The organism is Caulobacter sp. GW821-FHT09A05 (assembly GCF_059418465.1).
In genome coordinates, this window is the sequence record NZ_JBWKPX010000025.1 from 1 (window position 1) to 55,014 (window position 55,014).

The 55,014-nt window shown below is 69.9% G+C and carries 55 protein-coding genes and 2 pseudogenes (1 of these 57 only partly in view); 20 read left to right on the forward strand and 37 right to left on the reverse strand.

Translation table 11 applies throughout. The annotated features are described in order from the left end of the window. The 3 genes and pseudogenes from AC07NX_RS19750 to AC07NX_RS19760 all read left to right on the forward strand — a co-directional run. A partial coding sequence (locus AC07NX_RS19750) for a hypothetical protein (RefSeq protein WP_494644225.1) occupies positions 1–79 on the forward strand: 79 nt, incomplete at its 5' end. Continuing rightward, positions 79–570: a MerR family transcriptional regulator gene (locus AC07NX_RS19755; RefSeq protein WP_494644109.1), complete on the forward strand. Its 492-nt coding sequence runs from the start codon at positions 79–81 to the stop codon at positions 568–570. The genes AC07NX_RS19750 and AC07NX_RS19755, both read left to right, overlap by 1 nt. A gap of 12 nt (positions 571–582) precedes the next feature. Further along, positions 583–688: pseudogene (locus tag AC07NX_RS19760) on the forward strand (hypothetical protein); the annotation flags it as partial. Between the two features lie 94 nt (positions 689–782). Here the strand turns inward: AC07NX_RS19760 and AC07NX_RS19765 are convergent. The 5 genes from AC07NX_RS19765 to AC07NX_RS19785 all read right to left on the reverse strand — a co-directional run bounded on the left by AC07NX_RS19765 (position 783) and on the right by AC07NX_RS19785 (position 6,897). Then, positions 783–1,253: a universal stress protein gene (locus tag AC07NX_RS19765; RefSeq protein ID WP_494644111.1), complete on the reverse strand. Its 471-nt coding sequence runs from the start codon at positions 1,251–1,253 to the stop codon at positions 783–785. 364 nt (positions 1,254–1,617) lie between these two features. Beyond that, positions 1,618–3,090, reverse strand: coding sequence for an AMP-binding protein (locus tag AC07NX_RS19770; RefSeq protein ID WP_494644113.1), 1,473 nt, complete (start codon positions 3,088–3,090; stop codon positions 1,618–1,620). A 98-nt stretch (positions 3,091–3,188) separates the two neighbouring features. After that, positions 3,189–4,115, reverse strand: coding sequence for a TauD/TfdA dioxygenase family protein (locus AC07NX_RS19775; RefSeq protein ID WP_494644115.1), 927 nt, complete (start codon positions 4,113–4,115; stop codon positions 3,189–3,191). Positions 4,116–4,159: 44 nt separating this feature from the next. Continuing rightward, positions 4,160–5,554, reverse strand: a complete 1,395-nt coding sequence (locus AC07NX_RS19780) for an acyl-CoA reductase (protein ID WP_494644117.1) — start codon at positions 5,552–5,554, stop codon at positions 4,160–4,162. Then, positions 5,551–6,897 carry a hypothetical protein gene (locus tag AC07NX_RS19785; RefSeq protein WP_494644118.1) on the reverse strand — a complete coding sequence of 449 codons (1,347 nt, stop codon included), beginning with the start codon at positions 6,895–6,897 and terminating at the stop codon, positions 5,551–5,553. Before AC07NX_RS19785 ends, AC07NX_RS19780 begins: the two co-directional genes overlap by 4 nt. A gap of 106 nt (positions 6,898–7,003) precedes the next feature. On the opposite strand from AC07NX_RS19785, the gene AC07NX_RS19790 reads away from it, so the two are divergent. Further along, positions 7,004–8,005, forward strand: coding sequence for a GlxA family transcriptional regulator (locus AC07NX_RS19790; RefSeq protein WP_494644120.1), 1,002 nt, complete (start codon positions 7,004–7,006; stop codon positions 8,003–8,005). 49 nt (positions 8,006–8,054) lie between these two features. On the opposite strand, the pseudogene AC07NX_RS19795 reads toward AC07NX_RS19790, so the two are convergent. The 3 genes and pseudogenes from AC07NX_RS19795 to AC07NX_RS19805 all read right to left on the reverse strand — a co-directional run bounded on the left by AC07NX_RS19795 (position 8,055) and on the right by AC07NX_RS19805 (position 10,809). After that, positions 8,055–8,195 (reverse strand): annotated as a pseudogene (locus tag AC07NX_RS19795) (hypothetical protein). Positions 8,196–8,359: 164 nt separating this feature from the next. Further along, positions 8,360–9,604, reverse strand: coding sequence for an MFS transporter (locus AC07NX_RS19800; protein ID WP_494644122.1), 1,245 nt, complete (start codon positions 9,602–9,604; stop codon positions 8,360–8,362). A gap of 44 nt (positions 9,605–9,648) precedes the next feature. After that, positions 9,649–10,809, reverse strand: a complete 1,161-nt coding sequence (locus AC07NX_RS19805; RefSeq protein ID WP_494644123.1) for a sulfotransferase family protein — start codon at positions 10,807–10,809, stop codon at positions 9,649–9,651. A 165-nt stretch (positions 10,810–10,974) separates the two neighbouring features. Here AC07NX_RS19805 and AC07NX_RS19810 point away from each other — a divergent pair, with 165 nt between their 5' ends. Both AC07NX_RS19810 and AC07NX_RS19815 read left to right on the forward strand, forming a co-directional pair. Continuing rightward, positions 10,975–12,114 (forward strand): epoxide hydrolase family protein, encoded by a 1,140-nt coding sequence (locus AC07NX_RS19810; protein WP_494644125.1) that lies wholly within the window; start codon positions 10,975–10,977, stop codon positions 12,112–12,114. A gap of 19 nt (positions 12,115–12,133) precedes the next feature. Next, positions 12,134–12,961 carry a metal-dependent hydrolase gene (locus tag AC07NX_RS19815; protein ID WP_494644127.1) on the forward strand — a complete coding sequence of 276 codons (828 nt, stop codon included), beginning with the start codon at positions 12,134–12,136 and terminating at the stop codon, positions 12,959–12,961. 699 nt (positions 12,962–13,660) lie between these two features. Here AC07NX_RS19815 and AC07NX_RS19820 read toward each other — a convergent pair. Beyond that, positions 13,661–14,761 (reverse strand): amidohydrolase family protein, encoded by a 1,101-nt coding sequence (locus AC07NX_RS19820; RefSeq protein ID WP_494644129.1) that lies wholly within the window; start codon positions 14,759–14,761, stop codon positions 13,661–13,663. Positions 14,762–14,879: 118 nt separating this feature from the next. Here AC07NX_RS19820 and AC07NX_RS19825 point away from each other — a divergent pair, with 118 nt between their 5' ends. Both AC07NX_RS19825 and AC07NX_RS19830 read left to right on the forward strand, forming a co-directional pair. Continuing rightward, complete coding sequence (locus AC07NX_RS19825) at positions 14,880–15,680, forward strand: FadR/GntR family transcriptional regulator (RefSeq protein WP_494644131.1); 801 nt, start codon at positions 14,880–14,882, stop codon at positions 15,678–15,680. Beyond that, the gene (locus AC07NX_RS19830; RefSeq protein WP_494644133.1) at positions 15,677–16,171 is read left to right on the forward strand and encodes a PaaI family thioesterase; all 495 of its coding nucleotides are present in this window, start codon (positions 15,677–15,679) and stop codon (positions 16,169–16,171) included. The genes AC07NX_RS19825 and AC07NX_RS19830 overlap by 4 nt, the downstream gene beginning before the upstream one ends. A gap of 3 nt (positions 16,172–16,174) precedes the next feature. Here the strand turns inward: AC07NX_RS19830 and AC07NX_RS19835 are convergent, their stop codons facing one another. From AC07NX_RS19835 to AC07NX_RS19905, 15 genes are all read right to left on the reverse strand, one after another. Next, complete coding sequence (locus AC07NX_RS19835; protein WP_494644134.1) at positions 16,175–17,689, reverse strand: AMP-binding protein; 1,515 nt, start codon at positions 17,687–17,689, stop codon at positions 16,175–16,177. A 13-nt stretch (positions 17,690–17,702) separates the two neighbouring features. Beyond that, a complete protein-coding gene (locus tag AC07NX_RS19840; protein ID WP_494644136.1) occupies positions 17,703–18,113 on the reverse strand; it encodes a Zn-ribbon domain-containing OB-fold protein in 411 nt (136 codons plus the stop codon). Between the two features lie 3 nt (positions 18,114–18,116). Continuing rightward, positions 18,117–19,277, reverse strand: coding sequence for a thiolase family protein (locus AC07NX_RS19845; RefSeq protein ID WP_494644138.1), 1,161 nt, complete (start codon positions 19,275–19,277; stop codon positions 18,117–18,119). Between the two features lie 102 nt (positions 19,278–19,379). Then, positions 19,380–20,915, reverse strand: coding sequence for a class I adenylate-forming enzyme family protein (locus AC07NX_RS19850; RefSeq protein ID WP_494644140.1), 1,536 nt, complete (start codon positions 20,913–20,915; stop codon positions 19,380–19,382). After that, the gene (locus tag AC07NX_RS19855) at positions 20,912–22,042 is read right to left on the reverse strand and encodes an acyl-CoA dehydrogenase family protein (protein ID WP_494644141.1); all 1,131 of its coding nucleotides are present in this window, start codon (positions 22,040–22,042) and stop codon (positions 20,912–20,914) included. The genes AC07NX_RS19850 and AC07NX_RS19855 overlap by 4 nt, the downstream gene beginning before the upstream one ends. Before the next feature lie 12 nt (positions 22,043–22,054). Further along, positions 22,055–23,263: an acyl-CoA dehydrogenase family protein gene (locus AC07NX_RS19860; protein WP_494644143.1), complete on the reverse strand. Its 1,209-nt coding sequence runs from the start codon at positions 23,261–23,263 to the stop codon at positions 22,055–22,057. Positions 23,264–23,349: 86 nt separating this feature from the next. Beyond that, positions 23,350–24,216: an acyl-CoA thioesterase gene (locus AC07NX_RS19865; protein WP_494644145.1), complete on the reverse strand. Its 867-nt coding sequence runs from the start codon at positions 24,214–24,216 to the stop codon at positions 23,350–23,352. Then, positions 24,216–25,148, reverse strand: a complete 933-nt coding sequence (locus AC07NX_RS19870) for an SDR family NAD(P)-dependent oxidoreductase (protein WP_494644147.1) — start codon at positions 25,146–25,148, stop codon at positions 24,216–24,218. Before AC07NX_RS19870 ends, AC07NX_RS19865 begins: the two co-directional genes overlap by 1 nt. A gap of 35 nt (positions 25,149–25,183) precedes the next feature. Then, on the reverse strand, positions 25,184–26,002 hold the full coding sequence (locus AC07NX_RS19875; RefSeq protein ID WP_494644149.1) for an enoyl-CoA hydratase/isomerase family protein: 819 nt from the start codon (positions 26,000–26,002) through the stop codon (positions 25,184–25,186). Between the two features lie 9 nt (positions 26,003–26,011). Beyond that, entirely contained in the window at positions 26,012–27,247 is a 1,236-nt protein-coding gene (locus AC07NX_RS19880) for an acyl-CoA dehydrogenase family protein (protein ID WP_494644150.1), read from the reverse strand. A gap of 12 nt (positions 27,248–27,259) precedes the next feature. Next, on the reverse strand, positions 27,260–28,378 hold the full coding sequence (locus AC07NX_RS19885; protein ID WP_494644152.1) for an acyl-CoA dehydrogenase family protein: 1,119 nt from the start codon (positions 28,376–28,378) through the stop codon (positions 27,260–27,262). A gap of 10 nt (positions 28,379–28,388) precedes the next feature. Then, entirely contained in the window at positions 28,389–29,204 is an 816-nt protein-coding gene (locus AC07NX_RS19890; protein WP_494644154.1) for an enoyl-CoA hydratase/isomerase family protein, read from the reverse strand. Further along, positions 29,201–30,385: an acetyl-CoA C-acyltransferase gene (locus AC07NX_RS19895; RefSeq protein ID WP_494644156.1), complete on the reverse strand. Its 1,185-nt coding sequence runs from the start codon at positions 30,383–30,385 to the stop codon at positions 29,201–29,203. The genes AC07NX_RS19890 and AC07NX_RS19895 overlap by 4 nt, the downstream gene beginning before the upstream one ends. Before the next feature lie 22 nt (positions 30,386–30,407). Then, on the reverse strand, positions 30,408–31,406 hold the full coding sequence (locus AC07NX_RS19900; RefSeq protein WP_494644158.1) for an acyl-CoA dehydrogenase family protein: 999 nt from the start codon (positions 31,404–31,406) through the stop codon (positions 30,408–30,410). Beyond that, positions 31,403–32,548: an acyl-CoA dehydrogenase family protein gene (locus AC07NX_RS19905; protein WP_494644160.1), complete on the reverse strand. Its 1,146-nt coding sequence runs from the start codon at positions 32,546–32,548 to the stop codon at positions 31,403–31,405. Before AC07NX_RS19905 ends, AC07NX_RS19900 begins: the two co-directional genes overlap by 4 nt. A gap of 152 nt (positions 32,549–32,700) precedes the next feature. On the opposite strand from AC07NX_RS19905, the gene AC07NX_RS19910 reads away from it, so the two are divergent. The 3 genes from AC07NX_RS19910 to AC07NX_RS19920 are packed head-to-tail and all read left to right on the forward strand — an operon-like array spanning position 32,701 to position 34,997. Then, a complete protein-coding gene (locus tag AC07NX_RS19910) occupies positions 32,701–33,471 on the forward strand; it encodes an enoyl-CoA hydratase/isomerase family protein (RefSeq protein ID WP_494644162.1) in 771 nt (256 codons plus the stop codon). A gap of 3 nt (positions 33,472–33,474) precedes the next feature. Then, the gene (locus AC07NX_RS19915) at positions 33,475–33,852 is read left to right on the forward strand and encodes a Zn-ribbon domain-containing OB-fold protein (protein WP_494644164.1); all 378 of its coding nucleotides are present in this window, start codon (positions 33,475–33,477) and stop codon (positions 33,850–33,852) included. Next, positions 33,849–34,997, forward strand: a complete 1,149-nt coding sequence (locus AC07NX_RS19920; protein ID WP_494644166.1) for an acetyl-CoA acetyltransferase — start codon at positions 33,849–33,851, stop codon at positions 34,995–34,997. Before AC07NX_RS19915 ends, AC07NX_RS19920 begins: the two co-directional genes overlap by 4 nt. Positions 34,998–35,061: 64 nt before the next feature. Here AC07NX_RS19920 and AC07NX_RS19925 read toward each other — a convergent pair whose 3' ends face one another. From AC07NX_RS19925 to AC07NX_RS19950, 6 genes are all read right to left on the reverse strand, one after another. Further along, the gene (locus AC07NX_RS19925; protein ID WP_494644168.1) at positions 35,062–35,856 is read right to left on the reverse strand and encodes an IclR family transcriptional regulator; all 795 of its coding nucleotides are present in this window, start codon (positions 35,854–35,856) and stop codon (positions 35,062–35,064) included. 125 nt (positions 35,857–35,981) lie between these two features. Next, positions 35,982–36,728 carry a GntR family transcriptional regulator gene (locus tag AC07NX_RS19930; RefSeq protein WP_494644170.1) on the reverse strand — a complete coding sequence of 249 codons (747 nt, stop codon included), beginning with the start codon at positions 36,726–36,728 and terminating at the stop codon, positions 35,982–35,984. A gap of 116 nt (positions 36,729–36,844) precedes the next feature. After that, positions 36,845–37,753 carry a crotonase/enoyl-CoA hydratase family protein gene (locus tag AC07NX_RS19935; protein WP_494644172.1) on the reverse strand — a complete coding sequence of 303 codons (909 nt, stop codon included), beginning with the start codon at positions 37,751–37,753 and terminating at the stop codon, positions 36,845–36,847. A 37-nt stretch (positions 37,754–37,790) separates the two neighbouring features. Beyond that, the gene (locus AC07NX_RS19940; RefSeq protein WP_494644173.1) at positions 37,791–38,486 is read right to left on the reverse strand and encodes an SDR family NAD(P)-dependent oxidoreductase; all 696 of its coding nucleotides are present in this window, start codon (positions 38,484–38,486) and stop codon (positions 37,791–37,793) included. Between the two features lie 31 nt (positions 38,487–38,517). Beyond that, a complete protein-coding gene (locus AC07NX_RS19945) occupies positions 38,518–39,306 on the reverse strand; it encodes an enoyl-CoA hydratase (RefSeq protein ID WP_494644174.1) in 789 nt (262 codons plus the stop codon). Between the two features lie 57 nt (positions 39,307–39,363). Continuing rightward, positions 39,364–40,590, reverse strand: coding sequence for a CaiB/BaiF CoA transferase family protein (locus AC07NX_RS19950; RefSeq protein WP_494644176.1), 1,227 nt, complete (start codon positions 40,588–40,590; stop codon positions 39,364–39,366). Positions 40,591–40,787: 197 nt separating this feature from the next. Here AC07NX_RS19950 and AC07NX_RS19955 point away from each other — a divergent pair, with 197 nt between their 5' ends. From AC07NX_RS19955 to AC07NX_RS19980, 6 genes are all read left to right on the forward strand, one after another. After that, the gene (locus AC07NX_RS19955; protein WP_494644177.1) at positions 40,788–41,594 is read left to right on the forward strand and encodes a crotonase/enoyl-CoA hydratase family protein; all 807 of its coding nucleotides are present in this window, start codon (positions 40,788–40,790) and stop codon (positions 41,592–41,594) included. Between the two features lie 10 nt (positions 41,595–41,604). Then, the gene (locus tag AC07NX_RS19960) at positions 41,605–42,030 is read left to right on the forward strand and encodes a Zn-ribbon domain-containing OB-fold protein (RefSeq protein ID WP_494644179.1); all 426 of its coding nucleotides are present in this window, start codon (positions 41,605–41,607) and stop codon (positions 42,028–42,030) included. 8 nt (positions 42,031–42,038) lie between these two features. Beyond that, a complete protein-coding gene (locus AC07NX_RS19965; protein WP_494644180.1) occupies positions 42,039–43,178 on the forward strand; it encodes a thiolase C-terminal domain-containing protein in 1,140 nt (379 codons plus the stop codon). 10 nt (positions 43,179–43,188) lie between these two features. Then, positions 43,189–43,776: a GTP cyclohydrolase I FolE gene (gene folE / locus AC07NX_RS19970; RefSeq protein WP_035079721.1), complete on the forward strand. Its 588-nt coding sequence runs from the start codon at positions 43,189–43,191 to the stop codon at positions 43,774–43,776. Next, complete coding sequence (locus AC07NX_RS19975; RefSeq protein ID WP_494644182.1) at positions 43,773–44,219, forward strand: acyl-CoA thioesterase; 447 nt, start codon at positions 43,773–43,775, stop codon at positions 44,217–44,219. Before folE ends, AC07NX_RS19975 begins: the two co-directional genes overlap by 4 nt. Before the next feature lie 126 nt (positions 44,220–44,345). Further along, positions 44,346–45,578 (forward strand): amidohydrolase family protein, encoded by a 1,233-nt coding sequence (locus tag AC07NX_RS19980; protein WP_494644183.1) that lies wholly within the window; start codon positions 44,346–44,348, stop codon positions 45,576–45,578. Positions 45,579–45,624: 46 nt separating this feature from the next. Here the strand turns inward: AC07NX_RS19980 and AC07NX_RS19985 are convergent, their stop codons facing one another. After that, entirely contained in the window at positions 45,625–46,410 is a 786-nt protein-coding gene (locus AC07NX_RS19985; protein WP_494644185.1) for an IclR family transcriptional regulator, read from the reverse strand. A 133-nt stretch (positions 46,411–46,543) separates the two neighbouring features. Between AC07NX_RS19985 and AC07NX_RS19990 the strand changes: the two genes are divergently transcribed. The 3 genes from AC07NX_RS19990 to AC07NX_RS20000 are packed head-to-tail and all read left to right on the forward strand — an operon-like array spanning position 46,544 to position 50,722. Further along, on the forward strand, positions 46,544–47,659 hold the full coding sequence (locus AC07NX_RS19990; RefSeq protein ID WP_494644187.1) for an NAD(P)/FAD-dependent oxidoreductase: 1,116 nt from the start codon (positions 46,544–46,546) through the stop codon (positions 47,657–47,659). Then, complete coding sequence (locus AC07NX_RS19995; RefSeq protein ID WP_494644188.1) at positions 47,652–49,262, forward strand: GMC family oxidoreductase; 1,611 nt, start codon at positions 47,652–47,654, stop codon at positions 49,260–49,262. The genes AC07NX_RS19990 and AC07NX_RS19995 overlap by 8 nt, the downstream gene beginning before the upstream one ends. A 26-nt stretch (positions 49,263–49,288) precedes the next feature. Beyond that, the gene (locus AC07NX_RS20000; RefSeq protein ID WP_494644189.1) at positions 49,289–50,722 is read left to right on the forward strand and encodes an NAD-dependent succinate-semialdehyde dehydrogenase; all 1,434 of its coding nucleotides are present in this window, start codon (positions 49,289–49,291) and stop codon (positions 50,720–50,722) included. A 12-nt stretch (positions 50,723–50,734) separates the two neighbouring features. Here the strand turns inward: AC07NX_RS20000 and AC07NX_RS20005 are convergent, their stop codons facing one another. The 6 genes in view from AC07NX_RS20005 to AC07NX_RS20030 are tightly spaced (at most 7 nt apart) and all read right to left on the reverse strand, a layout consistent with a single transcriptional unit that may run on beyond the window. Then, on the reverse strand, positions 50,735–51,526 hold the full coding sequence (locus tag AC07NX_RS20005) for an SDR family NAD(P)-dependent oxidoreductase (protein WP_494644190.1): 792 nt from the start codon (positions 51,524–51,526) through the stop codon (positions 50,735–50,737). Next, positions 51,523–52,239 (reverse strand): SDR family oxidoreductase, encoded by a 717-nt coding sequence (locus tag AC07NX_RS20010; protein WP_494644191.1) that lies wholly within the window; start codon positions 52,237–52,239, stop codon positions 51,523–51,525. Before AC07NX_RS20010 ends, AC07NX_RS20005 begins: the two co-directional genes overlap by 4 nt. Continuing rightward, on the reverse strand, positions 52,236–53,273 hold the full coding sequence (locus AC07NX_RS20015) for an acyl-CoA dehydrogenase family protein (RefSeq protein WP_494644192.1): 1,038 nt from the start codon (positions 53,271–53,273) through the stop codon (positions 52,236–52,238). Before AC07NX_RS20015 ends, AC07NX_RS20010 begins: the two co-directional genes overlap by 4 nt. A gap of 7 nt (positions 53,274–53,280) precedes the next feature. Then, positions 53,281–54,444 (reverse strand): acyl-CoA dehydrogenase family protein, encoded by a 1,164-nt coding sequence (locus AC07NX_RS20020; protein ID WP_494644193.1) that lies wholly within the window; start codon positions 54,442–54,444, stop codon positions 53,281–53,283. A 3-nt stretch (positions 54,445–54,447) separates the two neighbouring features. Beyond that, on the reverse strand, positions 54,448–54,867 hold the full coding sequence (locus AC07NX_RS20025) for a MaoC/PaaZ C-terminal domain-containing protein (RefSeq protein ID WP_494644195.1): 420 nt from the start codon (positions 54,865–54,867) through the stop codon (positions 54,448–54,450). Between the two features lie 7 nt (positions 54,868–54,874). Next, positions 54,875–55,014: the final stretch of a MaoC family dehydratase N-terminal domain-containing protein gene (locus tag AC07NX_RS20030; RefSeq protein ID WP_494644197.1), read on the reverse strand. The gene runs 304 nt beyond the window's last position; 140 of the gene's 444 nt are visible here — the last part of the coding sequence; the start codon falls outside the window, past its right edge; it ends in the stop codon at positions 54,875–54,877.

Sequence of the window (55,014 nt, forward strand, 5' to 3'; positions counted from 1 at the left end):
CGACGGCGTCGTCAAGGCCGTCAACGCCAAGCCCGGCGACCCCGTCGCCGCCGACCAGGTCCTGGTGGAGTTCGGCTGATGGACAACACGCCAACGATCGTCGGACCGCAGACCAAGGCCGCCCTGGCCCTGGTCGAGCGGCATCGCCGCCGCGCGCTTCAGCGGGGCCACGGCCAGGCCGCGACCCGGTTCTCGCCGATGGACGCGACGCGATCCCATCCGTCCCGGCCCCTTCGCCACGTCCCGTCGACGCTGTCGACCATCGGAGACGTCAGCCAGCAGCTGGGCCTGACTCCCCGCGCCATCCGCCTCTACGAGGAGATGGGCCTGATCGCCTGCCAACGCGGCGTCAAGAACATGCGAATGCTCGACGAGACCGCCAAGGCCAGGCTCTGCGTCATCGTCGAGCTCAAGAGGCTGGGCCTGACCATCTCCGAGATCGCCAACTTCCTGCCCCAGGCCGAGCCGGCCCCGTCCGCCCTGCGCGAACGCCTGACCCACGCCCTGAGCGCCCTGGACGATCAACGCACCGCGATCATCGCCTATCTCGCGCGCCTTCCGACCGATTAGGGTGCGGACTCAATTGGATCGTTGATTTTCAGTTGTCATCCCGGCCGAAGGTCCGCCTGGCGGACCGTAGAGCCGGGACCCAGGGGCGAGCGCACTGCGCCGACCCCTGGGTCCCGGGATGACAACCAATTAGAGCGCCGATTTCGCTTGGGTATCACCGACACGCAATTGAGGACGGTCCCTAGTCGGCCGGATCCCTGCGCCGTCGGCCGTCACGCCGGGCTTCCCAGCTTCGCCTCGAAGTCCTGGTCGCTCATCGCCTGGCGCGCGACGAGCAGGCTGCAGTCCAGGTTGTCGACGATGTAGGCGCCGGTCGCGCCGGACCACCAGCGTTCCAACAGGTTGCGCTTGCGGTGGCCGACCACCACGAGGTCCGCGCCGACCTGTCGCGCGAAGGTTCCGATCTCGATGGCCGGCTCGCCGCGCACCAGCTTGCCGGTCGGCGAGAAGCCCAGCCGCCTCAGGCGCGCCAGGCCTTCGTCGAGCACGGCCTGGTAGCTTTCCAGATGGGTTTCCGCGGCCCCGACCAGCACGCCCTCGGCGACCAGCACGCTCGACGACTCGACCAGGACGGACAGCAGGAAGACCTCCGCGTCGCAGGCCTTGGCCAGCAGCGCGCCTTCCCGCAGCGCCGCCCGTCCTTCGACGGTGCTGTCGAACGCCAGGACAATCCGCTTGTACATGCCTTCTCCCAGACCCGTTGCGCGGCCGTGCTCGACAGGCGCCAGCCCGCGGAGCCTCGTCCCGGAACGCGCCAGGCGACAACAGCCCCGGGCCGGCGTCAATCCGCCGGCCCCACTCACCGCGGTAGCGATGCGTGGCGCCCGCTCCAGGGCAGGCTCTAGGCTGCGGACTCAATTGGATTGTTGATTTTCAGTTGTCATCCCGGCCGAAGGTCCGCCTGGCGGACCGTAGAGCCGGGACCCAGGACCACCGCATTGCGCCGCCCCCTGGGTCCCGGACAAGCGCTACGCGCTTTCCGGGATGACAACCAATTAGAGCGCTGATCTCGCTTGGGTATCACCGACACGCAATTGAGGGCGGGCTCTAGCGTCGCGCCTCGGCCAGGGCCGACCGGCGGACCTTTCCCGCCGCGTCCCGCAGCGGTTCCGTGGTGATCTCGAAGGCGCGCGGGATCTTGTTCGTCGAGAGGGTTCGGGCCAGGGCGGCGCGCAGTTCGTGTTCCAGCTGTCGCGGCGGCGCGTCGGACTGCACGATCGCGTGGGGACGGGCCCCCAGATCCTCGTCGGGCAGGCCGACGACGACCGCGCAGATCACGGCCGGATGGCGCTCGATCTCCGCCTCGATCTCGGCGGGGTAGAGATTGACCCCGCCGCACAGGATCATGTCGGTCCGCCGGTCGGCGAGATAGAGGTAGCCGTCCGCATCGACCCGCCCCAGGTCGCCGAACGAGTTCCAGCCGTCGCGTTCGCGCCGATCGGCCCCGACATAGGCGTAGGTCGGCCCCTCCTCCGGCGGCGTGCGAAACCAGATCTCGCCGACTTCGCCCGGGGGCAGTTCCTGGCCCTGTTCATCGGCGATCTTCATGCCGACGCCGGGCCGGGGTCGGCCGACCGAGCCGGGATGGTCCAGCCATTCGCGACCGCCGATCACGCACGAGCCCATGCGCTCGGTGCCGCCATAGACCTCCCAGATGGCGTCCGGCCCCAGCCAGTCGATCCAGGCCTGCTTCAGCCAGGCGGGACAGGGCGCGGCCATGTGCAGCACGGTCTCCAGCGCGCTGAGGTCGGCCGCCGCCCGCATCGCCTCGGGCAGGCGCATGATCCGGTGCATCATGGTCGGCACAAGGTAGGCGTAGGTCACGGCGTGGGCCTGCGCCAGGCGCAACCAGGCCTCGGCGTCGAACCGCTCCATCTCGACGGCGTGGCCGCCCTGGGCGACGGTCATCAGGATCTGGGCGAACGGCGCGCTGTGGTGCAGCGGCGCGGGATTGAGGATCACCGCGCCCGGCCGCATGCGCATCGGTCCCATGGCGGAGGTCCAGCGGGCCGGCCGGCGGTCCTGAATCAGCTTGGGCCGGCCGGTGGATCCGCCGCTGGTCGCCACTCGCCACACCCGCGCCGCCAGCGGGGGCAGCGGCGAAGCGTCGAGATCCTCGAAGCCGTCGAAAGGCGCCGCCTCGCCGCGACCGATGACCAGCCGGGGCCGCATCAACGCGACCAGGGCCTCGAACTCGCTGTCCGTCAGCCGATGCGACACGTGGGCCGGAGAGGCTCCCGCCTTCCAGATCGCGAACGCCGTCTCGTAATAGGCGAGGCCGTTGGGCAGGGCGATCATCACCGTGTCGTCGGGCCTCACCCCCAGGGCGACGAGCCGCCGCGCCCGGCGATTGGCCGCCGCGTCGAGCTGGGCGAAGGTCAGGGTTTCCGTCTCGAGGGTCACGGCCGGACGGTCAGGCCGGAGACAGGCCTGGGCCGACAGCAGGGCGCCGAGCGGCGCGCCTTCGCGGGGCGCGCCGTCAGGGGTCACGAACACCGATGGATCAAACACCAAGCTCACCGTCAACGCTCCGCCCAGGCCAAGGCATCCTGCCTCCATTGTCCCGGAGACGCAGGGTCCGCGCGACAACCATCGGCCGACCGATATCGCCCGGCGGCTCAGGCGAGCTTTATCGAGGCGTGCCCCTCCGGGGCGGTGAACAGCGGAGCCCGGTCGCCATAGGCCGGCGGCAGGCCCTGGGTGCTGATCCGCAGCAGGCGGCGGCGCTTGCCCTCGGCCGCCGAATATTCGATCGGCGTGGCGCGATGCAGCGTCGCCAGATTGTCCCAGATCAGGACGTCGCCGACCTCGGCCTTGAAGGCGATGTTGAAGCGCGGCGAGACCGCGTGGCTCTTCAGCGCGTCGAGCAGGGCCTCGCCCTCTTCCGGCTCCAGCCCCTCAACGCCGTAGGGCGTGCCGGCGACCGCGTAGAGGCTGCGCCGTCCGCTGATCGGATGGGTGATGACCAGGGGATGGCGGGGACGCTCGGCGGCCCGCTTCCTGGCCCGCACCCCGCCGTCGCGATCGGCCGCGTCCGGATCCAGCTTGATCGGGGTCTCGTCGGGTCCGCGCTTGCCGCCGACCAGCATGTGCAGGGCGTCGAGCGTGTCGACCCGCTTGCGCAGCGCGTCCGGCAGGGCCTCGTAGGCGGCGGTCAGGTCGGTGAAGCGGGTTTCCCCGCCCTCGAGCGGCGCCTCGATCGCATAGAGCATGGTCGTGAAGGCCGGCACGTATTCGTACGAGCCGTCCGTATGCCAGAACGAGGCGCCGTCGCGCCGCCCCATGTCGTGCTCCGGCGAGTTGGAGATGGTGATCAGGGCCGGATAGTCGGGATCCAGGTCCTTGGTGAAGAAGAAGTCGATCGGCGCTCCGAACAGCCGGCCGAACCGGTCGTACTCACCCTTGGTCAGGTCCTGCCCACGAACGCGCAGGACGTGATGCTCGGCCAGGGCGTCGACGAGGGCCTTGCCGTCCGACGCGGACAGATCGCGCAGGTCGACGCCCGTGACGTCCGCGCCGAACGGCAGATGAGGATGGAGGTTCATGGTCGTTTCCTGCGTTTGCGGGGAAGATCGCGTTCGGGATCGCGTCAGCCCTCGTCGTTGACCCATCGGACGAACCGGTGGAGCGGATAGAAGCCGTCGTGCGGCAGGCCCACCTCGGGCGTGGCGCAGCCCAGCGAGACGATGCGCTGGGCGCCCGCCGAAGCCAGGAGATCGCGCAAGGCCGCCTTGCGCTGGGGCGGGTAGACCCCGACCGTCTGGGTCGCGACATTGACGTGGCGGACGGCGTCCTCCAGCCGCTCGACGGCCACGACGTTGACGACCTTGCCTTCGGGATAGAAGTCCACGGCTTCGTCGGACCGGATCACCAGCCCGCGCCCGTCGTAGCCGCCCCAGACCCGGTAGTAGTCCTCCAGGTCGCGCAGGCCGTCGATCTCGTCGCGCAGCGATCGCGCGATGGGGCGCGGCTCGCCCGAAGCGGACCGGCGGGCCTGGCCCAGCCTGGCCTGCAGGCGCTCGCAATAGCGGTCGATCTGGTCGAGCGAGCCCTCGACGAACTGGAAGCGGCTGGCGGTGCAGGCCTCCTGGTTCATGATCGTGGCGTCGTGGGCCCCGGCCTCGGCCGCCGCCTCCAGCGCCGCCTCCGAGGCGAAGGCCTCGCGGCCGATCAGCGAGATCGAGGTCTTGGGATCGAAGGCGACCAGCTCCAGGCCCGGCCCGACATATTTCAGCGCGCCCTTGATGGTGCTCTCGCCGCCCCAGGCGACGATCTTGTCGAAGTACTGCGGGCGGAACAGCAGGCTCTCCACCGCTTCGTCGCCGCCTCGCCAATAGGCGGCCGAGAACGATCGGGCGACGGGGTGGCCGGGCGCAGCCTCGGACAGGGCCGCCAGGATAGCCGGGGCGCTGAACAGCTCGTTCGACGGCAGTTTCAGCAGGTGCGCGCCCTTGGTCAGCGCCCCGCGGATCACGGTGTTGGCCGCGACGCCGGGCGAATTGCCGGCGATGACGTGCAGCAGCCGGCAAGGAAAGGCCCGAACCCGGGCCGGCCGTCCCGACGGCGTCGCCACCTCGCGCCAGCCGTCCATCAGGTCCTTGCCGCCGATCTCCTGGGCGATCACGAACTCCATGGCGGCGCGGCTGAACATGTGGCCCAGATGGGCGAACGAGGTCTCGACCAGGTCGCGCGGATAGAAGCCGGCGGCGACGCTGCGCTCCATCGCCTGGGCCAAGGCGCCGGACGCGTCCCGCTTCAGCACCTCGCCCGTGGCGACCAGCACGTCGATGATCTCGTCCACCGGCACGTCGGCGGCGGGCGTGGGCGTGGGACGCGGCCAGACCAGCGCGCCGACATCCAGCGGCGGCGTGATGAACCGGTTGGGCTCGCGGCCGTATTCGGGACCGTCGCCCTCGACGATCCGTCCCTTGACGACATGGCGGACCCGGGCGGGTCCGGCGAGCGGCGGAAGGATCGCGTTCATGGCGCCACGGCTCCGCGGATATAGGCGTCGATGGTGCCGGCGCAGCCGATGTGGTCGCTTTCCCCGGCCTGGGCGTAGCGGCTGATGGTGTCGAGGATGGTCGGGCCGGGCCGGCCGCACGGACAGTCCTTGAAGTCGATCGTGACCTTGTCGCCGCTGATCAGACCGCCCCAGCGGCCTTCGTAGAGCAGGTCCAGGAAGGCGAACCGGCCCTCGACGACGCCGTCCTCGCCGTCGTCGGCGGTCAGCAGGCGCTCGCCGTCGCGGTCCAGCAGCAGCCAGATCAGGCCCGGCGGCCGGTGATAGCGGCCGCACTGGCACTTGGGACAGGTCTGGGCCATCTCGGTCATGCCGTAGGCGTTGTTGCGGATCACCTTGCCGTAGAAGCGGTCGACCCGCTCCTTGTAGTCGTCGGGCAGGGTCACGCCCTTCAGCCCGCCGCCGGCGCTGACCAGGCTGTCGGGATGGAAGCCGCCGTCCTCGACGCCCAGGGCCTTGGCGCGGTCGATGATCGCCATGTGCTGCGCCCACAGGGCCGAGACCACGATCGGTTCATGGCGGTGCGACAGGAGCTTTTCCACGAAGTCGTCCAGCGCCGCGCTCATGCGTTCGGCCCGCACCTGGGCCTCGACCCTGGCGAACGCGATCTCGCCCGGCGTCGCCAGGCCCTCGGCCATGCGCTTGTTGAGGGCGGCCGAGGCGCTGATGTCGGCCAGGCGCAGGGGCTCGTCGGTCAGGAAGTGGGCCTCGCCGGGCCGGGCCCAGACGGCGGCCGAGTTCACCGCCGCCTCGATGGCGCTGTTGGGGCCCTTCGAAGGGCTGGTCAGGAACACCACCCGGCTGTTGTCGGCCTTGACGTAGGGCCAGCCGCTCATGCGGCGGTAGTGACGCCGCTTGTTCTCGGAATCGCCCCGGGTGTGGTTGAGGAACGAGACCTTGCCGCTGGAGCCGCTGGTGGCCAGCACCATGTGGCCGGCGGCGCGCAGGCGGTCCATCCAGTCGTCGACATCCCGCACGCCCTCGACGTCGACATCGGTCACCGTCTGGGTCGACAGGGTCTGCATCCACTGCAGCAGCCGGTCCCACCGCCCCTGCTCCACGAAGCTGGCGGGATAGGACTTGTAGGCGGTGTGGGCGAACAGCAGCGGCACGAGGTCGTCCAGGCGGCGGATCTCGCCCACGCCGCTTTCCGTCGCGCGACGGCGCAGGACGGGGATCTGCTCGCGGCGTTCGGCGAACAGCTCGCGCGCGGCTTCCAGCTGGCGCGCCTCGAGGTCGGGATACGACCTGTCGAAGACGTCTTCGTGGACGGCGGCGTCCACCAGCTCCGATCGAACCGACATGCCTGGGGCTCCCTGTTTTTCTTTGACGATGATCCTCCCAGCGCCGACGGTAGAGGGGCGATCCGGACAATCAGGTCGCTGGAACGGACAGGATGGGAGAAGGCCGATGCTGCGCGTCGCCGTCGTCGTCACCGACGGGGTCCTGACCAATGCGGTGTTCGAGCTGGTCGACGCCCTGAGCCTGGCCAACCGCTACACCGAGCAGCAGTACGGGGAGCGCGAGGCCCTGCCGCCCACCCTCGACGTGCGGCTGGTCTCGGCCTCCGGCGAGGCGGTGCGGGCCGAGAACGGACGGCTGCTGTCGGTGGACGAGGGCCTGCACTCGGGCCCGTACGACCTGATCTATGTCGCGCCCTTCGCGATCGGCAAACCCGAGGCGCTGGCCGCCCGGCTGGAACCGCTGCACACCCTCGGCGACTGGCTGGCCGCGGCGCATGACGAGGGCTGCAGGCTCGCGGCGAGCGGCAGCGGCATGGCGGTCCTGGCCCGGGCGGGCGTGCTGGCCGGGGTGGTCGTCCCCCTGCCCTGGTGGCTGGAACGGCCGATGGCGCGGCTCCATCCGCACCTGACGTTCGACGTCGACCGCAAGGTCCAGGTTCATGACGACCTGTTCCTGGCCGGCGCCCATGTCGCCGAGCCGGCCCTGGCCGTGCGGATCATCGAGGCGATCATGTCGCCGGACGTGGCGACCTGGATCGAGCGGATCACCGGCGTCGACCGCTATCCCGACGGGCCCGACCCCGCCCTCGCCTTCTCGCCCACGGTGCTGCGCGAGGACGAGCTGGTGAAGCGCGCCGCTCACTGGCTGCAGTTGCGCTTCGCCCAGAAGCCGCAGATGGCCGACCTGTCGGCGGCGATGGCGGTCCATCCGCGGACCCTCTCGCGCCGGTTCATGGCCAGTCTCGGCATGACGCCGGTCGACTATCTGCAGCGGCTTCGGATCGAGGCGGCCAAGCGCATGCTGGCGCGGTCCGCCCGCAAGGTGGACCGGGTCGGCTATCTGGTCGGCTATTCCGATCCGCGGTTCTTCAAGAGCCTGTTTCGCAAGCACACCGGACTGACGCCGGGCGAGTACCACCGCCGGGCGCGGGCGGGCGAGGTCGCCTAGGGCCCGTACTCGATTGCGTGTCGGTGACACCCAAGCGAAATCGGCGCTCTCATTGGTTGTCATCCCGGAAAGCGCGTAGCGCTTGTCCGGACCCAGGGGCCGGCGCAGTGCGCTCGCCCCTGGGTCCCGGCTCTACGGTCCGCCAGGCGGACCTTCGGCCGGGATGGCAACTGAAAATCAACGATCCAATTGAGTCCGGACCCTAGCGCTGTCGGTCGTCAGCCGACCCAAGGTTCAACTCATAAATCTCGTCATCCCCGCTTTATGCGGGGGACCCAAGCGTCGTCGGACGCGGGTCAGGCTCGGCTTGGGTCCCCCGAAACAAGTCGGGGGATGATTAGCTCCCCACGGCCCTCAAAGCGGCTGGCGCGCCTTGACGCCCGGCTCCGCCGGATAGCGCCCCAGGAACAGGTAGGCGGCGGCGGCCAGCAGGAACAGGACGGCCGCGCCGATCAGGGCCTGGTTGTAGGACTTGAAATGGTCGAAGGCGAAACCGAAGGCGATGCCGCCCAGCCCGGCGAAGGCGGCGATGAACAGGGTGCTGAGGCCGTAGATGGCGGCGAAGGACTTCATGCCGAAATAGCGGGCGATGATGAAGGCGATCACGTCGATCTCCGCGCCCTGGGCCAGGCCGATCAGCACCAGGCCGACGCCCGCCATGACCGGCGTCGGCGTTCCCGGCAGCAGCAGCGCGATCCCGACCACCGGCAGCAGGGTGAAGGCGCAGCCGACCGCCGGGGCCCAGATCCGGTCCACCAGCAGCCCGGTCGTCAGGGTGCCAACCACCACGGAAATGGCCAGCAGGGCGCTGTACTGGGCGGCGACGCCGGCCGGCAGGCCCTTGTCGGTCAGCATGGGTTGCAGCTGGCTGAGGATGCCCACGCAGGGACCATAGGTCAGGGCGGCGGCGGCGCAGACCAGCAGGATCCGCCGATCCGAAATCAGGGCCAGCCACAGGGCCGGATTGAGAACCGAGATCGGCTTGCCCTTGGCGTTCAGCTCCACGGCCTCGCGCCGGTCGCGCACCAGCAGCCAGCTGACCGGCAGCGCCACCAGCAGGGCGGCGGCCGCCAGCAGATAGTAGCCGGCCTGCCAGCCATGGGTCTTGATGACGTGGAAGACGAGGACCGGCATGAAGGCCCCGGCCAGCGAATAGCCGATGCGCGACACCGCCAGCGCGGTCCCCCGCGAGGTGGTGAACCAGCCGGCCACGGCGCGGGTGAAGGCGATCCCCGTCGTGCCCATGCCGGCGAAGACCAGCAGCCCGTAGGCGGCGACGAACAGGGCGTAGTTGCCGCCGCTGTGGGCGATCAGCAGGTAGCTGGCGCCGACCAGGACCAGGCAGGTGCAGAGCACCGGCCGCACCCCCACCCGGTCGATCAGCCGGCCGAACAGCGGCGCGACGAGACCGGCGAACAGGGCAACCTGGAAGGCCACGGCGATCTGCCCCCGGCTCCAGCCGAACGCCGTCTGCAGGGGCTGGACGAACTGGCTCTGGGTGAACGACCAGCCGCCATAGCCCAGGCCCATGGCGATGAAGGTGCCGAGCACCACCTTCCAATGGGCGCGCCACTCGTCTCGGGCTGTCTGGTCGATCATCGGCGCCTCGTCAAAAGTTACCATCGGTGTCGCCTTTCGGCGCCTCAAGCGGCGCGTTCGAGCCTGACGTTGAAGTCGCGGATGTAGCCGCCCATGACGCTGTCGATGCTGGCGTAGTCCAGGTCGAACGCCTCCATCGCATAGGAATGGCGCGGTCCCCGGGCGTGGGCCTCGCGATCGGCGGCCATCCAGGCCGCGACCGCCGCGGCGCGCCCGGGCGTGAAGGCCACGCCGAACCGCGCGTAGCAGCGGCCCAGCTCGCGGAGCGGATCGGCCTGGACGTCCAGATAGTGCGCGTCGAAGAACCGGTCGGGATGGTCGTCGCGCACCTGGGCCGCGCGCCGCATCGACTGCGACTGGCGCTCCAGCATGCCGAACGAGCCGGCCGGCGTGACGTCCGAGAACAGGCCGTGATTGACCGCCAGGTTGTTCGACAGCGACGCCAGGACCTTGGCCGGATCGCGGTGGCACAGCACCACGCCGGCGTCGGGAAAGACCTCGACCAGGTCGCGCATCCACCAGTCATGGGCCGGGGTCTTGAGCACCCAGCGATCGCGCTTGAACCGGTGCTGAAGGTGCTGGAGCGCCCGCTTCTGCTCCTCGTAGACCGGCCTCATGTCGATGGAATACAGGAGCTTGGCGTAGTTGGGGACGTTCCACCAGGCGGGGTAGTTGACGGTCAGCAGCGACATCTCCCACAGGAAATTGCACTCCTCCGGACGCTCGGCGCCGTAGGGATGGATGCCCTGCATGGCCGGCGACAGGAAGCCCTCGAAATCCAGCGCCGCGCGGCAGGCCTCGATGCGGGGGTCGCTGGCGTAGGTCGCCTCCCGCGGCGGCGGCGAGGGGAACATGATCTCCCACATGCGGGGCGAGCGGTTGGCCGGATCGGCGGCCAGGAGATTGTGAAAGAAGGTCGAGCCGGCGCGCGGCAGGCCGGCGACGAAGATCGGCCTGACGATGGCCTCGTCGGCGACGCCCGGGAACCGCTTGCGGTCCTCGGCCAGCGAGAGCCGCCCCTTCAGATTGTCGACCAGGCGCCGCCGGGCGCGCTCGACCCCGCGGGCGTTGAGATCGGCGTGCACAATCAGGTCGTGGGAGAGGACCTCCAGCGGTTCGCGAAAAAGTTCGCCGCCCCAGTCGGCGAGGCCGGTCGCATCCTGGGCGGCGCGCATCAGGTCGTGAGCGTCCAGCGGATGCGTCATGAGCCGTTCCTCCTCGCGCCGACCGTTCCACGGCTTGCGTCCAGCCTAGGCCTCGCGGGCGGGCGCCGTCACCCAAGCGGCCCCAAGGCATCGTCTCCGCGATAACCCTGCCCCGGGCGCGCCGGAAGGTTTCCCGGACGAGGCGGCGGGGGTCATGCTGCGGCCATGGATGCTCCAACGCCGTTCGAAATCGCCGTACCCGAGGCGCGCCTACAGCACATCCGCGCGGGGCTGCGCGCGGCGGACATCACCTATGCGCCGCCCGGATCGGGCTGGGCCTATGGCGTGGACGCGGCCTATTTGCGCCAGCTCGTGGACTATTGGCTCGACGGCTACGACTGGCGGCGCTGGGAAGCCCACCTCAACCGCTTTCCCCAGTTCAGCGTTCGCATCGACGATGTCGACGTGCGCTTCCAGCACATCAAGGGCTCGGGCGGGCGCGGTCCGATCCTGATGACCCACGGCTGGCCGGGCTCGATCCTGGAGTTCGACCAGGCGGCCGAGCGGCTGGCGTTCCCGGAGCGGTTCGGCGGACGGGCCGAGGACGGCTTCGACCTGGTCATCCCTTCCCTGCCCGGCTTCGGCTTTTCCTCGCGACCGACCAGGCCGATCGGGCCACGCCGAGTGTCGGAGATGTGGCGCGCCCTGATGGTCGAGCATCTTGGCCGCGACCGCTTCTTCCTGCAGGGCGGCGACTTCGGCAGCGCGGTCTCCAGCTGGTTGGCCCACGACGCGCCGCGGCACGTGGCGGGCCTGCACCTGAACCTGTGCATCCCCCAGCCCGTCCCCGCCAGCGAGGCCGTCGAGGGCGAGGTCGAATGGCGCGCGGCCTATGAGGCGGTGCAGCGGCGCGAGTCCGCCTACATGCTCGAGCACATGACCAAGCCCCAGACGATCGGCGCGGCCCTGTCGGCCAGTCCTGTCGCCTTCGCCGCCTGGGTGATCGAGAAGTTCCACGGCTGGGCCGACACCGGCGGCGACATCGAAAGCCGGTTCAGCAAGGACCAGCTGATCACCAACCTGATGACCTATCTGGTCAATGACGCGGTTTCCTCGTCGATCTGGATGTACGCCGGGACGGCGGCCGAGGCCGCGGCCGGGCGATTGTCCGGCCTGAAGGTGACGGTTCCGACCGGGGTCGGCCTCTATCCGGCCGAGTTCCTGCCCGCCGCGCCGCGCGAGGCCATGGCCCGCAACTGGAACCTGGTCCGCCTGACGCGGATGCCGGCCGGCGGCCATTTCGCGGCCTTCGAGGAGCCGGCCGCCTTCGCCGACGACGTCCGACAGTTCTTCCTGAGCCTATGAACCTGGCAGGAGCCACGCCATGAAGGTCCGCTATCCCAAGTGGGACTACGCCCAGACCAAGCCGCACTGGTCGCCCTACATCGAGTACGTGCAGGCCCGCAACGCCGCCTCGACCATCCCGTCCTATGTCGAGCCCTTCCTGGTCAAGATCATGCTCCAAGCCCGCCAGGCCCTGGACCAGAAGGACACGCCGCTGGACCGCGACCTGGTGGTGTTCATCAAGCAGGAGGCCCAGCATTGCAAACAGCATGACGCCTTCAACCAGCAGCTTCACGCCGCCGGCTATGACGGGCTCAAGGCGTTCGAGGCGGAGCTGGAGGCCACCTACGAAGACTTCCTGGCCAACCGGTCGCTGAAGTTCAACTGCGCCTATGCGGAGGGTTTCGAGGCCCTGGGATCGGGCATGGCCCAGATCGTGTTCGACGGCAAGCTGGCGCGGTTCGAGGCCGACGAGCCCAATCCGGGGTCGGAACTGTGGCGCTGGCACCTGGCCGAGGAGTTCGAGCACCGCAGCGTCGCCTTCGACGTCTACCAGACCCTGTTCGCACGCAAGAACCCGGTCGCCGGCTACTTCTACCGACTCTACGGCTTCTTCTTCGCCCTCAAGCACCTGGGCGGCTATTCGCGGCGGGTGACCGACTATCTGCTGTCGGTCGATCGCGCGGCGATGACCCCGGAGGAACGCGCGCGGTCCGTGGCCCGCGAGGCCCATTTCAAGAAGACCTACGCCCGACTGATGATCCCCAAGCTGCTGATGGTGCTCTCGCCCTTCTACAATCCCGGAAAGAAGAAGGTCCCGCCCGCCCTGGCGCGCTATCTGGAGGGGTTCGAGGCGCGGACGGCCTGATACCCCTGAGCTTCACGCGTCGCTCCCCATCTCCCCGGCCTTGCGCCTACCGGACCCGACAAGAGCTGGCAGTGACGATCTGAACGTCCGCTCGCCGGCAGGATGCCAATGACGAATTTCGACCATTGCGGACCTTGAGCATGAGCGTAGGCTTAAGCCACCCCGGGTGGCACTACCGGATGGAGAGAATGAGCGCTTTCAGAAAAGTCTTCGGCATTGCCTGCTTCATATTTGCAGCCATCGCAATACTGAGTTATTTTAGAATAATAAACCTCGACATAAATACTATTCTTGTAAGCTTACTCGCAATAGCCGCGATTTCGCTTATCGTCGACATCCTTGTTGCGAGAAATGAAAATACTGCAACAAAGAAAAGACGTGCGCAGGACTGAAATTTCGCCCTTTTTGTTAAGCGTGCATCGGACACGTCCGCTCACCACTCATCGCAGACTCTCAAAGCATCCGCCTGGCGCAAGCCCGCATCCGCCCCGGATGCGGCTGCGCCTTGAACCCTTGGTGGATCGAGGAAGGGAACTCAGCCCCTTCCCTTATTTTGCTCGTCATTCCCGCCCTTGTGACGGGACCCCCTGGGTCAGCTGGCGGTGAGGCGCCGTGGCGCGCCATCCCTCCGCACCTGCGGCGGACAAATGGGTCCCGGACACGAGGCCCGGGATGACGGGCTTTTATCGGGCGACGGGTTCAGGCGGACAGCGCCTTCGGCATGCCGATGCCGAACAGCTCCTCGAACGCCCCGAGGGTGACGCGCCGGCGAACCTCCGGCGACACGTGGTCGAACAGGTGGTGCAGCACTTCCTGGGTGCGCGGATAGGTGCCCTCCAGGTGCGGATAGTCCGAGCCCCACAGCGCGTTGCGGTAGTCGTGAGCGATCACCGCCGGCAGGGCCGTCACGTCGTGCTGGAACGACGAATAGACCTGCTGCTTGATGATCTCGCTGGGCAGGCGCGACAGCTTGGGGTGGGCGTACTGGTTGTGCTGGCGATAGGCCTCGTCGAGGCGGTCGCCCATGGCCGGCACCCAGGCCACGCCGGCTTCGGCGGTCATGATCTTCAGCTTGGGGAACCGGTCCAGGGCGCCGCCCGAGATCATGTGCACGACGCAGCGCTGCACCGGCACGGTCGTTTCCCAGTAGTTGATCAGCGCGCCGCCGGCCCCTCGCGTGACGATCAGCTTGGAGGTGCCCGTGCCGACGTGGAAGCAGACCACCATCCCCGCCTCCTCGCAGACCTGCCAGATCCGGTCGAACTCGGCCATGTTGTATTCGAGGTGGTCGGGCAGGGTCGCCGGCAGGCAGATCGACTTGAAGCCCAGCGCCGCGACCCGCTTGGTCTCCTCGACCGCGTCGTCGAAGTCGAGCACCGAGATCAGGGCCGTGGCCAGCAGGCGCTCGGAGCGCTTGAGCATGTCGGCATGCGCCCAGTCGTTATAGACCTTCACCGACTCGTGCATCAGCTGGCGGTCCTTCATCACCGACAGCCAGATGCCGACCGACGGGAATACGATCTCGGCCCAGATGCCCTGCTCGTCCAGGTCGGCCAGGCGCAGGTCCAAGTTCTCGGAACCCGGCGGCGTGATGGCGTCGATCATCGAGGCGGCGGCGAAGAAGACCTTCTCGTCGTCCACCACATAGATGTCGTGCTTGCCGTCGCGGACCATGTGCGGGCCGCGCGCCTTCAGCGACGGCGGCAGGTTCTCGGTCCAGAGGGTCTTGGGCTCCCAGACGTGGCTGTCGCCCGAATTCACCCAGATCTTGTCGCTCGCGGTCGTGGCGCCGGTGCTCATCGTGATCGTCTCCTACCTGCCGCGACTATCCGCCCGGGCGCCCAATAGGTCAATAATATATATAATTGACCACAAGCGCGATGCAGGCCACGTTGACGCACGCTTCGAGGACGAACGTTTGAGCCGGCAAGACCCCAGATCCGCCCAGCGTTGGTCGCCCGACGCCCGCGCCGAAGGCAGCGCGCTGCGCGTCCCCAAGACCTCGGAGCTGATCGCCCGCTGGCTCCGGCGGGAGCTGCTGCGCTCGCGTCCGAGCCCGGGCGACGCCCTGCCCTCGGAAACCGAGCTGCGCGAACGGTTCGGCGTGTCGCGCCCGACGATCCGCGAGGCCGTCCGGATCCTGGAGACCCAGCACCTGGTCAAGGTGGCCCGCGGCGCGTTCGGCGGCGCGCGGTTCACCCTGCCGGAGGCGCGGATGGTGTCGGAATCGACCGGCGTCTACCTGCAGGCGCATGGCACCACCCAGGCGGAGCTGAACGAGGCGCGCATCACCCTGGAGCCGCGACTGATCGGCTTCCTGGCCGGCAAGCTGACGCCCGACGCGATCGCCCGGCTCAGGGACGAGGTCCAGCGGCAGGGCGAGGCGATCGACGACGTGCGGGCCTTCGGCCGGGCCCACGAGGACTTCTACGCCGTCCTGTCCGAGGTCTGCCCCAACCGGCTGATCGCCCTGGAGCTGCTGACGCTGCGCGACCTGATCCAGGCCCAGACCGAACTGGTCGGGGACGCCTGGGTCCAGCACGCGCCCCGCTCTCGCGCCGGCATGGCGCGCCACGTCGAGGTCAAGCGGGAGATCGTCGACCATCTCGAGGCCGGCCGGGCGGCGCAGGCCGAGGCCCTGTGGACCCGGATGCTGGAAGCCCAGCAGCGCCTGACCGCCGCGATCGGGGTCGGCGACGATCCGATCGAAGCCCTATGATCACGCCGCGCGAACATGTCGAACGCACCCCGGTCGGCGACGGCGTCCGGCTGTGCGCCAGCTGCATCCCGCACGGCCGCTGCCGCCTGGGCATCAGCGGCCAGGGCCTGGACGCCGAGGGTGTGGCCCGCTTCCGCCTCGTCTGCGACGCCGGGCACGAAGGCGGCCCGGGCGTGGCGCACGGCGGCTGGACCGCCTCGGTGCTGGACGAGATGCTGGGCAGCGTCGCCCTGCTGCACAAGCGCCTGACGGTGACCAAGAGCCTGGCCGTCGAATTCCTCCGGCCCGTCCCCATCGACCAGCCGCTGCTGGGCCGGTCGTGGAACGACCGGATCGAGGGCCGCCATTGGCACAATGTCGGCGAGATCACCCTGGCCGCGACCGGAGCCGTGCTCGGCCGGGCCACCGGCGTGTTCTCCGAACGCGACCCCGACCACTTCCAGCGCCACCGCGACTGGCTGGCCGCGGAGCTCGGCCGGACGGCCGGATAGGCCTCAGTACTTGTAGTCCTTGCCGCCCGGATAGCCGCCGCCGCCATAGGCCGCGTCGAGGGCGGCGTAGTCGGTCGGCCCGGCCGGCGTGCGCGGAATGGCGTCGGCGAACTCGACCCAGCGCGGTTTCTTGTACGAGGCGATCCGCGCCCGGCAGTGCTCGATCAGCTCGCCCTCGGCGACGTCAACGCCGGGCTTGCGGACGATGATCGCCTTGACGCTCTGGATCCAGCGCGGGTCGGGCACGCCGATCACGGCGGCGTCGGCCACGGCCGGGTGGCTCTTCAGGCAGCCCTCGACCTCGGCCGGATAGATGTTCTCGACGCCCGACTTGATCATCTGGACCTTGGGGCCGACGAAGTTGATCGAGCCGTCCGGTTCGCGCTTGCCCAGGTCGTTGGTCAGCCACCAGCCAAAGCGCGTGCGACGGGCGTTGATCTCCGGACGGTTCCAGTAGCCCAGGCCGACGGTCGGGCCGCGGGCGCCCAGCTCGCCGACCTCGCCGTCGGGGACCTCGTTACCGTCCTCGTCGAACACCCGCACCACCGCGATCGGGCTGGTCCGGCCGAAGATGCTGGCGGCCTTGCGATCGTAGTGGGCCCAGGTCACCAGCCCGCCGACCTCGGTCTGGCCGTAGCCCATCATCGAATAGTCCTCGGTTGGCAGGGCGGCCGAGCGGAAGTGGGTCAGGTCGTAGCGGCCGTCGGCGTTGAAGGCGTGCAGCTCGTCGATCGTCTTGGGCACCAGGAAGGCCAGGCTGCACTTCTCGGCGTGCAGGGCCTCGGCGATGACGGCGACCTCGGTCCGGCGGATCATGACGTTGGCGCCGCCGGCGTGGAACACGCCCAGCGTCACCATCAGGGTCCCGATATGGAAATGCGGCCCGGAGTTCAGGAAGATCGTCCCCGAGGTCAGGGCCTGGACCAGCATGATGTTGACGTTCTGCGCCATCACCCCGGCCTGGCTGAGGATCGCCCCGTTGGGACGCCCCCCGAACGCGGCGGTATAGATGATCACGCAGCCGGCGTGGACGTCGATCGGCCGCTCCCGCCGCGCCGGGTCCGCCGCCTGCAGCCGCCCCTCGTAGCCGTCGGGCCCCGGTTCGTCGAAGTGGATCCAGGTCCCCTGCTTCCACTGAGCCAGATCACGCGCGGCCCGCACCGCCTCGCCGATCTCGCCCTCGTGCCACAGCAGCAGGCGCGGCTGGAGGTCGTCGATGACGAAGGCGATCTCCTCCGGCGACTGGCGCCAGTTGAGCGGGCAGAACATGGCGCCCAGGACCGAACAGGCCAGGATGCCCTCCAGCACGGCCAGCGAGTTCTGCCCCAGCCACAGCACCCGCTCGCCGGGTCCGACGCCCAGCGACTCCCACAGGTTGGCCAGCCGGTTCACGCGGTCTTCCAGGTCGGCGTAGGTGTAGCGGCGGCCTTCCTGCACGAGGGCGGTGCGGTTCGGATACGACCGGCGATGCTCCTGCAGCACGTCCAGCAGGGTCAGGGTATGCAGCGGGTCGGACATGGGGGTCTCTACATCAGACGCTGGGTTGGCGGGGCTTGAACACGGGCGCGATCCGCCCGTCGTGAAGCGGTCGGAAATCGACCTCGACCGGAAGGCCGCAGGCCAGGGCCTCGGGCGGGCAATCGACCAGATGCGCGAACATGGCGAAGCCTTCCGGCAGCTCGACGGCGGCCAGCACATAGGGCGTGGCCATGCCCGGAACCGGCGCGCGATGGATGGTCGTGTAGCTGTAGACCTCGCCCTCGCCCGCCGTTTCGACCCAGGCCCAGTCGGTGGAGAAGCAGTGGGTGCAGGCCACCTCGGGCGCGAAGAAGAAGCGCTTGCAGGCGTTGCAGCGCGGCGCGATCAGCCGCCCCTGCGCCGCCGCCTCCCAGTAGGGCCGGGACAGCGGGGTGACGGGAAAGTCGAACGCGGCGTCGGCCATGGCTCAGCTCCCGGTCAGGATCAGGGTTTCGAGATGCTGGGCGCCGGAGCCGGCGTTGGTGACCAGCGCCACCTCGGCGTCGGCGACCTGGCGAGGCCCCAGCCCGCCGCGGATCTGGCGCACGCCCTCGATCACCTTGCCGGTCAGCTGGCTGGTGCCGGTCCAGCTGCCGGCCAGCATGCCGCCGTCCAGGTTGGTCGGGCAGTCGCCGGCCAGGGTCAGCCGGTCTCCGGCGACGAAATCGCCGCCCTCCCCCTCGCCGCACAGGCTCAGCATCTCGAACTGGCGCAGCACCTCGAACGAGCAGGGATCGTAGACGCAGAACACGTCGACGTCGGTCACGCTCAGCCCGGCCTGGCCGAAGGCCCGCCTGACCGCCGCCTGGCCCAGGGTTCTGACGTCGCGATAGAGCGGCGGGTTGATGTAGTTGCCCTGAGCGAACTCCATGGCGCCGCCGGCCACCCGCACGCCCTTGACGGCCAGGTCCTTGGCGCGCTCGGCGGTGGTCATGATCAGCGCCGCGCCGCCTTCGTTCATCAGGCAGCAGTCCAGCCGGTGCAGCGGGTCGGCGATCATCGGCGAGGCCAGGATGTCGTCGATCGTCACCGGATCGCAGCCGTACAGCGCCGCCTCCGGATTGGTCCGGCCGTGGTTGCGGATCACCGCCGCCACATGGGCCATCTGCTCGGGCGTGGTGCCGAACTGGTGCATGTGCCGGCGGGCCACCAGGGCGAAATAGGCCATGGTCGAGGCGCCATAGGCGTCGATCCATTCCAGCCCCATGCCGGAGCCGACGGCCGCGCCCGTCGTGTTGAAGGGGCCCGCCCGGGCGCTGCCGATCACCACCGTGTCGCACAGGCCCGCCGAAATGGCCGCGCCGGCCTTGAGCACGCCGCGCACGCCCGTGGTGTCCATGAAGTGGCTGTCGACCCACTTCAGCGGCGCGCCGAAATAGGGCGCCCAGCTGGCGGAATCGCCGGGCGCCCCGCCGGGACCGGGCCAGTCCAGCGCCACGCCGTCGATGTCGCGCCGGTCAATCCCCGCGTCGGCGATCGCCCCCTTCACCGCCTCGATCAGCAGCTCGTGCGACGTCCGTCCCGGCAAGGTCCGCGCCTGCCGGGTCAGATAGACCCCCACCACAACCGGATCGCGCGCCGAAGCCATCGTCAGTCCTGATCGAACGGGCGCCGAGCGGACGCCATCGCGAGGTTTGTCCGTTCGACGCCGGCCCGGGTCAATGCGCCGCCGCCTTCCGGGGTTACAGGATCAAGCATGCGATGAGGCGTGCAGCGCCCTCAACGCCACCTTGTTGACCTTGCCGCTGGGCAGGGTCGGGAAGGCGTCCAGGAACAGCACCTGCTTGGGCTTCTTGTAGCTGGCGATCAGGCCGGCCGTATGGGTGATCAGGTCGGCGGCGCTGGCCCGCGCGCCCGGGTGCAGGATGACGGCCGCGACCACCGCCTCGCCCCACTTCTCGTCGGGCGCCCCGATCACCGCCACCTGGGCCACCGCCGGATGCTCGGCGATCGCCCGCTCCACCTCCTGCGAGTAGATGTTCTCGCCGCCGGAGATGATCATGTCCTTCTTGCGATCGACCAGGAACACGCGCTCGCAGGCGTCGAACCGGCCCATGTCGCCGGTCTTGAGCCAGCCGTCGTGGAAGACCTCCAGCGTCGCCGCGGTGTTGTTCCAATAACCGGTCATCACCGCTTCGCCCCGGATCCACAGCTCGCCGACCTCGCCGGCCGCGCAGTCCCGGCCATCGTCGCCGACGATCCGCACCTCCGTCAGCGGATAGGCGTTGCCGATCGAGCCCAGCAGTTCGACCATGGGGCCGTCGACGGCGTGCAGGTGCTTGGGCAGGGCCGTGCCCGTGCCCTCGGTCTGGCCCCAGGCGTTGACGAACACCGGCCCGAAGCGGGCCAGAGCGCGCCGCAGCACCGGTACGGGCATCGGGGCGGCGGCGTAGAGGATGGTCTCCACGCTGGAAACGTCGTGGTCGTCGAAGGCCGGATGGTCGACCAGGGCCTGGACCATCAGCGGCACCAGGTGCAGGTGGGTGATCTTCTCGGTCTCGATCGCCTTGAGCACCGCCTCCGGATCGAAGGCCCGGTGCATATGGATCTCTCCGCCACGCCACATCTGGGCCAGCATGCTGGACTGGGCGCCGGCATGGAACATCGGCATCACCTCCAGCATCCGGCCGCGCGGGCGCACGTCCATGGCCAGGCAGACGCATTCGCCCATCGCCAGCTCGGCGCGGTGCGAGCGCATGACGCCCTTGGCTCGGCCCGTGGTGCCGGAGGTGTAGATGATGTGGGCGATGTCGTCGGGCCGGGCTTCCAGCGGCGCCCCCGCCGGATCGCCGCTCCGCAGGAAGTCCTCGTAGGCGACGGCCCAGTCCGGGGCCTCGCCGATGCAGACGAAGATCTCGATCGACGGCAGGGCGTCCTTCAGGCCCGCCACCACCTCGGCGTACTGGGCCTCGAACACCAGGGCGCGCGGCGCGGTGTCGCCCAGGACCCAGGCGATCTCCGGCGGGGCCAGACGGAAGTTCACAGTGTTCAGGATATAGCCCGACAGCCAGGCCGCGCTGAAGGCTTCGGCGTATTCGGTGCAGTTCATCGCCAGGACCGCGACCCGGTCCTGGCGGGCGCAGCCGGCGCGATGCAGGGCCGAGGCCAGGCGTCGCGCCCGCTCCAGATGCTGGCCATGGGTGAAGCGCCGATCGCCCTGGACCAGGGCGACGTCGTCGGGCGAGAACCGCGCCGCGCGGGTGATCAGGTCGCCCAGGGTCCTCATGCGACGGCCTTTCGCGACCAGGCGGCGAAGCGTTCCAGGTGCAGGTCGATCGATCCGAACAGGCCGCGGGCCAGGACGGCGCGCTTGTAGAAGTGGCCGACCACATATTCCTCCGTCACGCCGATGCCGCCGTGCATCTGGATGGCCTCGCCCGTGACCTTCACGGCCGCCTCGGCGATCTGGACCTTGGCGGCGGAGACCCCGGCGCGACGCGCCTCGGGATCGGGGTCCGACAGGGCCGCGATCCCACGCAGCAGCATCGACCGCGCCAGCTCGGTCTCGACCAGCATGTCGGCCATCCGGTGCTGCAGGGCCTGGAAGGTGTTCAAGGTCACGCCGAACTGCTTGCGCGTCGACAGATAGTCGCGGGTCAGCCACAGGGCCGCGTCCATCGCGCCGACGCATTCGGCCATCAGGGCGATGACCCCGTGGTCGACGGCCAGCTCGATCCCGGCCAGGGCTCCGCCCTCCGCGCCGATCCGCGCCGGATCCCCCAGCGCCACGTCCGTCAGCGCGAGGTCGGCGACCCGTCGCCCGTCGACGGCGTGATAGGCGATCACCTCCAAGCCCGGCGCGTCGGCCGGAACCTCGAACAGGGTGACGCCGCCGGGGGTCCTGGCCGAGACCAGCAGGATGTCGGCGCTGGAGCCGCCCAGCACGAAGGCCTTGCGGCCGTTCAGCCGCCAGCCGTCCGCCGTCCGCGTCGCCTGCGTCTTCACGGCCGCGTCGTCGCCGCGCATGGCCGCTTCGTTATGGGCCAGGGCGATCAGCTTCTCGCCCCCGACCAGCGGCGCCAGCAGGGCTTCCTTCCGGACCGGATCGGCCAGGGCGACGATGGCTCGCGCGGCGATGATCGCGCAGGACAGATAAGGCTCGACCAGCAGGACGCGGCCGAACTCTTCCTGCAGAAGCGCGGTCTCGACCGGGCCGCCCCCGTAGCCGAAATCGTCCTCCGCCAGGCCCGCCCCCAGCCAGCCCAGATCGGCGAAGGTCTTCCACAGGTCGCGCGAAAAGCCCTCGGCGCCACGCAGCAGGTGGCGACGGCGCTCGAAGCCATAGTCCCGCTCGCACAGCCGCCGCGCGCTCTCCTTCAGCGCGGCCTGTTCCTGGGTGAGGGAGAAGTCCATCGTCCTATCCTCTCAAAGACCCAGCACCGACTTGGCGATGATGGTGCGCTGGATCTCGTTGGCGCCGCCGTAGATGGTGGTGGCGCGGCGGAACATGGCGCGCGACAGCCAGCCGGCGGCATGGTCGGGCGCCGGCGGAACGGGGGCCAGGACGTCCATGTTGTCCTGCCCCTCCACGTCCGGGAACACCGCCAGCCCATGGTCGCCCAGGGCCTCGACGGCCAGGTCGGCGATCCTCTGGCGCAATTCGGAGCCGCGCAGCTTCAGCACCGAGGCGGTGGCGTTCAGCGCCGGGTCGCCCTCGCTCATGTGCAGCACGCGCAGGACGGCGGTTTCCAGCGCGCGAAGCTCGATCTCGAAGCGAGCCAGCCGGGCCGAGAACAGCGGATCCTCGATCAGCGGCCGCCCGCCCCGCGGTTCGACCGCGGCGATCTGCTTGACCATGGCCAGGTCGAAGGCCGTGTGCGGGGTTTCGGCGCTCATGGTGCGCTCGTTGGTGAGCAGGAACTTGGCGTAGCCCCAGCCCCGGTTCTCGTCGCCCACCAGGTTCTCGACCGGAACCCGGACCTCGTCGAAGAAGACCTCGTTGACGCTGAGGCCCTCGTTGATCGTGTAGATCGGCCGCACCGAGACGCCGGGGCTCTTCATGTCGATCAGCAGGAACGAGATGCCCGCCTGCGGCCTGGCCTCGGCGTCGGTGCGGACCAGCGCGAACATCATGTCGGCCTTGTGGGCCTCGGACGTCCAGGTCTTCTGGCCGTTGACGACATAGTGGTCGCCATCGCGCACGGCGCTGGTCTTCAGCGACGCCAGGTCCGAACCCGCGTTCGGCTCGGAAAAGCCCTGGCACCAGAAGGTGTCGGCGTTGAGGATGGCCGGCAGGTATCGGGCCTTCTGGACCTCGTCGCCGAACGTGTAGAGCACCGGTCCGACCAGCTCGAGCGCCGCCTGGTCCGGCACCGGAGCGCCCGCCGCCCTCAGCTCGACCTGGAACAGGTGCCGCCGCAACGGCGACCAGTCCGTGCCGCCGTACTGCTCGGGCCAATGCACGGCGGCCAGGCCCCGCGCGTTCAGGATACGCATCCACGTCTGGACGTCGTCATGGGTGGCGTGGAAGCCCTGGCGGCCGCGTCGCGCGATGTCCGCCGGCAGCGCCTGGCGGATGAAGGCCCGCATCTCCGCCTGGAACGCCGCGTCGGCCGGATCGAGATCGAAATTCATGATCTGACCTTACCCCACTCGCGATCGATGCAAGCCTTCCCCGCCTCGCCAATCGCATGGGCGATCCGACGACCGCCGGCGAGCGTTCAAAGCTCCCCCACGCGAGGGGCGGCGTGCATCTCGCCCGGGAACAGGTAGATCTCCTGGGCCACCGACGCGACCAGCTGGCCGGCGCGGTCGTAGATGCGCCCCTGGGCCAGGCCGCGGGCCGATCCGGCCCACGAACTGTCCATCTCGTACAGCAGCCAGTCCGAGGGATCGGCGGACTGATGGAACCACATGGCGTGATCCAGGCTGGCGATGCGCTGCCGCATCGCCTCGGGATGGGGAACCTTGGCGACGCCGCCCAGCCAGAAGTCCGACAGATAGGCCAGGCCGCAGGCGCGCAGCTCGGCGTCGGCCAGCTCCGGCGGGCGCGCCCGCATCCACAGCTGGCGCTCGGCCTCCCCGGGCGTCGCCCTGGCCGGGACCAGGCGTCGCTCCACCAGCGGCAGCAGGGTGAGCGGCGGGGGCGCGTCGGCGTCGCGCGCGGCGAGCACCGCCCGTTCGAACGGGTCCTCGGCGGAGACCTCGTCCGGTCCCGGCGTAGCGGGGGCTGGCCGCGCGTGGGAGACGCCCTCGCCGCCGCCATGGAACGAGGCCTCCATATGGAAGATCGGCACGCCCTTCTGCCGGGCGATGACCCGCCGGGTCGTGAAGTTGCGGCCGTCCCGCGTGCGTTCGACCTGGTAGACGACCGGCTCGGCCTCGGCGCCGGGGCGAATGAAGTAGCCGTGCAGCGAATGGACCGGCCGTCCCTGCACCGTGAACTGGCCGGCCCTCAACGCCTGGGCCAGGACCTGCCCGCCGTAGAGGGCGCCGCTGAGGTTCGGCTCGGTCCGGCGCGAGCGGAAATAGTCCGAGCCGACGTCCTCCAGGTCGAGGAGGTCCAGCAGGGTCAGCGGCTCGGCCATCAGCCCGTCGCGCCGGTCTTGGCCTGGATCATGCGCCAGTAGTCGGTCGCATCGACCGGCGTGGTCAGGCTGGAGAGGTCGCGGATGGCGTCCCATTGGGCGGCGACGCCCTCGGGCGAGAAGTCGTCCAGCAGCACCCCTTCGTTTATGGCGACGACGGCGCGGCTGATCCAGCCGCAGCCGGCGTTGAAGATCTCGCCCGAAGCCGGGCAGCTGGCATGGGCCAGGGCCAGCACCAGCGGCGAGACCCGCGCGGTCGACATCGGATCCTCCTCCGGCGGCCTCGGCGCCGCGGCTTCCCCCGACATGCCGGCGGTGGCGGTCAGGCGGGTGGCGGCCGTCGGGGCCAGGGCGTTGACCTTGATCCCGGCCTTGGCGCCCTCGATGGCCATGACCCGCATCATGCCGACGATGCCCAGCTTGGCCGCGCAATAATTGGCCTGGCCGAAGGCCCCGAACAGGCCCGACGGCGAGGCGGTCATCACGATGTTGCCGCCGCCGTTCTCGCGCATCCAGTTGAAGGCCGGCTGCACCGTGAACATCGTCCCGCGCAGGTGGACGTCGAGAATGATGTCCAGCTCCTCCTGGCTGAGCTTGGAGAAGCTGCGGTCGCGCAGGATGCCGGCGTTGGCGATCACCGCATCGACCCGGCCATAGGCGTCCAGCGCCGTCTGGATGATATTGGCGCCGCCCGCCTGGGTGGCCACGCTGTCGAAATTGGCGGTCGCCTCGCCGCCGGCCGCGCGGATTTCCTCCACGACGCGCGAGGCGGCCGACTGGTCGTCGCCCCGGCCGTCGGTCGAGCCGCCCAGGTCGTTGACCACGACCTTGGCGCCGCGTTCAGCCAGTTGCAGCGCATAGGTGCGGCCCAGGCCGTTGCCGGCCCCCGTGACGACGACGACCTTGTCGTCGAAGCGGATGGTGTCAGCCATAGAGGTTTCCTCGCTTGCGGCCGTGGTCCGGCGCGTCAGGTGTGCTTGAACTTGGGACGGCGCTTCTCGACGGCGGAGGCGCGCTTTTCGGCCGCGTCCTCGGTCGCCTGGCTGGCCAGCACCGCGCGGTTCTCCAGCTCGATGGCCGCTTCCAGGCTGCCGGCCCCCTGGTTGAACCAGAGCGACTGCTTGGTCAGCCAGATGCCGACCGGGCTGTTGACCGCGATGGCGTCGGCCAGGACCAGGGCCTCGTCCATCAGGGCGGCGTCCTCGACCGCGCGCAGCACCAGGCCGATGCGCTCGGCCTCGTCCGATTGCACCGCCCGCGCGGTCAGCAGCAGCTCGGCCGCCCGCTGGGCCCCGATGGCGCGCGGCAGCAGGTAGCTCATGCCCAGCTCGGCGCCGGTGGCGGCGTTGTGGATGACGTTGACGAACTTGGCCGACCGCGCGGCGAGGGTCAGGTCGGAGGCCAGGGCCAGGGCGTAGCCGATGCCCGCCGCCGTCCCGTTGACCGCGCAGATGATCGGCTGGGGCATGGCCCGCATCAGGACCGGGATCTGGCCCAGCACCCGCATGGTGTACTTGCCCGCCTGGATGCGGCCCAGCCCCGGCCGGACCCAGGCCGGCTTGCCGCCGACTCGCACGTCGTGCCCCGCGCAGAACGCCCGTCCGGCGCCGGTCAGGATGATCACCCGCGTGTCGGGATCGTCGCGCAGGCTTTCGAAGGCCGCGATCAGCGCCTCGTACATGTCGAAGGTGAAGGCGTTCAGCGCCTCGGGCCGGTTCAGCGTGATGCGGGCGACGCCCTCGGCGGGCGTATCGACCAGGACCGCGGCGGCTTCGGTGTCGGTCATCGGCGATCCTCAGCGCGGCAGGCCGAGCGCGCGCTCGGCGATCATGGTCTTCAGGATTTCGTTGGCGCCGCCCGAGATCGTCCAGGCGTAGCTCAGCAGGAAGTCGTGCATGGCGTTGCCGGTCTGGTGCCCGCCGCCCAGGACGATCGGCTGGCGAAGCTGGCCCGCCAACCCGCCCAGCTTCAGCCGAAACTCGGTGTAGCGCCGCAGCAGCTCGGAGAAATGCACCTTGATGTAGGTGGGCATCGTGGTCGAACCCATGTGCGGATCGGTCTCGATCTCCTGCATCAGGGCCCGGATCATCAGCCGCAGGGCGACCATGTCGTTGTAGGCGCGGGTGAAGGCGCGGCGCGCCTCGTCGTCCTTCAGCCAGTCCGCGTCGGTCCGCTTGGCCTCGGCCAGGTCGGCGTCCAAGGTCCGCGCCATGCGCTCGGACAGTTCGAAGATGATCAGGCCGCGCTCGGCCGACAGGGTCGACTGGGCGATCGCCCAGCCGGCGTTCTCCTCGCCGATCAGGTCGGCGACCGGGATCTCGACATTGTCGAGGAAGATCTCGCAGAACTCGGCTTGGCCCGTCGCCTGGCGGATCGGCCGCACGGTGACGCCGGGCGCCTTCATGTTCAGGATGAAGTACGAGATGCCGGCCTGCTTCTTGGGCGCGTTCGGGTCGGTGCGAGCCAGCAGCAGGCAGTAGTCGGCGAAGGCGCCGTACGAGGACCAGACCTTCTGGCCGTTGATCACATAGACGTCGCCCTTGCGCTCGGCCCGGGTGCGCAGCGACGCCAGGTCCGAGCCCGAGCCCGGCTCGGAGAAGCCTTGGCACCAGACCTCGCCGCGCTCCTGGACCCCCGTCAGGTAGCGATCCCGCTGCGCCTTCGAACCATGCCCGAACAGCGTGGCCGGCAGGTGGTAGAGCGAGATCACGAACATGTCGGGATTGGGCGCCTGGGCCCGGGCGATCTCCTCGAAGATGATGACCTGGTGGCGGATGCCGATGTCGGCGCCGCCCCAGTCCCGCGGCCAGTGCGGGGTGGCCAGGCCGACCTTGCCCATCTCGGCGAACCACCAGCGCTGGAAGGCGACATAGTCGGCCTCGCTCGCGCCGGTCATCCGCGCATGCCAGTCGGGCGGCACCACCGCCTCCAGCCAGGCCCGCACCTCGGCGCGGAAGGCGTCGAGGTCGTCCTTGCGGGCCAGGGGATCGAAGCGGCGGGTCGTCGGGCTGGTCGCGGTCTGGACGGACATGGTCATGCTTCCTCAGGCCGCCGCCAGCAGCAGGTCGGTCACCCGGTCGAGATAGGCCGCCGGCCCGCCGAACAGCTGCTCGTTCAGCTTGGCGCGCTTCAGATAGAGATGGCAGGGATGCTCCCAGGTGTAGCCGATGCCGCCATGCAGCTGCACGGCGTCCTGGGCCACGCGGGCGTAGACCTCGGTCGCCAGCGCCTTGGCGACCAGGGCGTAGCGTCCCGCGGCCGGATCGCCGCTCGCCATCCTGGCCACCGCCTCGGCCACCAGGGCGCCCGAGGCGACCAGGGCGATCTTGTGGTCGGCGCAGCGGTGCTTCAGGGCCTGGAACGAGCCGATCGGCTTGCCGAACTGCTCACGGGTCTTCAGGTAGTCCAGCGTGATCTCGAACACCGCGTTGGCGCCGCCCCGGGCGTCGCTAGCCAGGGCCAGGGCCGCGTGGTGCAGCAGGGCGTCCGCGATCTCGGTGGCGTCTCCGGCCAGGACCCGTTCCGCCGGCAGGGCCAGGCGCGCGAACCGCGCCACGCCCAGGTGCCGGGTGCGGTCGACCGTGGCCGCCTTCTCGACCGAGACGCCGTCGACGGCGGGCTCGACCAGCACCCACCGCAGAGCCTCGCCCTCGCGAGCCAGCAGCAGCAGGACGTCGGCCGCCGCGCCGTCCAGCAGGGTCTCGGCCGCGCCGTCCAGCACCACCCCGCCGTCCGCCCCCGCCGACAGTGTCAGGGTCGTCGCCAGGGCGCCCGGCGTCAGCATCGACACGGTCCCGGCCAGTTCGCCGGCCGCCAGCCGCGGCGTCCAGGCCGCCTGCTGCGCCGCGTCGCCGCCGCGCGCCAGGGCCTCGACGACCAGCATGGTTCCCAGCACCGGCAGGGGCGCAACGGCCCGTCCCAGTTCCTCGTAGACGACGGCCAGCTCGGACGGCCCCAGGCCCAGGCCGCCCTGGGCCTCGTCCGCGGACAGGGCCAGCCAGCCCAGTTCGGCGGCCTGCGACCACAGCGGCCGGTCGCGCACGCCCTCGGCGTTGGTGAAGGTCGCCACCTTCTCGTGCGAGGCCTGTTCCGACAGCACCGCCCTCACGCCGTCGCGCAGCGCCTCCAGGTCCATGCCGTCGCCGGAATTTGCGTCGCTCATCGCGGGCCTCTCAGAACAGCACGTCGGAGGTGAAGTCGGGCGGGCGCTTTTCCTCCATGGCCTTCAGCGCCTCCTTGGCTTCCGCGCCGGAGAAGTTGACCATCTCGAACGCCGCCGACAGGTCGAAGATCGCCTCGTTCTGGCGCAGCCAATGGTTCAGCACGTACTTGGTCATCCGCACCGCCGTGGGCGCGGCGGCGGCCAGCTCGAGCGCGACCTCGATCGATGTCGCCTCCAGCGCCTCGGCGTCCACGGCCAGGGCCACCAGGTTGTTGCGCTCGGCCTCCTCGCCGGTCATCGGGCGGTTGGTCAGCAGGTAGTACTTGGCCTTGGCCATGCCGCACAGCAGCGGCCAGACGATCGCGGCGTGGTCGCCCGCCGCCACGCCGATCCGCACGTGCCCGTCCAGCAGCTTGGCCGTCCTGGCCGCGATCGGCACGTCGGCCAACAGGGCCAGGGCCAGGCCGGCCCCCACGGCCGCGCCGTTGATGGCCGAGACGATCGGCTTGCGCGAGGCGATCAGGTTGCGCACCAGCCGGGTGGCGTTGTTGAAGTCCTGCGAGAACTGCTGGTTGGCGTCCAGGGCGCCGGCCACCGGCATGTCGTCCAGCGCGCCACCGGCGCAGAACGCGCGGCCCTCGCCCGTGATGATCGTCACCCGCGTCTCGGGATCGGCGTCGATCGCCGCCCAGACCTCCTCCAGCTGACGATGCATGGTCGGCGTCACCGCATTGGCCTTGCCCGGATTGCTCAGGGTCAGGCGCAGCACACGCGGCGCGGGCCGGTCGAACTTCAGGCGGTCGAAGGCGGCGTAGCGGTCGGTCATTGGTCGATCTCGAACAGACCGGCGGCGCCCATGCCTCCGCCGATGCACATCGTGACGATGACACGCCTGGCGCCGCGCCGCCTCCCTTCGATTAGGGCGTGTCCGGTCAGGCGCGAGCCGCTCATGCCGTAGGGGTGGCCGATCGCGATCGCCCCGCCGTCGACATTGATCCGCTCCGGGTCGATCCCGAGCACGTCACGGCAATGGACGACCTGCACCGCGAAGGCCTCGTTCAGCTCCCACAGGTCGATGTCGTCGACGCCCAGCCCATGCCGGGCCAGCAGCTTGGGCACGGCGTGGACGGGGCCGACGCCCATCTCGTCCGGCTCGCAGCCGGCGACCGCGAAGCCCTTGAACCGGCCCAGGGGCCGCAAGCCCCGCCGGGCCGCGTTGTCCGCCGACATCACCACGCAGACGCTGGCCCCATCCGAGAGCTGGGACGAGTTGCCCGCCGTGATGAAGGCGTCCTCGCCATTGATCGGCTTGAGCCCGGCCAGGCCCTCCAGGGTCGTCTCCGGCCGGTTGCCCTCGTCCTTCGTCAGCAGGACCTCTTCCTCGCCGACCACCTGGCCCTGCTTGTCGGTCAGTTGCTTGAGGCTCTTCAGCGGCGCGATCTCGGCGTCGAAGCGCCCGGCGGCCTGGGCGGCGGCGGTGCGCCGCTGGCTTTCCAGCGCATAGGCGTCCTGGACGTCGCGGCGGATCCCGTAGCGGCGCGCGACCGTGTCGGCCGTGGCGATCATCGGCAGGTAGATGTCGGCCTTGTGCTCCGCCAGCCAGTCGCTGCGATTGCGGTGACGGTTGATGTGATGGTGGGTCAGCGAGATGCTTTCGAGCCCGCCCGCGACGAAGACCTCGCCCTCGCCAGCCAGGACGCGTTGGGCGGCCAGGGCGATGGCCTGCAGGCCGGACGAGCATTTGCGGTCGAGGGTGAAGCCCGGCACGGTCACCGGACAGCCGGCGCGGATCGCCGACTGGCGGGCGATATTGTTGCCGGTGGGCCCCTCCGGCGTGGCGCAGCCCAGGATGACGTCCTCGACATCGCCCGGCGCGACGCCCGCCCGCTCCAGCGCGGCGGCGACCACATGGCCGCCGAGATCGGCGCCGTGGGTGTTGTTGAACGCGCCACGGAAAGCCCGGCCGATCGGCGTTCGGGCGGTCGAGACGATCACGGCTTCGGGCATGCGCCCTCCCTTGCAAATCCGGTCATGCGGCGTCGGACCGCCGGGTGAGTTCGGGCCACAGTCCTTCAGGACCCAGGTCCGCGACGCGACGGCCCAGCCGCTGCGCCCAGAACCGGTCGCCGCCGAACTCCGACCGCCAGCCGACCAGGCGGCGGGTCAGGCGGTGCAGCGGATGCTCCTGGGTGAAGCCGATGGCGCCGTGCACCTGATGGGCCAGGGCCGCGCCCTGCCCGGCCGCGGCGTTGGCCCGCAGCTTGGCGGCCGCGAACTCGAAGCTGGCGTCGCCCGCGTCGGCGGCCCGGGCGGCCGCCTGGCCCGCCGAGTTCACCGCCGCCGCCTCGGTCGCGAAGATCGCGAGGTTCTGCTGGACCGTCTGGAACTTGCTGATCGGCTTGCCGAACTGCACCCGGTCGTTGGCGTAGGCGATCGAGGCGGCCAGGGCCGCGTCCAGCGCGCCGGCGATCTGCGCGGTCCGCAGGAAGGCGCCGCAGGCGAAGAGGTCGATGTCGCTGGGCGCGGTCTCCACCGGCGCCGCCTCGAAGGTCAGGACGTCGCGCGGCTCGCCCATCGGGCTATGGCCCTGTTCGATCCGAGCGTCGGCGGTTCGCAGCCGCAGCAGGGATCCGGCGCGTGTGGCGACGACCGTCTCGGCGGCCCTTCCCCAGGGCGTCCCCCGCAAACCGCCCGTGAAGCGGCCGTTCTCCAACCGCCCCTCGACCACCGGCGCGATCGTCGCCAGCCCTTCCGATGCCGCCAGGCCGGCTCGGGCCAGCGCCCAGGCCGCCACCGCCGCCTCGCCCACCGGCGCCGGCAGGGCGTGCGCTCCCGCCAGCCGCGCGACCGCGAACAGGTCGCCCCAGTCGCCGCCGAAGCCGCCCTCTTCCTCGTCCAGCAACAGACTTTCGAACCCCGCCTCCGCGATCGCGGGCCAGACCTCGGCGAACAGGGCGTCCGGATCGGCCGCGATGGTGGCGAACAGGCGATCGGCGGTGTCGGTCAGCAGGGTCCGCGTCTCGCTCATCTCAGGCCCAGCCCCCTGGCGATGATGCCGCGCAGGATCTCGCGCGTGCCGCCCCTCAGCGAGAACGACGGCGAAACCTGCAGCAACAGGGCCAGGACCCGCATCAGGTCGGCGGCCGCGGACAGATCCTCGGCCCCGTCCAGCGCGGCCTGGATGGCGCGCGGCAACTCCTGCTCGAAACTGTTGCCCAGATCCTTGACGATCGCCGCCTCCAGGGCCGGATCCTCGCCGGCGGCCAGCTTGGCGGCGGTGGATTGCGACATCTGCCGCAGGGTCCACAGCTCGGCGGTCAGGCGCCCGATCAGGACGGCCAGCACGGGCTCGGGGTCCGACCCGGCGAAACGGATCAGTTCGACCAGGGCCGCGTAGCTGGACAGATAGCGCTCGGGGCCCGACCGTTCCAGCGACAGCTCGGCCGTCACCTGCTTCCAGCCATTGCCCTCGTGGCCGACCCGGGCCGAGTCCGGCACAAGGACGTTGTCGAGGAAGACCTCATTGAAGTCGTGCCCGCCGACCAGGTCGACGATCGGTCGAACCGTCACGCCGGGCGTGTCGAGCGGGATCAGGAACTGGGTCAGGCCCTCGTTGCGCTGCGAGCCCTCGACCGTCCGGACCAGGGCGATCATCAGCTGGGCGTTGTGGGCGTTGGTGGTCCAGACCTTCTGGCCGCTGATGCGCCAGCCGTCGCCGTCGCGCACGCCCTGGGTGCGGATCGACGCCAGGTCCGATCCCGCCCCCGGCTCGCTCATGCCGATGCAGACATAGGTCTCGCCGGCGGCGATGCCCGGCAGGTGGGTCCGCCGCTGTTCCTCGGTCCCGTAGCGCAGCAGCAGCGGCCCGCTCTGGCGGTCGGCGATCCAGTGCATCCCGACCGGCGCGCCGGCGGCCAGCAGCTCTTCAAGCACCACGTAGCGATGCAGCGGATGGCGGGCGTGGCCGCCGTATTCGACAGGCCAGGTCATGCCGACATAGCCGGCCCGGCCCATCGCCTTGCTGAACGCCGCGTCGCAGACGGCCCAGCAGTTCGCACGGCTGGCCGCGTCCGATTTGGGCGCCTCGCGAGCGATGAAATCGCGGACCTCCCGGCGTAGCGTCTCAACGCCGGCCGGCGGATCGAAGGGATGGGCGTCGAAGGTTTGCACGCCGCCAATTTGCGCGCCGGGCCGCACGTCGCAAGGACGGCCCGGCCCCTATCGCAGCCGCGATATGGCGGAGAATGCCCCCCCTGTGCGGGTCGTCACCGCCTCCGGCCCGGTGCTATGCCTTGAAGCCAGGGTTTAGGAGACCAACCGACATGGCGATCGATCTGAGCATCGAAAACGGCGTCGCGACCGTGACCATCAATCGTCCCGAGCGCAAGAACGCCATCCTCCTGGCCATGCGCACCGAGATCGAGAACGCGTTCCTGAAGTGCCAGGACGACGACGCCGTGCGCGTCATCATCCTGACGGGCGCGGGCTCGGACTTCAGCGCCGGGGCCGATGTCGGCGAAATGGGCGGCGGCGGGATCAGCGGCTCGCTCTATCGCATGCGCCACCTGCACCGGATGGCGCGGGCGGTGGCCAACACCAACAAGCCGGTGATCGCCGCCGTCGAGGGCGTGTGCATCGGCATGTCCTGGGCCCTGGCCCTGGCGGCCGACATCACCATCGCGGCCGAGAACGCCCGGTTCCAGTTCGCCTTCCGCCACATCGGCCTGGCGCCGGATGGCGGCGCGGCCTTCCTGCTGACCCGCTACGTGCCGATCCAGCGAGCCAAGGAGATCATGTATTCCGGCCGCTTCGTCAGCGGGAGCGAGGCGCACCAGCTGGGCCTGGCCCTGCACGCCACGCCGCCCGGCGAGGCCCTGGCCAAGGCGCGCGAGGTCGCCGCCAGCTTCGTCAACGCCCCGACCATCGCCCTGGCCATGGCCAAGCGCCAGTTCGACGCCGCCCCGGCCCAGACCTATGACCAGGCCCTGGATTTCGAGGCCAACATCCAGCCGCTGATGGTCCAGACCGAGGACTTCCGGGAGGGAACCAACTCCTTCAAGGAAAAGCGCAAAGCCCAGTTCGTCGGCAACTGAGCGATGGACGTCACCCATCCGGACGCCGAGTTCCGCGCCTTCCTCGCCGAGGGCCGGTTCATGATCCAGCGCTCGAAGAGCAGCGGCGCCCATGTCTTCTACCCGCGCGTCGTGGCGCCCGGGACCGGCGCGCGGGACCTGGAGTGGGTCCAGGCCTCGGGCCGTGGCGTGGTCTACTCGACCACCGTGGTGCGCAAGAAGCCGCCCGAGCCCAGCTACAACGTCGTCCTGGTCGACCTGGCCGAGGGGCCCCGCATGATGAGCCGGGTCGAGGGCGTCGATCCCGACGCCGTGACCATCGGCATGGCCGTCCAGGCGCGCATCGTCGACCAGGACGGCGAGCCGGTCGTGGTCTTCGACGTGGCGGAGGCCTCGGCATGAGCGACTTTCCCCGCGGCCGCACGGCCATCGTGGGCGCGGCCACCTTCGGCCAGGGCAAGGCTCCGGGCTATGAGGCCTCCGACCTCGCCGCGATCGCCAGTTCGATGGCGCTGGAAGACGCCGGGCTCTCGCTGGCCGACGTCGACGGCCTGTTCTTCTGCCATCCCACCGACACCATGGGCGGGCTGTCGTTCGCTCAGTACCTGGGGATCCGGCCCAAGGTCACCGACAACAACCGCACCGGCGGCTCGGCCTTCCAGACCTATGTCGAGCACGCCGCCTATCTGCTGGACGCGGGCGCCATCGACTGCGCCCTGATCGCCTATGGCTCCAACCAGGCGACGGCGACGGGCAAGCTGGTCTCGACCGTGCAGCCGATGCGCTACGAGGCCCCCTATCGGCCGCTCAATCCGGTCAGTTCCTACGCCCTGGCCGCCGCCCGCTACATGCACCAGTACGGCGCCACGCGGGAGCAGCTGGGCGAGGTGGCCCTGGCGGCGCGGAAATGGGCGGCTCTCAATCCGGAGGCCTTCAAGCGCGACGCCCTGACCATGGACGACTACCTGGCCTCGCGGATGGTCTCGGACCCGCTGTCGGTGCTCGACTGCTGCCTGGTGACCGACGGCGCCGCCGCGGTGGTGATGACCCGGGCCGACCGGGCCCGCGACCTGAGGCGGTCGCCGATCAAGGTGATGGGCGCCGCCGCCGAGACCCACCATCGCGAGATCGGCTGGCTGGAGGACCTGACCGTCACCGCCGCCGCCCGATCGGGCGCCCGGGCCTACCGCCGCGCCGGCCTGGAACCCGCCGACATCGACGTCGTCCAGGTCTACGACGCCTTCACCATCAACACGATCCTGTTCCTGGAGGACCTCGGCTTCTGCCCCAAGGGCGAAGGCGCCCGGTTTGTCCAGGACGGCCGGATCGCCCCCGGCGGGGCCCTGCCGGTCAACACCAACGGCGGCGGCCTGTCCTGCTGCCATCCGGGCATGTATGGCCTGTTCCCGATTGTCGAGGCCGTGCGTCAGCTGCGCGGCGAGGCCGGAGACCGGCAGGTCGCGGAAGCGAGGTTCGCCATCGCCCACGGCAACGGCGGCGTCCTGTCCAGTCAGGCGACGGTCATCCTGGGCGCGGGCGACGCCTGACGACACGCAAAAGCGGCCGCGCCCCGGGGGCGCGACCGCTGTCGCCGACACGAGAGACCGTTGATCAGGCGAAACGACGCTCGGGCTGGGCGACCTCGGCTTCCAGCGAGCGTCCCAGGGCCGGATTGGTCAGGCGGGCGATGGCGCCGCGCATCATCTGCAGCAGCCAGTCCCTGTTGGCTTCGAAGAACGCGCTGTCGCCGTGGATGTTCAGCGCCAGGGCGTGAGCATCGCGCAGTTGCGAGACCAGCATCGACAGGCTGGCCCGGTCGCCGTCCACGTGCTGGGCGTAGCCCTGAATCCGCACCGTACGCAGCGCCTCGCCGAACTCGACGGCGCAGATGCGCTCGGTCCCCTCCGGCGCCTCGGCGTTGATCCGGTGGACCAGCTTTCGCACCAGGACGGGGTCGAACGTCGCCAGCAGCACCTTGCCGGCGGACGACGCCGCCAGTCCGGTGCTGGCGTCGATGTCGACGGACGCTTCGCCGCCGCGGACGACGTGGATGTGCTGGACCGACATGCCCACCTTGTGGGCCAGGGTGACGGTGACGCCGGCCTCTTCGGCCAGATGGTCGAGGATGGCCAGCAACCGCCCCTTGCGGAACAGCTCGGGCTGGACGGAGGAGCCGATCACCGCCACCCGCGCCGTCGGCCGATAGGTGCGCTGGTCGCGATCCCGATTGAGATAGCCCAAGGAAACCAGGCAGTTGAGAAGCTCTGACGTGCTCGACTGCGGATAGCCCATGGACCGGGCGATATCCATGACGGTGGCCGTCGGCCGGGCGTCGGAAAAATACTCAAGCACTTCGAGCGCGCGTTGGGCCGACTTGATCTTCTTCGGATCCAATGACTTCACCACGGCAACCTCCCTTCGTTTTCTTATGACGTTATGTTGTCATAACAAGTGAGGAGTCGCAACGTCGTTTTTCGTTTTTTTGAACGGCGTTCAATTTTGCGAACGCCTCGTTGTGCGGCGAAGACCGCTCAACCGGCGCGGCCGTCGGCGTTGAATTCGATGACGTAGCTGTAGCGACCAGGGTGGTAGCGCACGAACACCACCTCGATCGGCTGGCCGCTGGCCAGATGGTAGACGCGCGTGACCAGCAGCACGGGGTCGGCGGGCCGCAGGCCCAGATGGGCGGCGGCGACCTTGCCGGCCATGCCGGACTCGATCTTCTGCTGGGCGCGGCTGACGCGAACGTTCAGGCGACGCTCGACGGCGCGGATGATCGGCACGCCCGCCGTCAGGAAGTCATGCCGCTGCAGTTCCCTGCCGACCTCGGGGGGGAAATAGATCTCGAGATAGGCCGCCGGCTCGCCGTCTATGCGGCTGATCAGCTCCAGACGCGTCATGCGGGCGTCGTCCGGCAGGTTGAGGATCCCCGCCGCTTCGGGGTTGCGCGCGTCATGCTCGAGCGACAGCCGGTCCGGCTCCATCACGCCCGCGCCCGCCAGGAACTCGTCCAGCGATCCCTTCAAGGCGATGGACCGCGAGCCGACCCGGCGTTCGGCCACGAACGAGCCCACGCCGCGACGCCGGACGATCAGGCCCTGGGCGATCAGGGCGTCCAGCGCCCGCCGCACGGTGATGCGGCTGACGCCGTACTGTTCGCACAGGCGCTCTTCGGACGGCAGAGGATCGCCAGGCCCGAACTCGCCGCCATGCAGGCGCGAGCGCAGGTCCTGTTCCATCTGGTGATAGAGCGGAAGGGGGCCGGCCTGGAGCTGCATTGGGTCTCCGTGCTTCGCGCTGGACGCGATGACATCGAGCACGTTAGCGGGGCCCGGGCTCCCGGCAAAATGATGATCGCCGCCTGCCCGCGATCATCGCCCGGCCGATCAAGCGGTCAGTCTTCCCGCAATCGGATGACGCCGTCGCCGAACGGCGCGTCGCGGTTGGTCAGGGCCGTCTTCAGCCCGTGCTCGGCCATGTCCGCCTTGAACTGGGTGCGCCGCGGTCCCTTGGACAGGTGAGCCCTGGCGTCGTTCTCGGCCGCCAGCCGCTGGATCGTCCGCGCGCCCATGCCCTCCAGGGCCAGGTTGACGATGCGCTTGTGGGCCGAGAGCAGCTCGTTGTCGACGAACGACAGGCGGCGGGCCAGTTCATCGACCACCGCGTCCAGCTGGTCCGCCGGGGCCGATTCCAGCGCCAGCCCGATCGTCACCGCGTCCCGCCCCCGGATGCTGTCGCCGGTCATCAGGATGCGCTTCGCCCACTGCGGCCCGCAGTGATAGATCCACATGTGGTTGGGCGGCGAGCCGTTGGCGCGGGCCGCCGGAAAACCGATCCTGGCCTCGTCGGAACAGAGGACGAAGTCGCACATCAGCGCCAGGTCGGTGCCGCCCGCCAGGCAGTTGCCCTGCACCCGCGCGATGACCGGCTTGTGCAGGTCGAAGATCACCGTGGTCAGGGCCTGCTGGCGCTCCATGAACCAGGCGTCGTCGTCATAGCTGCCGGACGAGCTGCGATAGAGGGGCGCGTCCTTCGCCGCCGCCTCCCCTTCGGCCTTGCGCCCGGCATAGACCCCGCCCAGGTCGTAGCCGGCGCAGAAGTCCTTGCCCGCGCCCTGCAGGATCACGACGTTGACGTCGAGGCGATCGTCCGCCTCCAGCAGGGCGTCGTGCAGCTCCTGCAGGGTCCGGGGCGACAGGGCGTTGCGCTTGTCGGGCTTGTTCAGGGTGATGCGCGCGACCCGCTCGGACACCTCGAACAGGATGTCCTCGGGCTGGGCCAGCCACTTGCCGCTGTAGGTCATGCGTCAGCTCCAATGACCGCCGGTCCCGATGGCCCCATCATACGCGGCCGACGACCGGCAGCAGGGTTCCGGTCACCGCGCTGGCCTCGCTGGAGGCCAGGAACAGGATCACCGCGGCCAGTTCCTCCGGCTTCACCCAGGTCGCGAAATCGGCGTCCGGCATGTCGGCGCGGTTGGCCGGCGTGTCGATGATCGAGGGCAGGACCGCGTTGACCGTCACCCGTCCTTTGTATTCCTCGGCCAGGGCCTCGGTCAGCCGGTGCACCCCGGCCTTGGAGGCGGCGTAGGCGCCCATGCCGGCCGCGGCCTTGACCGCGCCGTTGGCCCCGACATTGACGATCCGCCCCGCACCGCCGGCGACCAGGTGCGGCAGGGCCGCCTTCGAGGCGTTCAGCGTCGTCATCAGGTTGAGGCGGTGCAGGCGGTTCCAGGTGGCGGCCTCGCCGTCCGCGACCGTTTCCCAGGCGAAGCCGCCGGCGACATTGATCAGGGCGTCGATCCGCCCCAGGACCTCGGCGATGTCGGCGATCGCCGCGTTCGCCGCCGCCGCGTCCGCCAGGTCGACGCCGCCCTTGAAGAGAAGGGCCTCGCCCGGCGCCGAAGCCAGGTCGCCGGGCGGCGTCGCGGCGTAGTCCAGCGCGACGACCTTCGCGCCCCGCGCCCTGGCGCCCAGGACGACCGCCCGCCCCAGGGCGCCGAACGCGCCGGTGACCACCACGACCCTGTCCTTCATGGTTCCGTCCTTCCGTCAAACCCCGCGCCGGTCAGGCGCCGGTGAACTGCGGCTTACGCTTCTCGGCGAAGGCGCGGATGCCTTCCTTGTAGTCCGTCGAAGCATAACAGGTCTGGAACATCTCCTCGCACCTGGCCAGATCCCGGTCGGCCGGGTCCTTCAGGATCGTGGCCAGGGTGTACTTGACCTGCTTGGCGGTCAGGGGCGCGCCGCCGGCGATCTGGGCGGCGGTCTTGGCGATGAAGGTGTCGAACGCCTCGCCCTCGGGCAGGACCCGGCCGACCAGCCCCTTGGCGAAGGCTTCCTCGGCGGTGAACTGCAGGCCGCCCAGCAGCATGTCCTTCGACGCCGGGACGCCGATGATGTCGACCAGCCGCGACAGGCTCTTGTAGCGGTAGCCGATGCCGTAGCGCATGGCCGGCTGGCCGAACTTCGACTTGGACGAGCAGTAGCGCAGGTCGCACGACACGGCGACCGAGATGCCCCCGCCGATGCACCAGCCGTCGATGGCCGCGATCGTGACCTTCTCGCTGTTGTAGATGGCCGACAGCCCCCGTTCGCCGGTCTGGGCGTAGTGTTCCTGGGCGTTCTCGCCCATGCGCTCTTCCTCGTATTTCGAGACGTCGGCGCCGGCGATGAACGACACGCCGCCCGCCCCCGAAACGACGATCACCCGGATGTCCGGATCGGAGTCGAAATCGGCCATGATCGTCGACATGCCCTCCCACATCTCCAGCGAGATGGCGTTCAGCTTGTCGGGATTGTTGAAGATCATGTGGCCGATCGCGCCGTCCTTGCGGCTGAGGATCTTGTCGGTCATGACGGGTCTTCCTTTTGAAAAGTCGCGGCGCCAACCAGCGCCTCGAGGGACGGGTGTTCAGACGACGCCGGCCTGCCGCAGGGTCGCGATGTCTTCGGGCGCATAGCCGGCGGCCGCCAGGATCTGGTCCGTATGCTGGCCGACCAGCGGAGGGGCGGCGTAGTCGGTGATCGGGGTTTCCGACAGCCGGATCGGGTTCCTCAGGATCCTGAGGCCGCCGGCGGCCGGGTGCTCGATCTCCTGGATCATCTGGCGGTGGACGACCTGGGGGTTGGCCAGGGCGTCGGCGATGTCGTTGACGGGACTGGACGGCACGTCGGCGAGGTCCAGGCGCTCCAGCCACTCGCCGGCCGGCCGGGTGGCGAAGATGGCGTCCAGCAGCTCCAACAGAGTGTCGCGATTGCGGATGCGCCCGGCGGTGTTGTCGAAACGGGGGTCCTTGGCGATATCCGGCCGGTCCAGGGCCTGGCACAGCCGGGCGAACTGGACGTTGTTGCCGGCCGTGAGGAAGATGTCGCGATCCGCGCAGCGGAAGGTCTGGGAGGGCACGCCGCCGTATCCGCCGTTGCCGCGGCGCGCGGGGATCTGGCCCGACACCAGGTAGTTCATGGCGAAGTGGCTGAGCGAGGCGATCCCGCAGTCCAGCAGCGCCAGGTCGATGTGCTGGCCCGAGCCGCCGCCCGCGTCGCGATGATGCAGGGCCGCCAGGATGGCGCTGGACGCGTAGAGGCTGGTCAGGATGTCGACGATCGAGATGCCGACCTTCATCGGGCCGCCGCCGGGCGCGTCGTCGGGCAGGCCCGACACGCTCATCATCCCGCCCATGGCCTGGAACACACCGTCATAGCCGGGCTTGTGGGCCAGGGGACCCGTCTGGCCGAAGCCGGTGATCGAGCAATAGATCAGCCGGGGATTGACGGCCTTCAGGCTCTCGTAGTCCAGGCCGTACTTCTTCAGCGCGCCGGTCTTGAAGTTCTCCAGGACCACGTCGCTGTCGGCGGCCAGCCGGCGCACGATCTCCTGGCCGCGCGGCGAGGCCAGGTCGACGGTCACCGATCGCTTGTTGCGGTTGCAGCTCAGGTAGAAGGCCGCGTCGGAGGTCGGACAGCCGTCACGATCCTTCAGGAACGGCGGGCCATATTCGCGGGATTCGTCGCCCGCGCCGGGACGCTCGACCTTGATCACGTCCGCGCCGAGATCGGCCAGCATCTGGCTGGCCAGGGGCGCCGCCAGCACGCGGCTCAAATCCAGGATCCTGACACCTTCCAGGGTCTTGGATGACATAGGACAACTCCGCTCCCCACGCCGCCGGCGGCGCACGTCTCTTAGAGTGTCATCGTCGCGATGCGCCCCCGCGTGACAAGGCGACGGTCCGGGTCATCGTGTGGGTGATATGTCGCCCCTGAAACCGTCATGATGCTTGTCGCGGCCTGCGTTTGGGAATGGTTTGCCTCCAATCCGCAGATGGAAACCGTCAGTTCATGCGCGAACCCTTTGTCCTCTACGAAACCCGCGGCCGGGTCGCGATCCTGACCCTGAACCGGCCCGATACGCGCAACGCGATCGGCGAGCACGACGACTGCGCCGAACTGGTCGAGGCGGTCGAGCGGGCCAATGCGAATCGTTCGATCTCGGCGCTGGTCCTGACGGGGGCGGGCGCGTCGTTCTCGGCCGGCGGCAACCTGAAAGGGATGCGCGACCGCAACGGCATCGGGCCGCTGGCGACGCCCGCCGACACCCGGGACAACTACAGAAGGGGCGTGCAGAAGATCGCCCTGGCCTTCGCCGGCCTGGAGATCGCCAGCATCGCCGCCGTCAACGGCCACGCCATCGGCCTGGGCTGCGACATCGCCTGCCTGTGCGACATGCGCGTCGCCTCGGACGCCGCCAAGTTCGCCGCCAGCTTCGTCAAGATGGGCATCGTGCCCGGAGACGGGGGCGCCTGGATCCTGCCGCGGGCCATCGGCTACGCCCGCGCCGCCGAGATGATCCTGACCGGCGACACCTACACCGCCGCCGAGGCCCGCGAGATGGGGCTGGTCAACAAGGTCGTCCCCGCCGACCAGGTGATGGACGAGGCCCTCAAGCTGGCCGACCGGGTCGCCGCCAACCCGCCGCGCGCCGTGCGCCTGGCCAAGCGCCTGCTGCGCGAAGGCCAGCATTCCAGGCTCCCCGACGTGCTGGAGCTGTCGGCCGCCTTCCAGGCCCTGGCCCACGAGACCGCCGATCACAAGGAGGCCGTCGAGGCCTTCCTCGACAAACGCCCGCCCGTGTTCACGGGCGCCTGAGGGCCCATCCATGACCCAAGTCGACGCCGTCGCGCCCCGCCCCGCCCTGCCCTGGATCCGACTGGACGGTCCCGAGCCCTTCGTCGAGGGGCGCCTGTGCCGCGTCTGCGGCGCCCGCACGGCGGCGACGCACCTGGCCTGCCCGGCCTGCGGCGCCCGCGACTCGATCGAGACCTACCGCGCCCCGATGACCGGCAGGCTGCACGCCTATTCGATCGTCCGGCGCTCGTATCCCGGCGTCCCCGTTCCCTTCGTCTCGGCCATCGTCGACCTGGACGACGGCCTGACGCTGAAGGGCAACCTGGTCAACGTCGCGCCCGAGCCCGACGCCCTGCGGATCGGCATGCCGGTCAGGATGGTGTTCGGCGACGCCCTGGGCCGCACCGACAAGGACGGCGCGTCCTATGTCGCCTTCTTCTTCGAACCTTCGGCCTGAGGTCCGCCATGAGCGAGAACGTCTACATCCTCGGCATCGACATGCTGAAGTTCGGCAAATATCCGGACCGGACCTTCGCCCAGCTGGGCGGCGAGGCGGCGCTGCTGGCGCTGGACGACGCCGGCCTGGGCGTCCACGACGTCCAGGCCCTGTACTGCGGGTCGGTGTTCGGCGCCTATGACATGACCGGCCAGGCGATCATGCGCGAGATCGGCCAGACGGGCATCCCGGTCACCAACATCTCCAACGCCTGCGCCACCGGCGCCTCGGCCTTCCGCGAGGCCTGGATCGCCGTGAAGTCGGGCCTCTATGACGTCGTCCTGGCGGTCGGCGTCGAGAAGATGCCGCGCGGCATGCTCGGCGCGGGCCACGAGACCGGGATCCCGTTGGAAGGCCTGTTCGGCTCGGCCTCCATGCCCGCCGTCTTCGCCGAGTCCGGCATGGAGCACGCCGGCCAGTACGGCACCACCTTCGAGCAGTTCGCCAAGGTGTCGGTGAAGAACCACCACCATTCGACCATGAACCCCAAGGCCGTCTACCAGAAGGAGACGCCGCTGGAGGAGGTGATGGGCTCGGAGATGATCGCCTATCCCAACACCAAGCTGATGTGCTCGGTGAACGTCGACGGTTCCGCCGCGGCCGTGGTGGTGTCCGAGAAGAAGGCCCGGGAGATGGGCCTGACGCGGGCGATCCGCGTGCTGGCCTCGGCCCTGGCGTCCGATCCCTGGAACCCGCGCAACCCGATCATGCCCGACGTCAACGGCTGCACCCGGCTGGCGGCGAGCTCGGCCTACGAGCAAGCCGGGATCGACCCGCGCGACGTCGGCCTGGTCGAGCTGCACGACTGCTTCGCCACCGCCGAACTGCTGCACTACGAGAACCTCCAGCTGTGCGGGCTGGGCGAGGCCGGGCGGATGATCGACGACGGCGTCACCGCCCTGGGCGGCCGCGTGCCGGTCAACGTCTCCGGCGGGCTGCTCTCCAAGGGCCATCCCCTGGGCGCGACGGGCATCGCCAACATGTACGAGGTCGCGCTGCATCTGCGCGGCGAGGCCGGCGCGCGCCAGGTCCCCGGCGCCCGGGTCGGCCTGACCCACGTCGTGGGCCTGGGAACGGCGGCGGCGGTTCATCTGTTCGAGAAGGCATGAGCATCCGACCATGAGCAAACCCCGTCCGACCCAGGCCGACGCCGAGGCCGCCGTGCGCGTGTTGCTGGAATGGGCCGGCGACGATCCTTCGCGCGAAGGCCTGCTGGACACGCCCGAACGGGTGGCCAAGTCCTACCGCGAGCTGTTCTCCGGCTATGAAACCGACCCGCACGGCTATCTGGAGCGGACGTTCCAGGAGGTCGCCGGCTACGACCAGCTGGTCGTGCTGAGCAACATCCGCGTGGTCAGTTTCTGCGAGCACCACATGCTGCCGGTCACGGGCGTCGCCCATGTCGGCTACCTGCCCACCAACAAGGTGGTCGGCATCTCGAAGCTGGCGCGGGTGGTCAACGGCTTCGCCCGGCGCCTGCAGATCCAGGAGAAGCTGACCGCCGAGATCGCCCAGGCCATCGAAGACGTCCTGCAGCCGCACGGCGTCGGGGTAGTGATCGAGGCCGAGCACAGCTGCATGACCCTCCGCGGGGTCAACACGCCGGGCTCGCGGCTGACCACCAGCAGCCTGCGCGGCGTGGTCCGCGACGATCCGCGGACCCGGGCCGAATTCCTGCGCCTCGTCCGGCAGGGCGCGGCCGCATGACCGACGCCCGCAAGCCCCAGGACGAACGCCGCGAGCACTACGGCGGGTGGACGGACATTCCCACCCGCTGGGCGGACGGCGACCCCTACGGCCACGCCAACAACGTCGTCTACTACAGCTGGTTTGACACCGCCGTGACCCGGATGCTGTTCGAGCGACGGGTCATCTGGCTGCCCGACTCGCCGTCGATCGGCCTGTGCGTCGAAAGCCACTGCAGCTTCCTGGCCCCGGTCGAATTCCCGCAGACCGTCCAGGCCGGCGTGCGGATCGGCAAGCTGGGCGACAAGAGCATCCGGTTCGAGATCGGCCTGTTCGTCGAGGGGCGCGAAGCGCCGGTGGCCGCCGGCTATTTCGTCCATGTCTATGTGGATCGCGCCAGCCGGCGGCCGTTGGCGCTGACGGAGGCGCAGAAGGCTTCCGTCGCTGATCTGGTCCTCGCCTGAGGGCGCGCGCATCGCATGGGCGATCCCCCGCGACCGCCCGGCGCCTTGACTTTCCGACCGCGCGAACAGAAAATTGAACGATATTCAGTTTTCTGCAATTTAGCCGAACGCCGGCGAGGAGACGCCATGACCGACACCGCCATTGCCCCGGATCACGCGACTGGCTGGCGCTACAAGGGGCCGATCTTCGACGCCGACACCCACCTCTACGAGACGCCCGAGGCCTTCGACGTCTACGTGCCGGCCAAGTACAAGGAAGACTGGGGCCTGAACTACAAGGTCGCCGACGACGGCCAGTTCGCCCTGCATGTCGGCAAGCGCAAGGTCGAGATCAGCGCCGACTACATGACCGAGGACTTCAAGATCCCGCCGCCCGGCAAGCTGCACGAGTGGCTGCGGGCCCAGAAGGAGGGCAAGGCCGAGGTCGACATGCGGGTGCCGATCACCCCGACCATGACCGACCCGGCCGAGCGCGAGAAGATCCTGGACAAATGGGACGTCCGCTCCTCGATGCTCTATTGCGGCAATTTCGTCAGCGCGATCAGCTATCTGGACGAGCCCGACCCGGCCTACGCGATCCTCAACGCCTATAACCGCTGGATGCTCGACCAGTGGAAGTTCAACTACAAGAACAAGATCTTCAGCTGTCCCGTCCTGACCCTGGCCGACCTGCCCCAGGCGATCGAGCAGGCCAGGTGGGCGGTGGCCAACGGCGCCAAGTTCGTGCTGATGCCCATGGGCCCCTACAACGGCAAGGCCCCGGCCCATCCCGACCACGACCCGTTCTGGGCCATCCTCAACGAGGCCGGCGTTGGCGTGGTCTTCCACGTCTCCGAGGCGATCTATCTGAAGGACCACATGGCCGTGTGGGGCGAGCCGATGCAGAAGTCCCGGCTGCGCCAGACCGCCTTCATGTGGATGCACGGCTATTCGGAACGGCCGGTGATCGAGACCCTGTCCAGCTTCGTCCTGCTGAACTTCTTCGAGCGCTTCCCCAACATCACCCTGATTTCGGCCGAGAACGGGGCCGAGTGGGTGCCGTCGATGCTGGTCAAGATGGACAAGGTGCGGGGCATGGCCAAGAACGGCTACTGGCCCGGCGGCCAGCTGAAGGAACGCCCCAGCAAGATCTTCAAGCGCCACGTCAAGATCGTCGCCTATCCCGAGGACAACATCAAAGCCATCGTCGACCAGACGGGCGACGCCGACTGGCTGCTGATGGGTTCGGACTACCCGCACTCCGAGGGCGTCGAACAGCCCCGCATCTTCGCCGACGAGGCCTGCAAGGACCTGAGCGACGCCGATACGGCCAAGGTGATGTACGAGAACGGCATGAAGCTGGCCGGCCTGCCCCTCTAGGCGAGAGACCCCGCCGCTTCACGACAGCTCCCCGCAAGAGGGAGCGTCAGACGGCCGCCATGCCTCCCGAGGCATGCGCGGCCGTTTTCACGACCGCGGCGACCAGCGCGTCCTGGTTGGCCAGCAGCCGGTCCGAGGGCGCGCCCAGGGAAATCGCGGCGAGGATGGCGCCGTCCGGGCCGAACACCGGCGCGGCCACCGCCGCCGAATCCTCGACCGACTCCCCCAGGCTGACCCAGAAGCCCTTGCGGCGCACCTCTTCCAGCTGGGCGCGCAGAACATCGCGATCGGTATTGGTCCGGGCGGTCAGCGGGGCCAGCTTGGCCTTGGCGATGTAGTCGTTCTGGTAGTCGGGCGACTGATAGGCCAACAGCACCCGGCCCGCCGCCGTCGAATAGAGGGGCCCGCTCATGCCCAGCCGCACCATGTAGCGCACGGGACGCGGGCTCTCCAGGACGTCGATATAGACGAAGCGGTGGGTCTGGTGATCCAGCACGGCGAGATTGACCGACTCCTGGGTCTCGTCGGCCAGGGCGCGCAGATAGCCTCTCGCCAGGCGGGGCAGGTCATAGGCCGAGCCGATCGTGGCCGCCAGCCGGAAGGCGCGCGGCCCCAGCCGGTAGAGCGCGCCCTCGACGACCAGGAAATCGTCGCTGACCAGGGGGCGAAGGCTGTTGAGCAGCGTGCTCTTGGGTACGCCCAGGGCCACGGAGATGTCGGCCAGCGGCAGGCCCACCGGCGCGCCGGCCAGCAGCTCCAGCAGGGCCAGCACCCGTCCCATGGCGCGCGGCCCGCCGCTGTCGCGTTCCAGGATTTCAGAATCGCCGGTCATGTCATCTCCGTCCAAGGCCAGACTAGGAGACCCGCTCTCCGAAAAACACCCCATCCGAGGCCCGGCTGATCGCGTCCGCGATCCCAACGGAGCCTGACTTTAACCCGTGGCGGCGGCGTGTTTACGCTGGCCCATGGATACAGTCGAATGCGTGGTGATCGGCGCCGGCGTCGTCGGTCTTGCGGCGGCGCGCGCGCTGGCCCTGGCCGGCCGCGAGGTGGTGATCCTGGAGGCCGAGGATCACATCGGCTCGGGCGTCAGCTCGCGCAACAGCGAAGTCATTCACGCCGGCATCTACTATCCCAAGGACTCGCTGAAGGCGCGGCTGTGCGTGCGCGGCAAGGCCCAGCTCTACGCCTATTGCGAAAGCCGCCAGATCCCGCACCAGCGCTGCGGCAAGCTGATCGTCGCCAGCCATCCCGACCAGGTCCAGGACCTCGAACGCCTCCAGCAGGCCGCCCGGGCCAACGGCGTCGGCGACCTGACCTGGCTCGACGCCGACGCCGCGCGCGCGCTGGAACCGGCCCTGGCCTGCGTCGCCGCCCTGCTCTCGCCTTCGACCGGCATCATCGATTCCCATGCCTACATGCTGTCGCTCCAGGGCGAGGCCGAGGCCCACGGCGCGATGGCGGCGTTTCTCACCTCCGTGACCGGCCTGCGCCTCGAGCCCGACGGCGTCGCCCTGGTCATCGGCGAGGATCCCGCACCGGCCTTGAAGGCGCGGCTGGTGGTCAACAGCGCCGGCCTCGGCGCGCCCGGCCTGGCCGACACGGCCGAGGGACTGCCGGCCCCCGCGAAGGCGACGGCATTCTACGCCAAGGGCAGCTATTTCACCCTGTCGGGGCGATCACCCTTCAGCCGCCTGATCTATCCGACGCCCGAGCCGGGCGGCCTGGGCGTCCATCTGACGCTGGACATGGGCGGCCAGGCCAAGTTCGGACCCGACGTGGAATGGGTCGAGGGACCCGACTACGCCGTCGATCCCCGCCGCGCCGAGCGCTTCTACGGCGCGGTGCGACGCTATTGGCCCGGCCTCCCCGACGGCGCCCTGGCCCCGGGGTACGCCGGCGTCCGTCCGAAGATCTCCGGCCCCGGAGCCCCCGCCGCCGACTTCCGCATCGAGGCCAATCCCACCGGTCCGGGCGCGGGCCTGATCAACCTGTTCGGCATCGAAAGCCCCGGCCTGACGGCCTCCCTGGCCATAGCCGACGAGGTCGCCCGGCTGGCCCGCGAGGTGCTGCATGCGTGAACTCGGCGCCTTCGACTACATCATCGTCGGCGCGGGCTCGGCCGGCTGCGTCCTGGCCAATCGGCTCAGCGCCGACGGCCGGTACAAGGTCCTGCTGCTGGAAGCGGGCGGCGAGGACACCAATCCCTGGATCCACATCCCGCTCGGCTACGGCAAGCTGTTCGTCGACCCCAAGGTCAACTGGATGTTCCAGACCACGCCCCAGCCCGGCCTCAACGACCGCAGGATCAACCAGCCGCGCGGCAAGGTCCTGGGCGGCTCCAGCTCGATCAACGGCCTGGTCTATGTTCGCGGCCAGAGGGAGGATTTCGACGCCTGGCGGCAGCTGGGCAATGTCGGCTGGTCCTATGACGACGTCCTGCCCTATTTCCGCAAGGCCGAGGACCAGGCGCGCGGCGCCGACGCCTTCCATGGCCAGGGCGGCCCCCTGCCCGTCTCGGACCAGGCCGAACCCCATCCCCTGTGCGACGCCTTCATCGCGGCGGCGGAGCAGGCCGGGCACCCGCGCAACGACGACTTCAACGGCGCGACCCAGGAGGGCGCCGGCTACTACCAGACCACCTCGCGGCGCGGCCTTCGCGTCAGCTCCGCCGTGGCCTATCTGCGGCCGGCCCGCCGACGGTCCAACCTGACCGTCGTGACCCGCGCCCACGCCACCCGGCTCCTGTTCCAGGGGCGCCGGGCGGTGGGGGTCGAGTGGCGCCGCGACCGCGAGCTGGCGCGCGCCACCGCCGGCGGCGAGGTCATCCTGGCCGCCGGGGCGATCGGTTCGCCCCAGCTGCTGCAGCTGTCCGGCGTCGGGCCGGGCGACCTGCTCAACACGCTCGGTGTTCCCGTGGTCCACGACCTCAAGGGCGTGGGCGCCGATCTGCAGGACCACCTGCAGGTGCGCATGGTCCTGCGCTGCGCCCAGGCCGTCACCTTCAACGACGACATGCGCAGTCCGTGGCGCATGGCGGGCGTGGGCCTGAGGTTCGCCCTTCAGCGCCGAGGGCCATTGACCGTCAGCGCGGGCTACGCCGGGGCCTTCCTGAAGACCGACCCGGCCCTGGCCCTGCCCGACACCCAGATCCACTTCATCAACTTCTCGACCACCAAGATGGGCGACAAGCTGCACGCCTTTTCGGGGTTCACGGCCTCGTCCTGCCAGCTTCGGCCCGAGAGCCGGGGCGCGTTGAGGATCGTCAGCCCCGACCCGTTCACCCCGCCCGCGATCGACCCGAACTACCTGGCGACCGAAACCGACCGCCGCGTCACGATCGGCGGCCTGAAGGTGCTGCGCGACATCATGCGCCAGCCGGCCATCGCCCCCTTCGTCGAAAGCGAATCCGAGCCGGGCCTGGAGTGCGCCTCGGACGACCAGCTCCTGGCCTACTGCCGCGAGCGGGGCAGCACGATCTATCACCCGACCTGTACGGCGCGGATGGGCAGCGATCCCGGCGCCGTCGTGGACAAGCGGCTGAAGGTCCATGGGATCGCGGGCCTGCGGGTCGTCGACGGCTCGATCATGCCCTCGGTCCTGTCGGGCAACACTCACGCCGGCATCGTCATGATCGCGGAGAAAGCCGCGGACATGATCCTGGAAGACGCGCGCGCCGTCTGACGGCGGCCAGAACGAAGGCAATTCCGATGACGACCTACACCGCGCTCGAACTGTTCATCGACGGCCGGTTCCTGTCCGGAGAGGGCCGCGTGACCGAGCCGGTGTTCGACCCCGCCACGGCGCGGCCGATCGCCGACCTGCCGCACGCCTCGACGGCCGACCTGGACGCGGCCCTGGACGCCGCCGCGCGAGCGTTTCCGGCCTGGTCGGCGACCCCGGCCAGTGAACGGGCCAAGGTGCTGCGCCGGGCCGCCGACCTGATCCGCGCGCGCATCGAGGCGATCGCCGCGGTGATGACCCTGGAACAGGGCAAGCCCCTGGCGGAATCGCGCGGCGAGATCGCCTACGCCGCCGACGTCATCGAATGGTACGCCGAGGAAGGCCGCCGCACCTATGGCCGCGTGGTCCCCAGCCGGGTCCCCGGCGTGGTCATGACCGTCACCCTCGAAGCGGTCGGCCCCGTGGCCGCCTTCACCCCGTGGAACTTCCCCGCCCTGACGCCGTGCCGCAAGATCGGCGGCGCCCTGGCGGCCGGCTGCACCCTGATCCTCAAGGCGGCCGAGGAAGTGCCCGGCACGGCGGTCGAGATCGCCCGCGCCTTCGCCGACGCCGGCCTGCCGGCCGGCGTCCTGAACCTGGTCTTCGGCAAGCCGGCCGAGGTTTCGGCCCACCTGATCGCCTCGCCCGCGATCCGCAAGGTGTCGTTCACGGGCTCGACCGCCATCGGCAAGCATCTGATGGGGCTGTGCGCCCGCGACCTCAAGCGCACCACCATGGAGCTGGGCGGGCACGGACCGGTCGTGGTGTTCGACGACGTCGATGTCGAGGCGACGGCCGAGCTGGCGGCGACCGCGAAATACCGCAACGCGGGCCAGGTCTGCATCTCGCCCACCCGCTTCTTCGTGCAGGAGGCGGCCTATGACCGCTTCGTCGCCCGGTTCACCGCGGTGGCGAAGGGACTGAAGCTGGGCTCCGGCCTGGAGGCCGGCGTGCAGATGGGCCCGCTGGCCAATCCGCGCCGGATCCAGGCGATGGAGGCGATCGTGCAGGATGTCCGCGACCGCGGCGGCCGGGTCGAGACCGGCGGCGCCCGCCGCGGCAACGACGGCTGGTTCTATGAACCGACGGTCGTGACGGGGATCGGCGACGACGCCCTGGTCATGACCGAGGAGCCGTTCGGCCCGGTCGCGCCGATCGTGCCCTTCGCCGACTTCGACGAGGTGGTGCGACGCGCCAACAGCCTGCCCTACGGCCTGGCCACCTACGCCTTCTCGACCTCGGCCCGCCGGATCGCCGACATCGGGGCGGCGCTGAAGGCCGGCATGGTCGGGCTCAACACCCTCGCCGTCTCCAATCCCGAGACCCCGTTCGGCGGCGTCCGCGATTCCGGCCACGGCCAGGAAGGCGGCGTCGAGGGGCTGCAGGCCTATCTGGACGTCAAGTTCACCGCCTCGGCTTGACCGGGCGGCGCGCTACAGGGCCGTGTAGTACCCGCCGTCGACATTGACGGTCTGGCCCGTCACGTAGCGCCACAGGTCGCTGCACATGGCGACGGCGGCCGGCCCGATGTCGTCGCGCATGTCGCCCATCCGGCCCAGCGGAAAGCTCTTCATCGCCTCGCGCGTGCGTTCGGGGTCGGCCTCGAGATAGGCCCTGGCCGCGTCGGTCAGGGCGGCCGGGGCCAGGGCGTTGACGACGATGTCGTGGGGCCCCCACTCGCGGGCCAGCGCCTTGACGAATCCGCGTTGCGCCGCCTTCAGGGCGGTATAGGCGGGGTTCATCGCCCCGCCGTGCTGGCCCTGGGCCGAGGACAGCACCAGGAAGCGGCCCCGGCCGGTGTCGCGCAGGTGAGGCAGCGCGGCGTGGGCCAGGTGATGCAAGGCGTCCAGCGACACGCCGGCCTGCTCGGCCCAGAGCGCGTCGTCGATGTCTTCCAGCGGCGTCGGCTTGGCCAGAGTGCTGGCGGCGTTGTGCACGACGATGTCGAGGCCGCCGAACGCCTGAACGCTGGCCTCGACCGTGTGGCGCACCGCGCCGGCGTCACAGACGTCGGTGGCGACGAACAGGGCCTGTCCGCCCTCGGCCTCGATCTGGGCGACGGTTTCCGCACCGCCGACCGGGCTCCGCGCCGCCACGACGACCCGGGTGCCGGCCAGGGCCAGGGCGCGGGCCAGTCCCCGGCCGACGCCGCCGCTGGCCCCGGTGACGATCGCGACGCGTCCCGCCAGCAGGCCCGCCGTCGAAGTCCAGTCCATGGCCGTCATGGCACCATCCACTCGCCGCCGTCGATCATCAGGGTCGCGCCCGTCAAGCCGCGTCCGGCCGGCCCGGCCAGCCAGGCGGCCAATCCCGCGATCTCGGCGCGGGCGTCGGGACGCCGGCCCAGGGCGACGGGAACCGCATCGCCCTTGGCCGCCAGGTCGGCCGCGTCGAAATGCGGCGACAGGGCTCGCGGCGCGGCCGCGGCCCAGTTCACGGTCACCCCGCTGGCGCCCCACTGGCGCGCGACCGATTTCATCAGGCCCCGTTGTCCCTCCAGGGCGGTGCTCAAAGCCACCATGCCGGCGCCGCCGACCAGGGACAGGGAGGGAGCCAGGAACAGGATCGCCCCTCGCCCCGCCGGCTTCATCCGCGCCCCCAGCGCCGTCAGCACACGCATCGCGATTCGGATCGGATCCGCGGCCCCGGCGCGCCAGGCCTGGAGGTCGACGCCCTCCAGCGGCCCAAGCGCCGTCGTCGCCTCGCCCAGCAGGCTCAGCACCACCAGGGCCGGCGCGCGGCTTGGCCCCAGGGCGGTCGCGAGGGCGGCCTCGACCTCGTCGCTCGAACCCGCCAGGCGCGGATCGCGCAGCACGACGACCTCGGCGCCGGCGTCCCCCAGTCCCTCGGCCACGCCGGACATCACCGGCAGGCCCAGCTCGACGATCAGGGCCAGCGCGTCGTCCAAGGCTCCAGGCGGTGAGGTCGACAGGGTCATCCCCGCTCCATCTCCAGGTCAATCAGGGTCAGCTGGCGAAAGCCGCGACCGACGGGGTGCTCCTCGGTGACGCCGACGCCGCCATGAAGCTGCACGGCCGCCTGGCCGACCAGCTTGCAGGCCTTTCCGACCACCGCCCGCACCTGCGCGATCGTCCTGCGCCGCGCCACACCGTCGGGGTCCTCGACCGACAGGGCCGCGAGCATGGCCATCGACCGCGCCTGCTCCAACGCCACCAGCATGTCGGCCGCCCTGTGCCGTAGCGCCTGGAACGCGGACAGCGGCTCGCCGAACTGGCGGCGGGTCTTCAGGTGTTCGAGCGTGGCGTCCAGCAGGGCTTGCATCAAGCCGACGGCCTCCGCGGCCCGGAAGGCGACCAGATGCTCGCGGGCCCGTTCCGTCAAGGTCTCGGCCTCGGGGCCCCGGGCCAGCGCCGCCGTCGCGTCCACCGCCACCTCGTAGAAGCTGACCTCCGAGGCGGGCGTCCCGTCGAACAGGTGGTGGTCGCGGCGCGACACCCCTTGGGCGTCCAGCGGGACGATCAGCACGATCGGCTCGCCCTCGGCGGCGGCCGTCACGACCAGCCGCGCGTCCTCGGCGACATGGGTCAAGTTGATCTTGCGCCCCGACACGATCCAGCCCTCGCCGGACGATCGCGCCCGCGTTCGCCTGGCCTCGCCGCTGGCCATGCCCAGCTCGTCATGGGCCCAGGCGAACGGAACCTCGCCGGCGGCCAGGCTGGCGATCGACGCCGAGGGTGGAACGGGCGCGAGCCGCAAGGCCGTTCCCGCCGCGGCGATCGCCCCGGCATAGGCCGTGAGGACCTGGGCCCGTCCCGCCGCCTCGGCCAGGATCATCGTCTCGACGGGTCCAAGGCCCAGCCCGCCATCGTCCTCGGCGAACGGCGCGGCCAGCAGGCCCAGCTCGGCCATCCTGGCCCACAGGTCGCCGGATGGATTGCCGGCCGCCTGGGCGAACAGGCGCTCGGCCGTGTCCTTCAGCATCGCCTGGTCTTCCGAAAGATCGAAGTTCATCCCGCCCTCACAAGCCCAGCACGCTCGAGGCGATGATGTTCTTCTGCACCTCGCTGGCCCCGCCGTAGATCGAGGCCGCGCGCAGCGTGAAATAGTTCGACGCCGCCTCGGACGGCGCTTCGTCCTGGCCCTCGTAGGCGAAGGCGTAGCCGACCGGCCCGACCACCCGCAGCAACAGTTCCGAAGCCGCCTGCCGCAATTCGACGCCCTTGATCTTCAGGATCGACGAGCGCGGATCGGTCTGTCCGGCCTGCTGCGCCGCCAGGACCCGGAGCTGGGTGATCTCCAGCGCCCGGAGTTCGGCCTCGATCGCGGTCGCCTCCGCGGCGTGGCGCGCGCGCTCGGCCTCGGTCAGGCCTGCCTCGACGCTGGACAGGGCCTCGGCGACCCGCGCCAGGATCCTCCGGGTCATGCCGATCCGGGCGATGCCGGTCCGCTCGTTGGACAGCAGGTACTTGGCGTAGGTCCAGCCCTGGTTCTCCTCGCCGACCCGATCGCCGACCGGCACGCGGACGTCGTCCAGGAACACCTCGTTGACCTCGTGACGGCCGTCGATGGTGATGATGGGCCGGATGGTGACGCCCGGCGTCTTCAGGTCGATCAGCAGGAAGCTGATCCCGCCCTGCTTCTTGGCCGCGTTCGGATCGGTGCGCACCAGGGTGAACATCCAGTCGGCCCGGTGCGCCATGCCCTGCCAGAGCTTCTGGCCGTTGACGACATAGTGGTCGCCGTCGCGCACGGCCGTGGCGCTGAGCGCCGCCAGATCGGATCCGGCGCCCGGCTCGGAGAAGCCCTGGGCCCACCAGATGTCCAGATTGGCCGTCGCCTTGAGAAAGCGCGCCTTATGCTCGTCGCTGCCATAGGCGATCAGCACCGGCCCGATCATCGAAACATTGAACGACAGGGGCTCGGGCGCGCAGGCCGCGTACAGCTCGTCCATGAAGATGTAGCGCTGGACCGCGCTCCACCCGGGACCGCCCGCCGAGGCCGGCCAGCTGGGCGTGGCCCAACCGACGCGGTTCAGCGTCCTTTGCCAGTCGACCACGTCGGCCTTGTCCAGCGCCCGGCCCTGCTCGACCTTGCGGCGGGTCTCCGGCGACAGGTTTTCGACCACGAAGGCCCGGACCTGGTCCCGAAACGCGATGTCCTCCTGGGAAAACCTCAGGTCCATGGTTCAGCCGATCCGCACCAGGGCTTCGCCGACCAGGGTCATGGGGCCGTCGACCACCGCCGCCTGCAGCGCCAGCTTCGCCAGCCGCTCGCCGTCGCGCTCGACGATCGCCTCGACCCGGCCGGTGCAGGCGACCGAGGCGCCCAGCGGGGTGATCGCCGCGAAGCGGACGCCGAACTGGCGGACCGCGGTTGGCCCCGCCCAGTCGGTCAGCGCCCGTCCCAGATAGGCCATCGACAGCATGCCGTGAGCGAAGACGTCGGGAAATCCGGCCGACGCGGCGAACGCCTTGTCCACGTGGATCGGGTTGTGGTCGCCCGATCCGCCCGCGAACAGCGCCAGGGTCAGGGGCGTGATCGGTCCCGCCGTCAGGGTCGGCAAGGCGTCGCCGGCTTCCAGCATCGATAGGTCGTGCGCGCTCATGCCGGCCTCAGTTCCTGATCACCGCGACGCTTTTCAGCGTGGCGCAGACGATGTCGTCCTGGTTGCGGGCGAGCGTTTCCAGCACGATGAACTCCAGGGCCCCGCCCTTCTTGTCATAGATGTCGGCCACGCTCTGGCGCATGCGAA

Coding starts and splice junctions, on each gene's coding strand:
- AC07NX_RS19755 (WP_494644109.1), top strand. CDS start 79: ATGGACAACACGCCAACGATCGTCGGACCGCAGACCAAGGCCGCCCTG.
- AC07NX_RS19765 (WP_494644111.1), bottom strand. CDS start 1,253: ATGTACAAGCGGATTGTCCTGGCGTTCGACAGCACCGTCGAAGGACGG.
- AC07NX_RS19775 (WP_494644115.1), bottom strand. CDS start 4,115: ATGAACCTCCATCCTCATCTGCCGTTCGGCGCGGACGTCACGGGCGTC.
- AC07NX_RS19780 (WP_494644117.1), bottom strand. CDS start 5,554: ATGAACGCGATCCTTCCGCCGCTCGCCGGACCCGCCCGGGTCCGCCAT.
- AC07NX_RS19785 (WP_494644118.1), bottom strand. CDS start 6,897: ATGTCGGTTCGATCGGAGCTGGTGGACGCCGCCGTCCACGAAGACGTC.
- AC07NX_RS19790 (WP_494644120.1), top strand. CDS start 7,004: ATGCTGCGCGTCGCCGTCGTCGTCACCGACGGGGTCCTGACCAATGCG.
- AC07NX_RS19800 (WP_494644122.1), bottom strand. CDS start 9,604: ATGATCGACCAGACAGCCCGAGACGAGTGGCGCGCCCATTGGAAGGTG.
- AC07NX_RS19805 (WP_494644123.1), bottom strand. CDS start 10,809: ATGACGCATCCGCTGGACGCTCACGACCTGATGCGCGCCGCCCAGGAT.
- AC07NX_RS19810 (WP_494644125.1), top strand. CDS start 10,975: ATGGATGCTCCAACGCCGTTCGAAATCGCCGTACCCGAGGCGCGCCTA.
- AC07NX_RS19815 (WP_494644127.1), top strand. CDS start 12,134: ATGAAGGTCCGCTATCCCAAGTGGGACTACGCCCAGACCAAGCCGCAC.
- AC07NX_RS19820 (WP_494644129.1), bottom strand. CDS start 14,761: ATGAGCACCGGCGCCACGACCGCGAGCGACAAGATCTGGGTGAATTCG.
- AC07NX_RS19830 (WP_494644133.1), top strand. CDS start 15,677: ATGATCACGCCGCGCGAACATGTCGAACGCACCCCGGTCGGCGACGGC.
- AC07NX_RS19835 (WP_494644134.1), bottom strand. CDS start 17,689: ATGTCCGACCCGCTGCATACCCTGACCCTGCTGGACGTGCTGCAGGAG.
- AC07NX_RS19840 (WP_494644136.1), bottom strand. CDS start 18,113: ATGGCCGACGCCGCGTTCGACTTTCCCGTCACCCCGCTGTCCCGGCCC.
- AC07NX_RS19845 (WP_494644138.1), bottom strand. CDS start 19,277: ATGGCTTCGGCGCGCGATCCGGTTGTGGTGGGGGTCTATCTGACCCGG.
- AC07NX_RS19850 (WP_494644140.1), bottom strand. CDS start 20,915: ATGAGGACCCTGGGCGACCTGATCACCCGCGCGGCGCGGTTCTCGCCC.
- AC07NX_RS19855 (WP_494644141.1), bottom strand. CDS start 22,042: ATGGACTTCTCCCTCACCCAGGAACAGGCCGCGCTGAAGGAGAGCGCG.
- AC07NX_RS19860 (WP_494644143.1), bottom strand. CDS start 23,263: ATGAATTTCGATCTCGATCCGGCCGACGCGGCGTTCCAGGCGGAGATG.
- AC07NX_RS19865 (WP_494644145.1), bottom strand. CDS start 24,216: ATGGCCGAGCCGCTGACCCTGCTGGACCTCCTCGACCTGGAGGACGTC.
- AC07NX_RS19870 (WP_494644147.1), bottom strand. CDS start 25,148: ATGGCTGACACCATCCGCTTCGACGACAAGGTCGTCGTCGTCACGGGG.
- AC07NX_RS19875 (WP_494644149.1), bottom strand. CDS start 26,002: ATGACCGACACCGAAGCCGCCGCGGTCCTGGTCGATACGCCCGCCGAG.
- AC07NX_RS19880 (WP_494644150.1), bottom strand. CDS start 27,247: ATGTCCGTCCAGACCGCGACCAGCCCGACGACCCGCCGCTTCGATCCC.
- AC07NX_RS19885 (WP_494644152.1), bottom strand. CDS start 28,378: ATGAGCGACGCAAATTCCGGCGACGGCATGGACCTGGAGGCGCTGCGC.
- AC07NX_RS19890 (WP_494644154.1), bottom strand. CDS start 29,204: ATGACCGACCGCTACGCCGCCTTCGACCGCCTGAAGTTCGACCGGCCC.
- AC07NX_RS19895 (WP_494644156.1), bottom strand. CDS start 30,385: ATGCCCGAAGCCGTGATCGTCTCGACCGCCCGAACGCCGATCGGCCGG.
- AC07NX_RS19900 (WP_494644158.1), bottom strand. CDS start 31,406: ATGAGCGAGACGCGGACCCTGCTGACCGACACCGCCGATCGCCTGTTC.
- AC07NX_RS19910 (WP_494644162.1), top strand. CDS start 32,701: ATGGCGATCGATCTGAGCATCGAAAACGGCGTCGCGACCGTGACCATC.
- AC07NX_RS19915 (WP_494644164.1), top strand. CDS start 33,475: ATGGACGTCACCCATCCGGACGCCGAGTTCCGCGCCTTCCTCGCCGAG.
- AC07NX_RS19920 (WP_494644166.1), top strand. CDS start 33,849: ATGAGCGACTTTCCCCGCGGCCGCACGGCCATCGTGGGCGCGGCCACC.
- AC07NX_RS19930 (WP_494644170.1), bottom strand. CDS start 36,728: ATGCAGCTCCAGGCCGGCCCCCTTCCGCTCTATCACCAGATGGAACAG.
- AC07NX_RS19935 (WP_494644172.1), bottom strand. CDS start 37,753: ATGACCTACAGCGGCAAGTGGCTGGCCCAGCCCGAGGACATCCTGTTC.
- AC07NX_RS19940 (WP_494644173.1), bottom strand. CDS start 38,486: ATGAAGGACAGGGTCGTGGTGGTCACCGGCGCGTTCGGCGCCCTGGGG.
- AC07NX_RS19945 (WP_494644174.1), bottom strand. CDS start 39,306: ATGACCGACAAGATCCTCAGCCGCAAGGACGGCGCGATCGGCCACATG.
- AC07NX_RS19950 (WP_494644176.1), bottom strand. CDS start 40,590: ATGTCATCCAAGACCCTGGAAGGTGTCAGGATCCTGGATTTGAGCCGC.
- AC07NX_RS19955 (WP_494644177.1), top strand. CDS start 40,788: ATGCGCGAACCCTTTGTCCTCTACGAAACCCGCGGCCGGGTCGCGATC.
- AC07NX_RS19960 (WP_494644179.1), top strand. CDS start 41,605: ATGACCCAAGTCGACGCCGTCGCGCCCCGCCCCGCCCTGCCCTGGATC.
- AC07NX_RS19965 (WP_494644180.1), top strand. CDS start 42,039: ATGAGCGAGAACGTCTACATCCTCGGCATCGACATGCTGAAGTTCGGC.
- folE (WP_035079721.1), top strand. CDS start 43,189: ATGAGCAAACCCCGTCCGACCCAGGCCGACGCCGAGGCCGCCGTGCGC.
- AC07NX_RS19975 (WP_494644182.1), top strand. CDS start 43,773: ATGACCGACGCCCGCAAGCCCCAGGACGAACGCCGCGAGCACTACGGC.
- AC07NX_RS19980 (WP_494644183.1), top strand. CDS start 44,346: ATGACCGACACCGCCATTGCCCCGGATCACGCGACTGGCTGGCGCTAC.
- AC07NX_RS19985 (WP_494644185.1), bottom strand. CDS start 46,410: ATGACCGGCGATTCTGAAATCCTGGAACGCGACAGCGGCGGGCCGCGC.
- AC07NX_RS19990 (WP_494644187.1), top strand. CDS start 46,544: ATGGATACAGTCGAATGCGTGGTGATCGGCGCCGGCGTCGTCGGTCTT.
- AC07NX_RS19995 (WP_494644188.1), top strand. CDS start 47,652: ATGCGTGAACTCGGCGCCTTCGACTACATCATCGTCGGCGCGGGCTCG.
- AC07NX_RS20000 (WP_494644189.1), top strand. CDS start 49,289: ATGACGACCTACACCGCGCTCGAACTGTTCATCGACGGCCGGTTCCTG.
- AC07NX_RS20005 (WP_494644190.1), bottom strand. CDS start 51,526: ATGACGGCCATGGACTGGACTTCGACGGCGGGCCTGCTGGCGGGACGC.
- AC07NX_RS20010 (WP_494644191.1), bottom strand. CDS start 52,239: ATGACCCTGTCGACCTCACCGCCTGGAGCCTTGGACGACGCGCTGGCC.
- AC07NX_RS20015 (WP_494644192.1), bottom strand. CDS start 53,273: ATGAACTTCGATCTTTCGGAAGACCAGGCGATGCTGAAGGACACGGCC.
- AC07NX_RS20020 (WP_494644193.1), bottom strand. CDS start 54,444: ATGGACCTGAGGTTTTCCCAGGAGGACATCGCGTTTCGGGACCAGGTC.
- AC07NX_RS20025 (WP_494644195.1), bottom strand. CDS start 54,867: ATGAGCGCGCACGACCTATCGATGCTGGAAGCCGGCGACGCCTTGCCG.